The organism is Nostoc sp. 'Peltigera membranacea cyanobiont' 213 (genome assembly GCF_002245975.1).
Lineage (GTDB): Bacteria > Cyanobacteriota > Cyanobacteriia > Cyanobacteriales > Nostocaceae > Nostoc.
This window is the reverse complement of the sequence record NZ_NOLI01000038.1, coordinates 1-53,503: the sequence shown is the minus strand read 5'-3', so window position 1 is coordinate 53,503 and position 53,503 is coordinate 1. Positions and strand designations below refer to the sequence as shown.

20 protein-coding genes and 4 pseudogenes are annotated in these 53,503 nt (G+C 43.0%); 12 read left to right on the top strand and 12 right to left on the bottom strand.

The genetic code is table 11. The features are described 5' to 3' along the window. Positions 1-54: 54 nt before the first annotated feature. The 10 genes and pseudogenes from CDG77_RS13180 to CDG77_RS13135 all read right to left on the bottom strand — a co-directional run bounded on the left by CDG77_RS13180 (position 55) and on the right by CDG77_RS13135 (position 39,369). Positions 55-813: a cupin-like domain-containing protein gene (locus tag CDG77_RS13180; RefSeq protein WP_094329816.1), complete on the bottom strand. Its 759-nt coding sequence runs from the start codon at positions 811-813 to the stop codon at positions 55-57. A gap of 39 nt (positions 814-852) precedes the next feature. Then, positions 853-1,956 (bottom strand): zinc-binding dehydrogenase, encoded by a 1,104-nt coding sequence (locus CDG77_RS13175; protein WP_094329815.1) that lies wholly within the window; start codon positions 1,954-1,956, stop codon positions 853-855. Positions 1,957-1,997: 41 nt separating this feature from the next. Then, the gene (locus tag CDG77_RS13170) at positions 1,998-2,795 is read right to left on the bottom strand and encodes a 2OG-Fe(II)-dependent halogenase WelO5 family protein (protein WP_094329814.1); all 798 of its coding nucleotides are present in this window, start codon (positions 2,793-2,795) and stop codon (positions 1,998-2,000) included. Between the two features lie 114 nt (positions 2,796-2,909). Then, complete coding sequence (locus CDG77_RS13165) at positions 2,910-13,334, bottom strand: non-ribosomal peptide synthetase (protein WP_094329813.1); 10,425 nt, start codon at positions 13,332-13,334, stop codon at positions 2,910-2,912. A 53-nt stretch (positions 13,335-13,387) separates the two neighbouring features. Further along, a pseudogene (locus CDG77_RS13160) lies at positions 13,388-17,645 on the bottom strand (beta-ketoacyl synthase N-terminal-like domain-containing protein). Between the two features lie 2 nt (positions 17,646-17,647). Continuing rightward, positions 17,648-27,553, bottom strand: coding sequence for a non-ribosomal peptide synthetase (locus CDG77_RS13155; protein WP_094329812.1), 9,906 nt, complete (start codon positions 27,551-27,553; stop codon positions 17,648-17,650). Between the two features lie 2 nt (positions 27,554-27,555). Beyond that, positions 27,556-33,675: pseudogene (locus CDG77_RS13150) on the bottom strand (amino acid adenylation domain-containing protein); the annotation flags it as partial. A 140-nt stretch (positions 33,676-33,815) separates the two neighbouring features. Beyond that, a complete protein-coding gene (locus CDG77_RS13145; protein WP_094329810.1) occupies positions 33,816-35,318 on the bottom strand; it encodes an MBL fold metallo-hydrolase in 1,503 nt (500 codons plus the stop codon). Then, positions 35,315-37,612, bottom strand: coding sequence for a lantibiotic dehydratase (locus tag CDG77_RS13140; protein ID WP_094329809.1), 2,298 nt, complete (start codon positions 37,610-37,612; stop codon positions 35,315-35,317). Before CDG77_RS13140 ends, CDG77_RS13145 begins: the two co-directional genes overlap by 4 nt. Beyond that, complete coding sequence (locus tag CDG77_RS13135; protein ID WP_094329808.1) at positions 37,612-39,369, bottom strand: MBL fold metallo-hydrolase; 1,758 nt, start codon at positions 39,367-39,369, stop codon at positions 37,612-37,614. The genes CDG77_RS13140 and CDG77_RS13135 overlap by 1 nt, the downstream gene beginning before the upstream one ends. Positions 39,370-39,625: 256 nt before the next feature. On the opposite strand from CDG77_RS13135, the gene CDG77_RS13130 reads away from it, so the two are divergent. From CDG77_RS13130 to CDG77_RS13115, 4 genes are all read left to right on the top strand, one after another. Continuing rightward, positions 39,626-40,213, top strand: a complete 588-nt coding sequence (locus tag CDG77_RS13130) for a tryptophan 7-halogenase (protein WP_094329807.1) — start codon at positions 39,626-39,628, stop codon at positions 40,211-40,213. Beyond that, positions 40,198-42,882, top strand: a complete 2,685-nt coding sequence (locus CDG77_RS13125; RefSeq protein ID WP_190233967.1) for a tryptophan 7-halogenase — start codon at positions 40,198-40,200, stop codon at positions 42,880-42,882. The genes CDG77_RS13130 and CDG77_RS13125 overlap by 16 nt, the downstream gene beginning before the upstream one ends. A 294-nt stretch (positions 42,883-43,176) precedes the next feature. Beyond that, on the top strand, positions 43,177-43,401 hold the full coding sequence (locus tag CDG77_RS13120) for a type II toxin-antitoxin system HicB family antitoxin (RefSeq protein ID WP_094329817.1): 225 nt from the start codon (positions 43,177-43,179) through the stop codon (positions 43,399-43,401). Continuing rightward, the gene (locus tag CDG77_RS13115; RefSeq protein WP_094329805.1) at positions 43,394-43,636 is read left to right on the top strand and encodes a type II toxin-antitoxin system HicA family toxin; all 243 of its coding nucleotides are present in this window, start codon (positions 43,394-43,396) and stop codon (positions 43,634-43,636) included. The genes CDG77_RS13120 and CDG77_RS13115 overlap by 8 nt, the downstream gene beginning before the upstream one ends. 298 nt (positions 43,637-43,934) lie before the next feature. Here the strand turns inward: CDG77_RS13115 and CDG77_RS13110 are convergent, their stop codons facing one another. Continuing rightward, entirely contained in the window at positions 43,935-46,385 is a 2,451-nt protein-coding gene (locus tag CDG77_RS13110) for an ATP-binding protein (protein ID WP_094329804.1), read from the bottom strand. A 349-nt stretch (positions 46,386-46,734) separates the two neighbouring features. On the opposite strand from CDG77_RS13110, the pseudogene CDG77_RS37550 reads away from it, so the two are divergent. From CDG77_RS37550 to petJ, 6 genes and pseudogenes are all read left to right on the top strand, one after another. Further along, positions 46,735-46,869: pseudogene (locus tag CDG77_RS37550) on the top strand (sugar ABC transporter permease); the annotation flags it as partial. Continuing rightward, positions 46,817-47,243: pseudogene (locus CDG77_RS13100) on the top strand (carbohydrate ABC transporter permease); the annotation flags it as partial. The pseudogenes CDG77_RS37550 and CDG77_RS13100, both read left to right, overlap by 53 nt. Positions 47,244-47,382: 139 nt before the next feature. Continuing rightward, positions 47,383-47,598 carry a hypothetical protein gene (locus tag CDG77_RS13095; protein ID WP_094329803.1) on the top strand — a complete coding sequence of 72 codons (216 nt, stop codon included), beginning with the start codon at positions 47,383-47,385 and terminating at the stop codon, positions 47,596-47,598. 132 nt (positions 47,599-47,730) lie between these two features. Then, positions 47,731-48,222: a photosystem II cytochrome c-550 gene (psbV, locus tag CDG77_RS13090; RefSeq protein ID WP_094329802.1), complete on the top strand. Its 492-nt coding sequence runs from the start codon at positions 47,731-47,733 to the stop codon at positions 48,220-48,222. 205 nt (positions 48,223-48,427) lie between these two features. Next, positions 48,428-48,847 (top strand): plastocyanin, encoded by a 420-nt coding sequence (gene petE / locus CDG77_RS13085; protein WP_094329801.1) that lies wholly within the window; start codon positions 48,428-48,430, stop codon positions 48,845-48,847. A gap of 244 nt (positions 48,848-49,091) precedes the next feature. Continuing rightward, positions 49,092-49,436 carry a cytochrome c6 PetJ gene (gene petJ, locus CDG77_RS13080; protein WP_094329800.1) on the top strand — a complete coding sequence of 115 codons (345 nt, stop codon included), beginning with the start codon at positions 49,092-49,094 and terminating at the stop codon, positions 49,434-49,436. A gap of 247 nt (positions 49,437-49,683) precedes the next feature. Here petJ and CDG77_RS13075 read toward each other — a convergent pair whose 3' ends face one another. Next, the gene (locus CDG77_RS13075) at positions 49,684-51,183 is read right to left on the bottom strand and encodes a hypothetical protein (RefSeq protein ID WP_094329799.1); all 1,500 of its coding nucleotides are present in this window, start codon (positions 51,181-51,183) and stop codon (positions 49,684-49,686) included. Positions 51,184-51,806: 623 nt separating this feature from the next. Between CDG77_RS13075 and CDG77_RS13070 the strand changes: the two genes are divergently transcribed. Continuing rightward, positions 51,807-52,502: an esterase/lipase family protein gene (locus CDG77_RS13070; RefSeq protein WP_094329798.1), complete on the top strand. Its 696-nt coding sequence runs from the start codon at positions 51,807-51,809 to the stop codon at positions 52,500-52,502. Between the two features lie 250 nt (positions 52,503-52,752). Then, complete coding sequence (locus CDG77_RS13065) at positions 52,753-53,412, top strand: cytochrome b N-terminal domain-containing protein (protein ID WP_094329797.1); 660 nt, start codon at positions 52,753-52,755, stop codon at positions 53,410-53,412. Positions 53,413-53,503: the final 91 nt, after the last annotated feature.

Here is a 53,503-nt window from a genome sequence, read left to right as displayed (position 1 = left end):
AACGCGCTGCCAACTTTCTGGGTGCAATTTATTTGGCTGCTTCTGTCATTTGGCTCAATTGATGACACGCCCTAGGATACACTCTATATATTTTGCATTGATAAATTTAGGAAATTTATCAATATCAGGTTGGTCAATATTTAATTGACTCATAAATGGTATTTTTGAATTTTTAAGGAAAGGATATAGAAAAGAACTTTGTTTTGGTTCAAACAGTAAGATTCGCTTTCGACCACGCACTTGACATAATACACTTTCTACTGGATCGTGATGTAATTGCGTTATATTGCCATTGGTACTCATCCAGAAAATAGTAGTCAGGGATAAGTATTTATCAATAAATTCTGGAATTTCCATCTCTGGAATACCCATCCAACGAGCGGTATCGAGGGATAAGTTTTTATCAATAATATCTGGAATTGCAATATCTGGAAATAGTTCAGGGAAGCTAGTATGAATTGGATATTGCTGAATGTAATAGTATTGGTCATCTTTTTTATTCTGCACAATCCAATCTGTGAAGTCAGTAAACTTCATTTTTTTGGTAGGGTAAGTTACTCCAACTTCTGGATCAAAGGTAAATATTTTATTGTCAGAAACGCGAGCATTAATTTCTTTGTTACCTAAAACAGTATTTAAATAATCCAATGACCATAAGGAAAATGCTTTCCATTCAGCTACTATCCCAGTAAAGATGACAGGATGTTTAGAAGATAGAACCGTGTGTTTAAAGTCATCTGGCGTAGGTTTATGAATACGTTCAACTTGACGTACTGAAGTTTGATTAAATTTATTTTCTAAAGTGATATCCATAGATGCTCCTCATGTTTCTTGGTGATGGAAACAAAACATTTAAAGATTAGGCCGAATCACCGCTTTCAATACAGAGCCATGCTCTACATCTGCCAGGGCTTGATTAATTTCTTGTAGTGTGTATGAACGACTAATTAGATTTTCCCAAGCAATATTTTTACTAGAATCACTATGACGTTTTAGTAATTCAATCATTCTATAAAAATGGCTGAAATCAATTCCCCAAGTTCCGCGAATATCAATATGTTTTAGATTAATCTCTAAGTGGGGATTGATGAGAATTTCACCCGTGTTTGTGTAATGCCCGACAATCACATAACGACCTCCATTTCTGGTCATATTTAAGCCCTCTTTAACAGCAATGGGAATGCCTGTGGCTTCAATAGTGACATCAGCACCGTGTCCGTGTGTCAATTCCAAAACTCGCTGAATATGTTGTTGTGGATCGTTAGCCTGAATTACAAGAGTTTCATCTACACCGAAGGATTTGGCAACTAATAATCGGCTCTCAAATTTGTCAATGACAATCACTTTGCCCGCACCTGATAGTAAAGCTAAAATTGCCACACTCAAACCCACAGGCCCAGAACCCTGCACCACAACAAGATCACCAATTTGAATCTGCGCTCGATCGATAGCGTGTAGTGCAGTTGGTAAAGCACATCCCCCAGCAATGAATTGCTTTGGTGAGACTTCTTCGGGTAAAGTGAGAACTTTCACCCCTGGTTTGAGGTAAATTAGTTCAGACCAACCACCGAGTAAGCCATCTTTGGCTGAGTAGGTGACACCATAAACTTTGCGTTGGGGACAGCGAGTGGATGCTTTGGCTACTAGACAATACCAACAGTTGTAACAGGTTTCGTGGACATCTAAAAAAGTGGCGATCGCTCCAGGCTGAATCAATTTACCATTGACATCATTAACCGATCCACCTGTTTCGACCACACGACCAACTGAGAAGTGTCCGGGGATGATGGGATAGGGTACTCCCTCTAAACGCCCATGTAGTAAATGTACATCAGTGCCACAAACCTCAGAATATAAGGTTTCAAGAATGATGCCCCCCTTTTCCAGAATTGGGTCTGGTAATTGTTGCACTTCAACTGGGTGGTTAGGCGCAGTCATTACAGCTGCTAAGGGCATAAATTACTTCCTCACTATATTTACCAACCTAATGTTCAGCTTCAAGACCACAAAATAATTTCACCATTAGGAAGTAATCCGATCGCTGAAGTGAAAGTCACACGTTGTCCATCCATCGGCTCAACAGTGTGATAGTTGCGTGTATTGAAAATGAATATATCTCCTACATAAGGTTGGAAGGCGATCGTGTCTGCATCTGCGATTACTGTATCACCATATCCGTAGGAATCGAGTTTATAGCGATCGTCTTCTGGTTGCCACTGGCGATCGTAAATACGTGTTCTACCATTGTTGTTGGCAGAAAATTGTAAATACAAATTCCAAGAAAGTTGATAAATTACTGTACCAACTTCCCATTCCGCTTGTTCTGACGGGGCATAATCAATATGAAGTTGAGTACCCTGCTCTATTTTTCTGATCAGTCCTGCATAATAACTACCATAAAATGGTTGCGAAGCAATTCGCACAGTCGCGCCTGTACACTCTCGAATTTTCATCATTAAGCGTTCTAATGGATTGAAAGAGGCTGCCATAATGGAGTCTCTTAATTTAGTTGCGCGTTCTACTGCTTGAAAATAGGCTGCTTTACTAACGCGATTATATTCAAACACTGTGATCCCAATTCGCTCAATCTTGGGATTCACATCTTCATAGCAATCAAAGTTGAACAATTGAGCTTGAGCAACTAACATCTCACACTCTTGGGGTGTGGCAAATTCTTTTAACCTAATTAAAGGAATTCGGTTTTCCAACAGCATTCTTAAAGACTCTGTTGTTAAGGGATACTCTTGCTTGTTATCCCAAACCTTCGATTTAATCTGGTTAGAAGTACTAGTCATAATACAGTTCCTTACATTTCAATATCGTACCTATTGATAGGAGTGTGACTCCAAATTCCGGGTGTTTACTGACAAAGCAAAGACGCAAAATTAGCGTCTCTACATAGTTTTGTATTAGATGTCTATTGGTTGAACTCTTGCTTGTTCAATAAACTTTTCTAGTTCTTGAACTAGGGTTTGGACATGAGGTGGTAACACCATGTTTAGATGATTACCAGGAACTACAACAGTTTCTATATGTTCCACTAGTTCATTCCAGTGATATTCAAGAGCGGCATCAGTCTCACTGGCTTTAAATAGAACAATTGAGCCGGAGTAATATTCACCTTTGTAATTTTGTACAGCTTCAGCGTTGATCTGGAAAATTTTCAGAAGATGGGGAGCTTGCTCGAAGTCAAAACCTTGTATAACTACATTTTTCTGTTTAGCTTGTTGATCGACAGAAATTATCTGCTCTTGTGGTTCTAATTGCCGCAGATCGTTTAAACAAAGGTCTAAACGCTCTTTGAATAACTCTACTAATAGAAAAGCATAGTCTACTGGTTCTTTATAACTTAGACAAGGAGGATTAGTATCTATTAGAGCTAACAGAGCTATCTGTTCGCCTTGACGAGAAAGTTGTTGAGCCATCTCAAAAGCTACTAAGCCGCCAAAAGACCAGCCAGAGAGGAAATAAGGGCCATGAGGTTGAACAGTTTGCAACTCTTGGATATAGTGAGTTGCCATTTGTTCAATGCTAGTATGAGGTTGATTTTCGGGATTTAAACCAACACATTCTAGTCCATAGAATGGTCTTTCTGAATTCAAATAAGAAGCAAGATGGTGATAGCAAAGAACATTTCCCCCACCAGGGTGAACGCAAAATAGAGGTGGTTTATTGCCATTATTTTTAATAGAAACTAGGGCAGACAAAGGTAAAGAATCTGTTGAAGAATCCAGAAAATGTGCTAGTTCTTCGATGGTGGGATATTGGAATAAAATACCTAAAGGCAAATTTATCTGGAAATGTTTTTGAATCTGGGACATGAGACGGATAGCTACAAGAGAATGACCTCCAAGTTCAAAGAAGTTATCTCGTATGCTGATAGGATGAGTATCTAGAATGTCTTCCCAAATTTGTACCAGTTGAAATTCCCAGAGATTTCGTGCGTCAAAGTCCTTTTGCAGTTCCTTTTGAACAAGTTTCTGAGGCGATCTAACTTGCGGAATTTGATCTGCTGAAATGCTTTCAATCAGTGTTCCCATCTGCTGTTCTGGAAGATCGACAATGCTGTTAAACAAAGCCTGAAAATGTTCCAGAATCAGCGTTATAGCCGAACTTTCATAACGGTATCGGTTGTAGATGATGCAAAACTGTAGCTCTGAACTTGGACCAACTAAAATGGTGAGGGCATATTTCGTTTGTGCGCCTATAGAACGATCTTGAGGTTGATTTATGTCATGTTTCACAGACCGTTTTGCTGATGAATCGACTGGATAGTTTTGGAAAACCAGAAGACTCTCAAAAAGGGGTAACGATCTAGGTACTTCACTCCATTCGTGAATTTGTCCTTGGGAGCAGTATTCATAATCGCGTTGCGTGAAGCTTTGATCCTGGATATCTTTAAGCCAAGACCAAAATGATGCTTGGGGAGAAACCTGAAGCCGCATTGGTAGGGTATTAATGAATAGACCTAACATGGATTCAGCCCCTACCAATTCTGGAGGACGACCAGAGAAAGTCGCGCCGAATACCACATCTTCAAGACCGCTATAGCGACTCAAGAGCAAAGCCCAAACGCCTTGAACTACAATATTTAAGCTCAAGTGATGTTGCCGTACCAAAGACTGTAAAGCTGCTGTCGCCGAAGCTGTCAAGTGGGCTTTTTGTTCGCCATAGCGCTCTTCCTGAGCAGAAAAAGTAATAGGTTCAGCTTCTATTCCTAATGGGGTTGGGCTTTTGAAACCTTGAAGTGTGCCCCGCCAAAACACCTCTGCCTGAGACAAATCTTGCCGTTTTAGCCAGGCGATATAGTTTCTGTAGGGATGACTGGGTTCGAGTAATAAATCTTGACCTTTGCTAAATGCCTCATAGAATCCGAAAACTTCCTTGAAGATGAGAGGCATACACCAACCATCTATAAGAATATGATGAGAAGTCCAGACGAATTGATAGGCATTTGAGCCTACTTGGAAAAGCGCCAAACGCATTAGCGGTGCTTCAGTCATGTTGAAACCACGCAGTCTATCTGTACTGAGATAGGCTTCTAATTTTTCTTGCTGCTGGGACAGAGAAAGTCCGCACCAGTCTTGCTGCTCTAGTGAAAATTCCACTTCCTTCAGTACAACTTGAAGTGGCTGATCTCGATCTTCCCAAATAAAGGCTGTTCTGAGGATCGAATGGCGATCGCCAACACGCTGCCAAGCTTTTTCAAAAGCTGACACGTTTAATCCTGCTTGCAAGTTTAAAATGCACTGCTCAAGATGTATCCCTGATTCAGACGCAGATAGAGTCTCGAAGAGCATTCCCTGTTGTGAAGGAGAAAGGGGATAAATTGATTCAATATTTTTAGTTTTGAACCGAGTTAATAACTCATCCAGTTCTAATTGATTCAACTGTGCATCTGGAAAATCACTCGGTGTATATCCTCTATTCTCTGCTAATTGACAATGTTTTATTATTGACGCGATCGCTTGAATATAACTCTGCGCCAATTTCTCCACTGTGGCAGGAGTATGAACATGACTATCGTAAGTCCAATCAATTCGTAATTCACCTTCTACTACCAGAGCGTTAATATCCAATATATGGTCACGAATTTGCTTTAAACTTTGGCTAGATCCACTAGATTCAGGCGCAAATTTCCAACCAGTTTCTGATTGTACTTGGTCAAATTGCCCCAGGTAGTTAAAACTAATTTCTGAAGCGGGAATTGTCTGTATCTGTTCATTAACAGTCGCATCTTTACACAAGTAGCGCAATATACCGTAGCCAATTCCACGATTAGGAATCGCTCGTAATTGTTCTTTGATTGATTTAATAATTTCTCGTGGTTGGTTGATTGAAGGCAGTTGCAATAATACGGGAAACAAACTGGTAAACCAACTTACCGTCCGTGATAAGTCTACATCTGAAAATAGTTCTTCTCTGCCATGTCCCTCTAAGTTAATTAGTACAGTTGAATTTCCCGTCCACTCTGCTATTGAAAGTACTAATGCACTTAGCAGTATATCGTTAATTTGTGTGTTGTAAGCTTCGTTTACTGAGAGCAGGAGAGCTTGGGTTTCTTCTGGACTTAATTTCACTGACACACTAGCAGCACTACCTACTGTATTTTCTTCTTGAATGTCAGCATAATCTGATGGTAGTGGTGCGATCTTAGACCAAGGTTGGTTTAGCCAATAGTCTAACTCAAGTTTGATAATTTCTGATTGGGCATAATTGTTTAATTTCTCTGCCCAATCAATAAATGCTGTTGTTTTTGCACTTAGCTTTAGAGGTTTTTGAGTAATTAATTGTTGATAAATTATTTCTAGATCCGATAATAAAATTCGCCAACTTACACCATCTACTGCTAGGTGATGAATAATAATTAATAACCTGGCATCACTTTCATTACCCAAGTTAAACATTACCACTTGCATTATTGGCCCTGTTGACAAGTTCAAACTTGCTTGATATTCTGCGGCAACTTTTTCTAGGGCTTGTGGTTGTTTGCTCTTGGGCGTTGATGATAAATCAACTACAGTGAATGGTACGTTATCATCTAACCCTTGGTTTATTTGTTTGTGTTCACCTGCAATGGATGTGAATCTTAAACGCAAAGCATCGTGATGCTCTAGTAATTTTTTCAAGGCTATTGCAATTAATTCACTTTGCAGATGATTGGGAATCTGTAATAAAACTGATTGGTTATAATGGTAAGCCGCTTGCTTATTTTGCTCAAAGAACCATTGTTGAATTGGTGTTAGGGATGCAACTCCAGTCACTATCCCTTGTTTAGATTCAACACTTACTGTTGTATTGGCAACCTTGGCAAGTTCGGCGATAGTTTGGTTTTGGAATATTTGTTTGGGAGTGATTTGTATTCCTGAGTTTTTGGCACGAGAAACTACTTGAATACTCAGGATTGAGTCGCCACCAATTTCAAAGAAGTTGTCGTGGATGCTGACTTTTTCTTTGAGCAGTAGTTGTTGCCAGATGTTAGTTAAAATTTGTTCTATGGCTGTACATGGCGCTACATATTCATGTTCCCGGCTAATTTCTGCATCAGGTGTTGGTAGTGCTTTGCGGTCTATTTTGCCATTGGGTGTTAACGGTAGGTTGTCTAAGGTGACAAAGCTACTGGGTATCATGTATTCTGGTAGCTGTTCCTTGAGGAATTGACGCAGTTGGTTGGTAGTTAGTGATTGATCGCTAGAAACTACATAAGCAACTAAGCGTTTGTTACCTGGAATATCCTCTCTGACAATGACTACGGCTTGTGGGATTTGGGGGTGGGTGTTGAGGACTGCTTCGATTTCTCCGAGTTCGATGCGGAAACCACGAATCTTCACTTGGTTATCGATACGATCGAGGTATTCGATATTACCGTCACTCAGGTAACGCGCCAAGTCTCCTGTTTTGTAAAGGCGTTCTGATTTGGCATCAGAAAAGGGATTTGGGATAAATTTTTCTTGAGTGAGTTCTGGGCGATTGAGATAACCTCTAGCTAAACCATCTCCTCCGATGTACATTTCTCCGGGTACACCGATGGGTACTGGTTGGAGGTGTTTGTCTAGGATGTAAAGTTGGGTGTTGGCTATGGGGCGACCAATGGGAACAACTTGTTGCCTAATACCACCCCTGCAATTCCAAAACGTTGCATCAATGCAAGCTTCTGTTGGCCCATAAAGATTATACAAGTCTGTATTGAGTTGCTCAAAAAAGCGCTCTTGCAGAACCACTGGCAATGCTTCTCCACCACAAAAGACGCGTTTGAGAGATTTACAGGTTTTAAACTCTTCCTGTTCTAAAAGCATTTGTAACAGTGATGGTACAAGTTGGAGTATTGTTATTTGCTCTGTTGTAATTACTTGTGTTAAATAAACACTATCTTGATGGCCCAAAGGTTTCGCCACGACCAGTTGCGCTCCTGTTAGTAAGGGTGCGAAAAACTCCCATACTGAAGCATCAAAGCTAAAAGGTGTTTTTTGAAGAACTTTGTCTGTTTCAGTCAGAGGGAACTCTGTTTGCATCCACAGCATATGGTTGCAAATAGCGCTGTGAGGAATTTTTACTCCTTTGGGTTGACCTGTAGAGCCGGAGGTATAAATCACATACGCTAAGTTATACGGCTTAATCCCATACACTGGATTTTCATCACTTTGCTGACAAATTGCCTCCCAGTCTCTGTCCAAAGCAACTACATCTGCTTTAGTTGGTGGCAATTCCGTGATAATTTGTTTTTGGGTTAATAGGACTTTCACCTGGGAATCAGCCAACATATAACTCAGTCGTTCTTGGGGATAATTGGGGTCAAGTGGTACATAAGCCCCACCCGCCTTAAGTATCCCCAGTAGTCCCATCACCATCTCAATAGAACGCTCCACACACAACCCAACCAGCACATCTGCTTCCACACCCAATGAGCGCAAGTAATGTGCCAACTGATTAGCGCGACAATTCAATTGGTGGTAAGTCAGTTGTCGATCTTCAAACACAACTGCTACAGCATCCGGGGTACGCCGAACTTGCTCCTCAAACAACTGATGGATGCATTTATCAGAGGAATAGTCTACTTGAGTGTTGTTCCACTCAACAAGTAACTGTCGTTGCTCGACTTCTGTCAGCAAGGGTAATTGGTAAATTTGCTGCTGCGGGTTAGTAACAATGCCTTCAAGTAATGTCACAAAATGCCCCGCCATCCGCTCGATAGTGCGCTCATCAAACAAGTCAGTGTTGTACTCCCACACACCCACCAAACCCGTAGCAGTGTTCTGCATTGATAAACTCAAATCAAACTTTGCCGTTGCGCCTTCTGTCATCAATGAGGTAACAGTTAACCCAGTCAGTTCTAATTCAGACATGGGCGTATTTTGCAGAACAAACATTACCTGGAACAGAGGTGTATGGCTGATATCTCGTTCTAGCTGCAATGCTTCCACAAGCATTTCAAAAGGTAAGTCCTGATGTGCGTAGGCATCTATTGCCATGTCTCGAACACGAGTGAGTAATTCACTAAAGCTCGGATTACCTGCCAAGTTGGTACGCATCACTAAAGTATTGACAAAAAAGCCAATTAACCCTTCAACTTCCAAGCGATCGCGGTTAGCAATTGGCGAACCCACCAAAATGTCTGATTGTCCTGTGTAGCGGTAAAGCAGGGTGTCATAAGCTGCCAACAGCGTCATAAACAACGTCACTCCTTGCTCTTGGCTCAGTTTTGTCAACCTATCAGTTAAGTCAACTGACAGTGCAAACTCTTGATATGCGCCAGCAAATGTTTGTACGGCAGGTCTTGGTCGGTCTGTGGGCAACGACAACAAAGTTGGTGCATCTTTGAGTTGTTGTTGCCAGTAATTCAATTGGCTTTGCAGTACATCTCCTTGCAACCAGTCTCTTTGCCAAATTGCGAAATCTGCGTACTGAATCGGCAGTGGCGTTAAGGATGACGGCTGACCATGAGAATAAGCATTGTACAGTGTTGTTAGTTCTTGGATAAACACACCTATTGACCAAGCATCAGAGACAATGTGGTGCATACACACTAATAAGGCGTGTTCTGTCTCTGACAGCACTACTAATGTCGCTCTGAATAATGCAACACCAGCCAGGTCAAACGGTTGAATAGCTTGTTGTTGCGCTAATTGCTGTAAAGCACTTTCTTGTTCGGTTGTGGGTAAATGCTGACACTCAACAACTGAAACTGTCCAATTGGTGTGTGTTTGAATTATTTGAGTTGGTTGTCCATTAACGGTGACGAAATTGGTACGTAAGGCTTCATGGCGATGAATAATTTCTTGTAAGCTTTGCTCTAAGGCAGCAACATTAAGAGTTCCTACTAGACGCAAAGCCACAGGAATGTTGTAAGAGGCGTTGTTTGGCTCAAACTGGTCTAAAAACCACAAACGCTGTTGAGCATAAGATACTGGTAAGTCTGTATTCTTAGCTCTTGGTAAAATAGGTGGTGCAGAAAGTTCTAAGTCCTGTTGCTGTAACTGCTCAATGAAGAGTGCTAATTCGGCTAGTGTTGCTGTGGCAAACAACTCACGCAATGGTAGTTCCACTTTGAAAATCTTGCGGATACGTGAAACCACTTGTGTTGCTAGTAGCGAGTGTCCGCCAAGTTCAAAGAAGTTATCAGAAATACCCACCTGTGGTATCTTCAGCACTTGCGCCCAAATTTGTGCCACCAGTTCTTCAATCGGAGTCCGTGGGGCTACATATTTATCTGTAATTTCGCTGTATAAATCTGGTATTGGCAAAGTGCGGCGGTCTACCTTCCCGCTAGGAGTTAGTGGCAAAGACTCCAACACTACAAAAGCATTGGGTACCATGTACTCTGGCAGCTTTGCTTTGAGGAATTGCCGCAGTTCGCTGATTGTGGGTGGATAGTCCTGATGTGCTACTACATAAGCAACTAAGCGTTGATCGCCAGGGGTATCTTCGCGGGCAATGACACAAGATGCTTGGACATCACCATGTTGACTCAGTAATGCTTCCACCTCGCCCAACTCAATACGAAAACCGCGTATTTTTACCTGATTATCTATACGACCTAAGTATTCAATATTGCTATCCGATAAGTAGCGTGCTAAATCTCCCGTTTTATATAATCTACTCCCTCCTGTTTCATCAAACGGGTTGGAGATAAATTTCTCAAGTGTTAACTCTCTTCGGTTGAGGTAGCCTCGCGCCAAGCACACACCACCAATGTACAATTCTCCTGGTACACCAACGGTTACAGGTTGTAGATACTTATCTAGGATGTAGATTTGTGTATTGGCAATTGGTTGCCCAATGGGAGGCAGTAGGGGCCATGTCTCCACCGAATCGGCCAAAGTAAAACTGGCAGCTACATGGCTCTCTGATGGCCCATAATGATTGTGCAAACTACAATCCGTTAGTTTGCTTAACCATTGAGAAATCGCGGGAGTAATTTGCAACTGTTCCCCAGCAGTAATAATTTCCCTTAAATGACTATTAACTAATTCACTATCAACAGAGACTTCAGCTAGTTGCTGTAAGGCAACAAAAGGAAGAAACAGTCTCTCAACAGCTTTTTCTTGGAGAAAACCTAATAAAGCTGAGGCATCACGGCGCAATTCCTCTGTAATCAACAGCAATGTGCCTCCAGAACACCAGGTAGAGAAAATTTCTTGGAAGGAGACATCAAAGCTGATGGGAGCAAATTGCAGGGTTTTTGCTCCATGAGGAATTTTCATATTTTCTAGATGCCACAAAATCATATTGCAAAGGGCAAGCTGATTCATCGCTACTCCCTTGGGCTGATCTGTAGAACCAGAGGTGTAAATTATATAAGCTAAGTTACTTGCTTGTACTCCAGAGATAAGATTGTCTTGACTGGATTGAGAAATTAGTTGAGCATCGGTATCCAAACAAATAAGTTTTGCTTGATGCTGAGGTAGTCTCTCTTGGAGTGATTGCTGAGTCAACAACACTGAAACTTGAGCATCTTCTAACATGAAACTCAGGCGTTCAGTTGGATACTCTGGGTCAAGCGGCACATAAGCCCCACCTGCTTTGAGAATTCCTAATATTCCCACAACCATTTCTAAGGAACGCTCGACGCACAACCCAACCAATACATCGGCTTTCACTCCTAAAGACTTCAGGTAGTGCGCCAACTGGTTAGCACGGTAGTTTAATTGGTAGTAAGTCAGTTGTTGATTGCCAAACTCCACCGCTACAGGATTGGGTGTACGTTCCACCTGCTCCTCAAACAACTGATGGATAGATTTATCATGGGGATAATCTACTTGAGTATTGTTCCATTCGCCAAGTAACTGTCGTTGTTGTGCTTCTGTTAGCAGGGGCAATTGCGAAATTTGTTGCTGTGGGTTAGCAATAATACCTTCGAGTAAGGTGACAAAATACCCAGCCATCCGCTCTATGGTGCTAGGGTCAAATAAGTCTGTGTTGTATTGCCACACAGTTCCCAGCCCAGAGGGAGTGTTTTTAATGAATAAAGTCAAATCAAACTTGGCAGTGGTCTTTTCTGTCCCTAATGAACTGAGGGTTAACCCAGTCACTTCTACTTCTTCAGATATGGGAGCATTTTCGAGGACAAACATTACCTGAAACAGTGGTGTATGACTGAGGTCTCGCTGTGGCTGTAATGCTTTTACCAACTCCTCAAAAGGCAAGTCTGGGTGAGCGTAAGTTAAGAGTGTCCGTTGCCGCACTCGATTTAACAATTGCTGAAAACTGGGGTTGCCTGATAAATCGGTACGTAATACTAAAGTGTTGACAAGAAAGCCAATTAACCCCTCAAGTTCCAAGCGATCGCGTTTAGCAAAGGGTGTACCTACTACAATGTCATCAGAGCCTGTATAGCGATAAAGTAAGGTAACATAAGCTGCGAACAGCGTCATGAATAGGGTGGTTCCCTCTTGCCTACTGAAATTAGCAAGGGCTTCACTCAATTCATTTGATAATTGTTGATATTGAATTGCACCCCGAAAAGTTTGAATGGCTGGTCTTGGTCTGTCTGTGGGTAATTCTAGTAAGGTAGGAGCGTTTTTGAGTAGTTGTTTCCAGTAATCAAGCTGTGTTTGGAGTACTTCTGTTTGCAACCACTGCCGTTGCCAAATGGCAAAGTCGGCATACTGAATTGGTAGCTCAGGTAGCTCTAGGGGGAAGTTATTACAGAGGGCTGAGTAAATGGTTGTTAACTCGCGCATCAATACGCCCATTGACCAACCATCAAAGACGATATGGTGTATTGTTAGTACCAAAGCGTGTTCTACCTCTGCGAATTTAACTACAGAAGCTCGGATTAAAGGAGAACTAACAAGGTCAAAGGGTCGAGTAGCTTCTGCTGAGGCTAATTGTTGGCAAGCGATTTCTCTTTCACTAGCAGGTAGTTTTGTGAGGTCTACTATTGGCACACTTAAAGTTAAGCTGTCAGCAATTACCTGGACTGGCTGCTCGTTGATGGTGTGGAAGTTAGTACGTAAGGCTTCATGGCGAGAGATAATTTTGTTGAGGCTTTGCTCTAGGGCCGCAACGTTTAACTGACCGTGAAGTTTTAAAGCTGTTTGTTCATTGTAGAAGGGGTTATCTGGTTCCAACTGGTTTAATAACCAGAGTTGTTCTTGAGCAAAAGACAGAGGTAAGTTCTGAGGACGCTTGGCTTTGATGAAGGGTAAATCTGTATAAGCATCCGCACTTTTATCGTTTAGCAATAAGATAAGTTCTGCTTTATTTTTAGTTAATAAATCACGAGTTTCTAGCGTCAATATTCCTTTGGGAGCATTAACACGCAACTGCTCGCCTTCAACCCACAACTTCACACCCTGTTTAGTAAAATCAGCTACTAATTGCTCGATATTCATAGAATCATCAACTCCAAATTTTTACCTAATTCGTAATTAAATTTATTTATTATTCATATTGCGATTTCTTCTCTATCAATTGCATCTAAGTTTGTATCCATTTCTGGTTGTTTTTCTAGCTTTGGTGCTATTTCAGCTATTGTGGGAGATTCAAACAAACTTGCTACAGATAATCTAATAGAAAAAACACTTCTGATTCTGGATAAAACTTGAACAGCTATGAGGGAATCTCCTCCCAATCCAAAAAAGTTATCATAGATTCCCACTTGCTTGATTCCCAATAATCCTTGCCAAATATCGGCAACTTTTTGCTCAACTTCATCGCGAGGAGCTACATAAGAATTGGACAAATTAGGTCTTGAGTGGAGTGCAGATAATTTTTCTGGCTGAGAAATATCCGGCTTTCTTTGTGATGAAATATCTAATTTCTGGTCAGTCTCTTTTTGCCCTAATTTTCTACTAAATGCGGCTGATGCAGAAGCTTGAGCCATAATAATCTGATGCTCAAAGGCTTCAGTTTTAGGAAACGCGGCAACCTGAACAAAATCTTGAGTGCGTAGTGCTTCAAACCATTGCTCTTCTGTGATAAAAGGCTGACCTGGGTTGCGTCTTTTATCGTCTAAAGATTTCAAAAGCAGACCCCAACTGATATCAAAGTCTATTTTTGGTTGAGTTATTTCCCACACTAAGAGGAAGCCGCCAGGAGCTAATAAAGAGCGTACATGGTGGAGTGTTTTATCTATGTTCTGAGTTGCGTGCAAAACATTAGAGGCTATTACTACATCAAAGCTATACTTCTCAAACCCTTGCTCAGTTGGTGAATTGTCTATATTTAGTAATCGATATTCAACAAATGGATATTCCTTAAACTTTTGTTCGGCTTGAGTTAGAAAGCCACTACCAATATCAGTAAAAGTATAGTTGGTTTGTTGGGATGGCAACACAGGTAGTAATGCTTGTGTAGACACACCAGTACCCGCACCAATTTCTAGAACTCTTAGCTGAACAGATGATGGCAATGATTTGACTACCTGTTCTAAGCTTGAACGCAAGATAGAGTTGTAGTAAGTAATTAAGGAAGATTCTGAATGCGAACCGTTGTTTTCTTTTTGGTAAACCAGTTCATTGAAAATCTCTAATGGTTCTTGGTCGCCAACAACAATAGCGGCTAAATTTTCACCACAGCGTTGCACTAAATCTAAATCTACTAAAGATGAAGAAGCAAATCTAGCTCTGACTTCTTCTAAATGTTCATTAATATAATCTGGCGAACATGGCACTAGTCCAGTAAATAAGCCCTCCTGTTGCTGTAGTTGCCCTTGCTCAACTAATATTTGCAACCATCTAGACAACAATTGCTGATAGCGGGGAGAAATATGATATTGCGACAACAAATTCTCTAAAGAATACTTTTGTTCGGCATTGCTAAAAGCCCCTAATTGCTTGAATGCAGAGTTGATGTAGGCTGTACATAAACCATCCAACCACTGTCTGTTCTCTTGATATATTAACTCATTGAGTTCTGCATTTCTAGTATTTGCTTGATTTTGACCTGCTTGTGTAAGCGATGTCCACAATTGTGATGTTGTGGGTAAAGTTTGCAATTGTCCCCAAGCTGCTTTTTGTGGGGGGTCAATCCAATAACGTTCGCCCTCAAAGGGATAAGTCGGTAAGGGAAGATGATAATACTCTTGTTGACTATAGAATCCAAGCCAATCTATCTTCACCCCAGCCAGCCAGAGTTGACCCAATGTAGTGAATAAAACACGACTATCGGATTGCTTTTCTTGAGGATGACGGACTGAAGTCAACACCGTTTGTGCAGCTGCTTTGTCTGGATGTCTTTTGACTAATGTAGTTAGTGTGTGTCCTGGCCCCACCTCTAGTAAAACTTGCTCTGGTGTTGCCAATAATTTCTCTACACCTTGGGCAAAAAGCACTGTGGAACGTAGATGTTGAGCGTAATAGTCAGGATTTGTGGCTTGGGTGACTGTAATCCAAGTACCAGTCAGGTTGGAGATATAAGGAAGTTTTGGCGGATTTAAAGTAACTTTTTTGACTCTTTCTGCAAATGTCTCTAAGATAGGTTCCATCATTTGCGAATGGAAGGCATGGGAAGTATGCAGAAGTTGACATTCAATCCCTTGAGCAGCAAGCTGATTTTGTAGTGCTTCTATTGCTGCTATGGAACCGGAAACTACACACCGTGAGGGTTGATTAATCGCTGCAACAGAAAGTTCTGTCCCTAATAGGGATTTTATCTTGTCTGCGGGTAGGGGAATTGAAAGCATTGATCCAGTGGGAAGTTGCTGCATCATCTGTCCGCGTGCTGCTACCAGAGATAAGGCATCTTCTAGGGAAAAAACTTCTGCTAGAGTTGCTGCTACATATTCGCCAATACTGTGACCGATCGCAGCTTGCGGCTCTACTCCATAAGACTGCCATAATTTAGCTAGGGCGTATTCAATTACAAAAATAGCAGGTTGAGCGATCGCTGTTTGTTGAAGTTGCTGCGATGCTGCATCAATCTTTTCGTCACTGGGGTAAAGAATCTCACGTAAATCTAGCCCTAATAGAGGTTTAAGAATTTCTGAGGAATCATCAACTTGTTCTTTAAATACTGTCTCAGTTTCGTAAATTTCCCGCGCCATGTTGACGTACTGAGAACCCTGACCGGGAAACATAAAGACAACAGGCCGTTCTGTAATCTCTGTATAGTTAGTAAAAACTTGTTTTGGCTCTAAGCTACTAAAAGCTTTGACAGCATCTTCTAAGTCTTGACAAATTAACATCCGTCGGTAATTAAAACCCTGCCGACCACTATTGAGGGTATAAGCTACATCACCTAAGTTAAGTTGTGGATGCTCTTTTAAATGCGTAATTAAATTAGCTGTTGCCTTTTCAAGCGCATTTGCAGTTTTAGCCGAGAGTACCAAAAGTTGATAATTTCTCCCCTGCTCCCCTGCTCCCCTGCCCAAAAACAGGTGCTTCTTCTAAAATTACATGAGCATTAGTCCCTCCCATACCAAAAGAACTAACTCCAGCACGGCGAGGAGTATTATTTGTTTTCCATTCAGTCAGAGTTGTATTGACATAAAAAGGACTGTTGGCAAAATCAATTTTGGGATTAGGTGTCTCAAAGTGCAAACTAGGAGGCAGCATTTTATGTTGGAGTGCTAAGACAGTTTTAATCAAACCTGCAACGCCTGATGCTGTATCCAAATGTCCTAAGTTGGTTTTTAAGGAACCAATAGCGCAGAAACCTTTTTTATCTGTAGTTTGATTAAAGGCTTGAGTTAAAGCGGCAATTTCAATCGGATCTCCTAAAGGTGTAGCAGTGCCATGAGCTTCGATGTAGGAAATTGTTTCGGCATCTACACCAGCTAAAGCTTGAGCTTCGCCAATCACTGCTGCTTGACCGCTAACACTAGGAGCAGTGTAACCGACTTTCATTGCGCCATCGTTATTGATTGCCGAACCTTTAATAATTGCATGGATGTAGTCGCGATCGCTAATTGCATCCTTTAATCTTTTCAATACCACAATCCCAGCACCGCTACCGGCAATTGTTCCTTGTGCTTTGGCATCAAAAGCACGGCAGTGTCCATCAGGAGAGAGAATCATTCCCTCTTGATGCAAATACCCTATTTTCTGAGGAATGCTGAGAGTAACTCCACCAGCTAAAGCTATGTCACATTCACCATTTAAGAGACTTTGACAAGCTACATGAACAGCAACCAAAGAGGTAGAACACGCTGTTTGCACATTTACTGATGGTCCAGTCAAATTGAGTTTATATGCAACTCGTGTAGGTAAAAAATCTTTATCGTTGGAGATTCCTAATTGAATCGGGTCAATTGTTTCTAATAATTGCTGATTAGGGTAGAGATTATTGAGTAAATACCTACTCATCCCTACACCACCATAAACCCCGATTAAACCATTGTAGGTTTGCGGGTCATAACCAGCTTTTTCTACAGCTTCCCAAGCCAACTCTAAAAATAGGCGTTGTTGTGGATCTATTAACTCAGCTTCTTTGGCGCTATAGGCAAAGAAATTTGCATCAAACAATTCAATATCTGATAGTACAGAACTAGCTTTTACATAATTAGGATGATTCAGCAAATCTAGGGAAACGCCAGAATTTATCAATTCTTCATCCGTTAGCCAAGAGATAGATTCTACACCATCTCGCAAGTTCTGCCAAAATGATTGAATATCTTTTGCGCCTGAAAATCTCCCTACAACAGCAATTATTGCTATTTCAGAATTGTTAAATTCATCATTTTTATCCACTGAATCTATTGTCATTTTTACCTTTTTCTCTGAGATCGATATTGTTGTCTTGATTCTAGCTGCTGATTTCTTAAAGATTTAATTTCACTATGAGATTGAGAACGCTGGTTATTTTGTTTAATTGGATCTTCTTGGTTAATTTTAGTAATTAAGTATTGGCTTAAGCTATGTATAGTTGGGTAGTTAAACATATCAACTATTGACAATTCCAAACCAAATTCTTCTTGCAATTGCTGATTAATTTTTACTAGTAGTAACGAATGACCTCCTAGCTCAAAGAAATTATTGTAAATTCCTACCTTTTCTACTACTAATGCTTTTTGCCAAATGCCAGCAATGATTCTTTCTACTTCTGTATTTGGCATGACATAATCTGACAGTTCCCGTTGTAAATCGGGATTGGGCAGAGCGCGACGGTCTATTTTGCCGTTGGGTGTCAGGGGGAAGGACTCTAGTATTACAAAAGCAGTTGGCAACATATACCCAGGCAGTTTATTAGAAAGGAACTGCCGCAGTTCGCCCGTTGTGAGTGTCACGTCTTTTTGCGGCACTACATAAGCAACTAAACGCTTATTACCTGGAGTTTCTTCACGAGCAATGACACAACATATCTGCACATCAGCATGTTGGCTCAATAATGCTTCAATTTCGCCTAATTCAATGCGGAAGCCGCGAATTTTTACCTGATTGTCAATCCGTCCCAGGTATTCAATGTTGCCATCTGGTAAATAACGTGCTAAGTCCCCGGTTTTATACAGGCGTTCAGAATTAAAGGATTGGTCTTCTGTTCCCCCACTGCCCCCTGCTCCCTGCTCCCTGCTTCTTCGGAAGGGATTGCTGATAAATTTTTCCTGAGTTAGTTCTGGACGGTTGAGATAACCTCTTGCCAACCCAACACCACCGATATGCAACTCTCCTGGCACACCCACAGGCACTGGTAGCAAATTTTCGTCTAAGATGTAAACTTGCGTGTTAGCGATCGCTTTACCAATAGATATTTTCTCGCCATCAGTGCATTTTGCGATTGTGGCACAGACAGTAGCTTCTGTTGGCCCGTAAGCGTTGAAGAAGTTTCTGCCAGCAGACCATTGCCTGATTAATTCAGGCGGACAAGCTTCTCCGGCGACAATGATTGTTTGCAATGCCGGAAGTTCTGACCCAAGCAGAACTGCTAACACCGATGGTGGTAGTGTGATATGGGTAATGGAGCGATCGCGTAATTGCTTAATTAATGGTTTCCCTGGCAATAGAGAGTCTTTTGTTCCCAAGTACAGCGTTGCACCCGATCTCAGAGCCATGATGACTTCCCAAATAGAAGCATCAAAACTGAAGGAGGCAAATTGGAGAATGCGACTATCCGAAGTCAAGCCAAAAGTCTGAATCTGAGCTTGAGCTAAGTTGCATAGTCCCTTATGCTCAACCATGACACCTTTAGGTCTACCTGTAGATCCTGAAGTGTAAATCACATTAGCTAGATGAAAAGCTTTGACTCCAGTTGTTGGGTTCTCTTGATTGTTTGGGGCAATTTGTTCCCAGGTTTCATCTAAAAAGACTTGTTTTGCTTGATATTCAGGAAGTCTTTGAATCAGTCGCTGTTGAGTCAGCAGCACTGAAACTTGAGCATCTTCTAGCATGAAGTGCAAGCGTTCAGTAGGATACTCTGGATCGAGTGGTAGGTATGCTCCCCCTGCCTTGAGAATCCCCAACAGTCCCACCACCATCTCTAAAGAACGTTCTACACAAATACCCACCAGCGCATCTGGTTTTACACCCAATGAGCGTAAGTAATGAGCCAATTGGTTAGCACGACAATTTAATTGGTCATAAGTCAGTTGTTGATTTTCAAACACTACAGCGACAGCATCGGGTGTCAGCTTAACCTGCTCCTCAAACAACTGATGAATACACTTATCAGAAGGATAATCTGCCTGAGTATGGTTCCATTCAACGAGTAACTGTCGTTGCTCAACTTCTGTCAGCAGGGGCAATTGTGAGATTTGCTGCTGCGGGTTAGTAACAATGCCTGCAAGCAATGTCACAAAATGACTACTCATCCGCTTAATTGTGCTGGCATCAAACAAGTCAGTGTTGTATTCCCAAACACCCACCAGCCCTGTGTCGGTGTTCTGCATGATTAAAGTTAAATCAAACTTTGCCGTTGTGCCTTCTGTCATTAATGGAGTGACAGTTAATCCAGTCAACTCTACTTCAGACATGGGCGCATTCTGGAGGAAAAACATCACCTGAAACAGTGGTGTATGACTGAGATCCCGTTCTGGCTGCAATGCTTCCACCAGCATTTCAAAAGGCAAATTTTGATGGGTATATGCAGACAACGCCACTTCTCGAACACGAGTCAGTAATTCGCTAAAACTGGGATTGCCTGACAAATCGGTACGCATTACTAAAGTATTGACAAAAAAGCCAATTAACCCTTCAATCTCACTGCGATCGCGGTTAGCAATTGGCGAACCCACCAATATATCTTCTTGTCCTGTATAGCGGTAAAGTAGAGTATCAAACGCTGCCAACAACGCCATAAACAAAGTCACCCCTTGTTTTTGACTTAGTTGTGTAAAGCCATTAGTTAGCTCTTTTGAAAGTGCAAACTCTTGATATGCCCCAGAGAAAGTCTGCACAAATGGTCTGGGTCGGTCTGTGGGTAAGGATAATAAAGCTGGTGCGTTTACCAGTTGTTGTTGCCAATAACTCAGTTGGCTGTGTAAGACATCTCCTTGCAACCAGTTTCGCTGCCAAATTGCGAAATCTGCGTACTGAATTGGCAGTGACGCTAACGATGGGCATTGACCTTGAGAATAAGCATTGTACAGCGCTGCTAGTTCTTGAACAAATACACCCATTGACCAGCCATCAAAGACAATATGGTGCATACACACTAATAAGGCGTTTTCTGTATCGGACAACACTATTAATGTTGCCCTGACCAGCGCTTGTTTTGCCAAGTCATAAGGTTGAATAGCTTGTTGTTGCGCTAATTGCTGCAAAGCAATTTCTTGTTCGGCTGTGGATAAATGCTGCAAGTCAATAACACAGACTGTCCAATTCGTCTCTGTTTGAATAATTTGAGAAGGTTGTCCATCAACTGTGATAAAGTTGGTGTGTAAGGCTTCGTGGCGATAAATAATTTCTTGTAAACTTTGTTCTAAGGCTGCAACTCCAAGAGTTCCGACTAGACGCAAAGCTAAAGGTATGTTGTAGAAGGCGCTGTTCGGGTTTAACTTGTCTAAAAACCATAACCGTGTTTGGGCATAAGACAGTGGTAATTCCGCATCCCTTGCCCTTGGTAAAATAGCTGATGCTGTGAGTTCTAAGCCCTGTTGCTGCAACCGTTGAATATTTTGGGACAATTCAGCAACTGTGGGTGCAGCAAATAAGCTACGCAATGGTAGTTCTATTTTTAAGCTGGTACGCACGCGGGAGACTAGTTGCGTTGCTAGTAGCGAGTGTCCTCCAAGTTCAAAGAAGTTATCGTATATGCCAACTTGCTCTACTTTTAGGACTTGCGCCCAAATTAGTGACAGAATTTCTTCAATTGGGTTACGTGGGGCAACATATTTGTCCAATAATTGGCTGTGTAAATCGGGTATGGGTAAAGCGCGGCGGTCTAGTTTCCCGTTGGGGGTAAGCGGTAGAGCTTCTAGGATGACTATTGCGCTTGGCACCATATACTCTGGTAACTTTTCCTTCAAGAAGCGACGCAGAACGCTTACTGTGAGTGTCCGATCTTTTTGGGGCACAATATAGGCGACAAGGCGTTTGTTTCCAGGAATGTCTTCGCGGGCGATGACACAAGCTGCCTGCACATCAAGTTGGCTTAGTACTGCTTCAATTTCACCCAACTCGATGCGGAAACCGCGAATTTTAACTTGATTGTCTATACGCCCTAATGATTCGATGTTCCCGTCAGGTAAATAGCGTGCTAAATCCCCAGTTTTATATAATTTACTCCCTCCTGTTTCATCAAACGGGTTGGAGATAAATTTCTCAAGTGTTAACTCTGGTCGGTTAATGTAGCCTCGCGCCAAAGAGACACCACCAATGTGCAATTCTCCTGGTACACCAATGGGTACTAGCTGTAGATCCTTATCCAGAATGTAAATTTGTGTGTTAGCAATGGGTTGCCCAATGGGAGGAAGTAGCGGCCAAGTCTCCACCGAATCGGTCAAAGTAAAACTGGTGGCTAAATGGCTCTCTGATGGCCCATAGTGATTGTGCAAACTACAATCACTTAGTTTGCTTAACCATTGAGAAATCGCGGGAGTAATCTGCAACTGTTCCCCAGCAGTAATAATTTCCCTCAAATGACTATTAACTAATTCACTATCAACAGAGACTTCAGCTAGTTGCTGTAAGGCAACAAAGGGGAGAAACATTCTCTCAATTGCTTTTTGTTGGAGAAAAACTAACAAAGCTGAGGCATCGCGGCGTAATTCCTCCCCAATTAAGAACAATGTGCCTCCAGAACACCAGGTAGTGAATATTTCTTGGAAGGAGACATCAAAGCTAATAGAAGCAAATTGCAGGGTTTTTGCTCCACGAGAAATTTTCAGATTTTCCCGATGCCACAGAATCAGATTGCTAAGGGCAAGTTGATTCATGGCTATACCCTTGGGTTGACCTGTAGAACCCGAAGTATAAATTATATAAGCTAAGTTATTGGCTTGTACGCCTGAGATAATATTGTCCTGACTGCACTGGGAAATCAATTCAGCATCAGTATCTAAACAAACAAGTCTTGCTTGATGCTGAGGTAGTCTGTCAAGGAGTGACTGCTGGGTTAGCAACACTGAAATTTGAGCATCTTCTAAAATAAAGCTCAATCGCTCAGTCGGATACTCTGGGTCAATTGGCACATAAGCCCCACCAGCTTTGAGAATTCCCAGTAGTCCTATGACCATCTCTAAAGAACGCTCTACACATAACCCGACCAAGATATCTGGTTTTATACCCAAAGGCCGCAAGTATTGCGCTAACTGGTTAGCACGACAATTTAATTCATAGTAAGTAAGTTGTTGATTTTCAAACTCCACTGCCACAGCATGGGGTGTCAGATCCACCTGCTCTTCAAACAAATCATGGATGCACCGATCGCGGGGATAATCAGTTTGAGTATCATTCCACTCGACAAGTAACTTTTGCTGTTCTGATTGGGTCAGCAGTGGCAATTGTGAGATTTGCTGTTCTGAGTTAGCAATAATACCTGCAAGCAATGTCACAAAATGACCAGTCATTCGCTCAATGGTACTAGCATCAAACAAATCAGTGTTGTACTCCCATATCCCTACCAGTCCAGTAGCAGTGTTCTGCATGATTAAAGTTAAATCAAACCTGGCATTTGCGCCTTTTATTGAGAATGGACTGACAGTTAGCCCAGTCATGTTTACTTGAGACATGGGCGCATTCTGGAGGGCAAACATTACCTGAAACAGTGGTGTATGGCTAAGATCCCGTTCTGGCTGCAATGCTTCCACCAACATTTCAAAAGGCAAATGCTGATGAGAGTATGCCTCCATTGCCATTTTACGGACACGAGTCAATAATTCGTTAAAACTGGGATTGCCTGCCAAGTTAGAACGCATTACTAAAGTATTGACAAAAAAGCCAATTAACCCTTCAATTTCACTGCGATCGCGGTTAGCAATTGGCGACCCCACCAAAATGTCTTCTGTGCCAGTGTAGCGATAAAGTAGCGTATCAAACGCTGCCAACAGTGTCATAAACAAGGTGACTCCTTGCTGCTGACTCAGTTGTGCCAGTTCACCAGTTAGCTTCTGTGACAGTGCAAACTCTTGATATGCTCCGTTATCAGTCTGCACAGCAGGTCTGGGTCGGTCTGTAGGTACGGACAATAAAGCTGGTGCGTTTGCTAGTTGTTGTTGCCAGTAACTCAGTTGACTTTGTAATACATCCCCTTGCAACCAGTTTCGCTGCCATAAGGCGAAATCTGCGTACTGAATTGGTAGTGGTGCTAATGGTGACGGCTGACCTTGAGAATAAGCAGTGTACAGGGCTTCTAACTCCTGAACAAACACACCCATTGACCAACCGTCAGAGACAATATGGTGGATGCACAGTAATAAAACGTGTTCTGTCTCGGACAGCACTACTAATGTTGCCCTGACTAATGGTTCATCAGCCAGATCAAACGGTTGAATAGCTTTTTGTTTCCCTAATTGCTGTGTGGCGATTTCTTGTTCGCTGCTTGGCAGATGTTGCAACTCAACAACAGAGACTGTCCAATTAGTCTGTTTTTGAATAATTTGCGTTGGTTGTCCATCAACTGTGATGAAGTTGGTGTGTAAGGCTTCGTGGCGATGAATTATTTCTTGTAAGCTTTGTTCTAAGGCAGCTACATTGAGAGTTCCGACTATATGCAAAGCAAAGGGTATGTTGTAGAAAGCACTGTTCGGCTCGAACTGGTCTAAAAACCACAAGCGCTGTTGAGCATAAGACAGTGGTAACTCTGCATTCTCTGCCCTTGGTAGGATGGGTAGCGAAATAAGTTCCAAGTCATGTTGCTGCGATCGCCCAATCGATTGCGCTAATTCTGCAACTGTTGCTGTGGCAAACAACTCACGCAATGGTAATTCTACTTTGAAAATGTTGCGGATGCGTGAAAGCAGTTGCGTTGCTAATAGTGAGTGTCCCCCCAGTTCAAAAAAGTTATTGTGAATGCCCACTTGCTCTACTTTCAGCACTTGCGCCCAAATTTGTACCAGCATTTCCTCAATGGGTGTACGCGGGGCGACATATTTTTCTAGGAGTGTGCTGTCTAAGTCTGGTTTTGGTAGGGTGCGGCGATCTACCTTGCCGTTGGGAGTCAGGGGTAAGGATTCCAGCAACACAAAAGCACTGGGTATCATGTACTCTGGTAGCTTTGCTTTTAAGAATTGCCGCAGTTCGCTGATTGTGGGTGTACAGTCCTGATGTGCTACCACATAAGCGACTAAGCGTTGATCGCCAGGGGTATCTTCGCGGGCAATGACACAGGATGCTTGTACATCAACATGTTGGCTCAATATTGCTTCAATTTCGCTTAACTCTATGCGAAAACCGCGTATTTTTACTTGGCTGTCAATACGTCCCAAGTATTCAATGTTGCCATCAGGTAAATAGCGTGCTAAATCTCCTGTTTTGTAAAGGCGAGAATCGGGGTCAGTGCTAAAGGGGTGAGAGATGAATTTCTCTTGTGTCAATTCAGGACGGTTCAGATAGCCTTTTGCTAACCCCAAACCACCAATATGCAATTCTCCGGCTACACCTACAGGAACTGGTTTTAAGTGCGAGTCTAAAATATAGATTTGCGTGTTTGCTATAGGTCGCCCAATGGGTACTGTCCTGAGATTGCTATGGGGTTTGCATTGCCAGTATGTGACATCAATTGCCGCTTCTGTTGGCCCGTAAAGATTGTGCAATTCGCAGTCTAACCGAGCAAAAAAGCGTTCTTGAAGTTCTAAAGGCAGAGCCTCACCACTACAAATAACTCGTTTCAAGCTACTGCAATTTTTGAGACTTTGTTCCTCTAAGAAAACCTGGAGCATAGAAGGGACAAAATGTAGTGTAGTAACCTGCTGCTCTAAAATTAGATTGACCAAGTAAGCACTATCTTTATGTCCACTTGGTTTAGCTACAACTAAACGCGCTCCAGTTATTAACGGCCACAAGAATTCCCAAACAGACACATCAAAGCTAAAAGGGGTTTTTTGTAAAATGCAATCTACTGCTGTTAATTGATAAGCTTGTTGCATCCACAACAGGCGATTGCAAATCCCCAAGTGGGTGTTCATTGCTCCTTTGGGCTTTCCGGTAGAACCGGAAGTGTAAATTAGATAAGCCAAGTTACTATCTTGCAAAGTAGTAATTGGATTATCCTGACTTGATTGAGAAATAGATTGCCAATCAGTATCTAAACATACAACCTCCGCTTGATGCTGAGGCAACTTTTCCAGGAGTTGCTGTTGGGTGAGCAGCACTGGAACTTGAGCATCTTCTAACATAAAGCTCAAACGCTCAGTTGGATACTCTGGGTCAAGCGGCACATAAGCACCACCCGCCTTGAGAATCCCTAACAGCCCCACAACCATTGAGAGCGATCGCTCTACACACAACCCAACTAATACATCGGCTCCCACACCTAATGAGCGCAAGTAATGCGCCAACTGATTAGCTTGAGTGTTCAACTGCTGATAAGTCAGTTGTTGATTGCCAAACACTACTGCTACAGCATTCGGGGTACGTCTAACCTGCTGCTCAAATAACTGGTGGATGCACTTATCAGAGGAATAGTCTACTTGAGTGTTGTTCCACTCTACTAAAAGTTGATGGCGTTCTGCGATCGCCAACAGTGGTAATTCTGCAATTCGCGCTTTGGGATTGGCAACAATTGCTTGTAGTAAAGTTTGAAAATTTTGGGCGATGCGAGTAATTGTAGCCGCATCAAATAAATCAGCATTGTAAGACCATACGCCCTCTAGACCTCCTGAAGCTTCCCAGTAGTTCGCTTCTAGGTCAAACCTGACCATTTCATCAACTGGCAAGAATATTTTCTCAATAGTTAAACCTGGCAAATCCCAAAAAGACTGTGAGGCATTCTGGAGGGAAAACATCACCTGCACCAGGGGATTACGGCTTAAATCTCGGTCTGGTTGTAACTTTTCCACCAACATCTCAAAGGGCAAGTCCTGATGGGCATAAGCTGACAAAGTTGTTTGCCGCACTTGCGCTAAGAAGTCAGCAAAGCTGGGGTTGCCAGAGAGATCGCCCCTTAATGCTAGGGTATTAGCAAAAAATCCCATTAGCTGCTCGACGCTCTTGTGGTTGCGGTTAGCGATGGGGGAGCCAACAACAAAATCTGCCTGACTACTGTAACGAGAAAGCAAGACCAAAAAAGCTGCTATTAGAGTCATAAACAAGGTTGCGTCTGACTCTTGGCTCAGTTGCTTGAGGCGTTGCGTGAGGTGGCGATCGAGTTGAAAATGCTCAACTCCACCCCGGAAGGTTTGAACCGGGGGACGAGGCCGATCCGTAGGTAGTTCTAGTACGCCAGGGACACCTGCTAACTGTTGTTGCCAGTAATTGAGTTGGCGTTCCAGGACAACGCCTGTTAGCCACTGGCGCTGCCAAACTGCAAAGTCAGCATACTGGATGGACAGTTGGGCTAGTGGGTAGGGCAATCCTTGAGCGAAAGCTGTATATAGCTGAGATAACTCACAGAAGAAGATGTTCAAAGACCAACCATCGTAGATAATGTGGTGCATCTTCAACAGCAGTACATACTCTTGCTGGCTCAGTTGGAGTAGACTGAATTGTACTAATGGCCCAACAGCTAGATCGAAAGGCTGAGATGTAAGGGACTGAGCCATTTGCCGAATCCGGTCAGTTTGCTCCTGGGCTGACAATCCCTGCAAGTTATGGATTGGTAAAGTTAAGGCAGTGGGGGGAGCAATTAGCTGGAAGGGTTTTCCGTCTACAGTCGGAAAAGTGGTTCTTAATATCTCGTGGCGGCAAATGAGTTCATTTAGACTCTCTGAGAGTGCAACTACATTCAGCGCCCCATTTAGTCTTTGAACATCCAGCAGATTATAAGAACGACTGTCTGGTGACAAATGGTGCAGAAACCAGAGTCGCTGTTGAGCAAAAGACAGTGGTAACTCACCGTCCCGTGGCACTCTTTGAATGGGCAACTGATGAGAGGTTTTAACGTGCTTCGCTTGCTGTAAAAACAGTATAATTTCTGCTTTCCGCCCAGCTATTTCCTGACGTAGCGATGGAGTTAATACCCCTTCAGGTGCGTGACAGCGCAAGCGAACCTCTTCCAGAGGCGCTCCGCTAACGCTATCTACCTCTAGTTCTATACTTAAGTTTGTCAGTTTACGAACAAATTCAAAGGTGCTGTTAGTCATGCTCAAAACTCCACTACCTCGCTACTGACTTCTTTAATTGATAAATTTTGTGTTACCAAATCCACTACTTCTATGTAGGCTGCTATGCCAGCGACTGTGGGAGACTCGAACATCATCTGTATAGATAGATCGAGTTCAAAAGCTGAGTTGATCTCTGACAGGACTTGGGTAGCTAGTAGGGAATGTCCTCCTAGTTCAAAGAAGTTATCTTTAACACCAATGCGTTCAACCCCTAAGACTTGACTCCAGATTTGAGCGATTTGAGCTTCAATAGGCGATCGCGGTAAAACAAAGCCAGTAGAAAGATTTCTCGTGGCTGTATCAGGTGTTGGCAAAGCGCGACGATCTACTTTGCCATTGGGTGTTAAGGGCAGGGCATTGAGGACAACAAAAGCTTGCGGTACCATGTAATCGGGTAGCTTTTGTTGGATATATTCACGTACCTGCGGCACTAGTTTCTGAACTAACTTGCCGTATAGGGGATTATTAGTGTAGTCAGTCCAGGGTTTGGTTGTGACGGCTGAAGTGTCCCAAAAAGCAATTGCCTCTTGTGCGTTAGATGTTTGCGTTGAACTATTGCGACAGAACACCACATCATAGCAACCATCCTGACTACTCTCCCACCAACTTAAGTGGACAGTGTAACCGAGTTGCTGTCCCAACTCGTAAAACTTTTCTGGATTGATCCCAGCAGTTGGTTGTTGTGCTAAGAACTGCCGCAGTTGGCTGACTGTTTCTACAGCCGGGGGATTTTCCAGCCATTGCCAAATCTGTAGTGCTTGCTGTACCCGTTGATTCGGGACGCGTCTGATTCCCAGGCGTTCTGGTTGCTCATGAAGCAGTTGATTTTGAATTTGTGTGAACGAGAGCTTATCTAGTTGCCAATTTAACCAAGCAATAGTATTTGCTTGAACATTAATACCGACATGGAGGGTAACATCGTAGCGGAATTGAGTTAGCTCATTTTGGGCGTAACCGCGTTTTGGCTGAATCTCCACCCAACCAATCTGGGGAAAACGTGTCTGAAGGGCAATGAAGAAACTGGGATCGATGACTAATTCTTCCTCGGCGGCCATACTCTGATGGACCTGTTGCTGCCATTGCTCAATAGTTTTATCAACAGCCGCTTGGGACAACTGCACGGCTGCATGGTATGGCTCCAGTAATGGCAAGCTGCGGACATCGCCCACGAAGATTGTCCCTTGTTGAGTAATTGTAGACATCGCTCCTTCGATCGCCTGCAACAGATACTCAATACTGGGAAAATACTGCACGATTGAGTTCAAAATAACAGTGTCGAATTCTCCTTGGGGGATACCTTCAAAGTTATCTGCCATTTGGTGCAGCAGCCGCACATCTTCTAGACCCTCAACAGTGCTGCATATCTGCTTAACGTGCTGTATGGCGGCGATGGAATAATCAGTACCCCAATACTGTTGAGAGTACTTGGCAAGACGAGATAGCAGTAACCCTGTTCCGCAACCAATTTCTAATATATGCTGGGGAAAGTTAGCTTTAATGCGGCTGACTGTACTCTCAACCCACTCTTGCATTTCCTGGTCTGGGATGGGTTGCTTGGTATACGAACTGTTCCAACCAGCAATATTAAATGTTAGATCGTCTGTAGTTTGATTTTGGCTGTAGAGTTGTTCATAAAGCGTTTGCCAATCACTCACATACTCACTTTGCCATTGAGAAACCTGTTGCGGTAATGTTTGACGATGAAGTGCAGGTACTAAGTAAGCTACCAAACGTTTATCGCCAGGTGTGTCTTCTCTTACAAGCACAACACTCTCTTGCAGTAAGGGGTGTTGACTCAAAACGGTTTCAATTTCTCCTAGTTCGATGCGAAAACCGCGAATTTTCACCTGATAATCAATCCGACCGAGAAACTCAATATTCCCATCACTCAGGTAGCGTACCTTATCTCCAGTTTTGTAGAGGCGATCTCCAGGCTGAGAACTAAAGGGATTGGGAATTAATTTCTCTTGTGTTAACTCTGGTCGGTTGAGGTATTCTCTTGCTAGACCATCTCCGCCAATGTATAGTTCTCCCGGAACGCAAATTCCTACTGGCTGTAGTTGGGAATCTAATACATAGATTTGTGTGTTGGCAATCGGTCGTCCGATGGGAATGGTTGTAGCGGATTCTGGGACATCCTGCACTAAGTACCAGGAAGTAAATGTTGTATTCTCTGTCGGGCCATAAACATGGAGGAGTCGCTGCGGCGCACCATTGTTCAGTACTTCTTTCACCCATTTAGGATCGACAGCTTCGCCTCCAAATAGGAGATGACGTAATGAATTGAAAGCAGAGGGGACTTCCTGAGCAATTTGATTGAACAAGGCAGTTGTCAAGAATAATACGCTGATTCTTTGCGATCGCAAAAAATCAGCAAAATCTCTGGGCGAAAGTGCCAATTCTTTGCTCACCCCTACCAACCGCGCCCCATTCAGTAACCCTCCCCAAATTTCAAAGGTAGCTGCGTCAAAGGCGTAATTTGCAGCTTGGGCAATGACATCTGTTGATTCCATGTTGATGTAGTTTGTGTTTATTACCAAGCGGTTTACGGCTCGGTGATTGACAGCCACTCCTTTGGGTTTCCCTGTTGAACCGGAAGTGTAGATGACATAAGCCAGATTATCGGCTTTCACCTTCGTTTTGGGGGTTTGTTGGCTTTCAAGAGCGATCGCATCTGCATCAGTATCAAAATAAACAACACGCGCTTGATGTTGGGGAATTACATCGGTTAATTTCTGTGTTGTCAACAGCACCGATATCTGAGTGTCTTCTATGATAAAAGCTAAACGCTCTTGGGGATATTCAATATCCAAAGGCACATACGCCGCACCTGCCTTAAGAATTGCCAACAACCCGACAACCATAGATACAGAACGTTCCACACAAATACCCACCAGCACACCTGGTTTTACGCCCAGTTTTTGCAGATAATGTGCTAATTGATTTGCTTGTGCATTCAATTCCTGATAAGTTAACTTTTGCTCTCCAAAAACCACAGCGATCGCATCAGGAGTCTGTTCGGCTTGCGCTGCAAACAAATCATGGATACATTGGTTACTTGGATAATCCGTTTGGGTGGCGTTCCACTCTACTAACAATTGCTGCTTTTCTTGTGCTGTTAGTAAGGGCAATTGGCTGACTGGTTGTTCTAGATTAGTGACGATCGCCGCTAACAAATTCTGGAAATGTTTCATCATGCGAGCGATCGTTGCCGCATCAAATAAATCGCTGCTGTAATAGCAAAATCCCTCAAGACCTTCAGGGATTTCCCAAAAGTGAACTTCTAGGTCAAACCGCACTGCTTCAAGTCCCCAAGGCATTTTCTCGACCGTTAAACCAGGCAAATCCCAAGGGTTGCTTGGCGCATTCTGAAGGGCAAACATCACTTGCAGCAGTGGGTTACGATCCAGGTTTCGCTCCAGTTGCAACTCTTCAACTAACATCTCGAAGGGCAAATCTTGATGGTCGTAAGCGTTTTGAGTTACCTGCTGCACCTGTTCCAGCAAAGCTTTCAAGGTCAGTTCTGAGGACAAATCGAATCTCAGCGCCAGAGTATTGACAAAAAAACCAATTAACCCTTCTATTTCTTTGCGGTTGCGATTTGCGATCGGGGAGCCAATTACAAGATCCGTTTGACCACTGTAGCGAGACATTAACACAACAAAACCCGTCAGCAGTGTCATAAACAGAGTCGTTCCAGACTCTAGGCTGAGTTGTCTAAGCTGCTGTGTTAGTTTGCCATCTAGTTGAAACCGCTCTATACCTCCCCGAAAAGTTTGGATAGATGGGCGGGGGCGGTCTGTAGGCAATTCCAACAAAGGTGGTGCTGCTGCTAACTGTTGTTTCCAGTAACTTAACTGAGGTTCCAATACCTGAGTTGTCAGCCATTGGCGCTGCCATAAGGTAAAGTCGGCATACTGTACAGATAACTCTGGTAATTGCACCGCGCTACCTGCGGTAATGGCTCGATAATGGGCAGATAATTCACGGTTCAAAACGCCTATTGACCAACCATCAGCAGCAATATGGTGAATGGCTATCAGTAGTACATACTCGTCAGCCGCAACTTGCCACATCTTGACCCGCAAGACAGGATCTTTAGTCAGATCGAATGGTTTGTAGGCTTCTTTTATCGCTAGTTGCTCTACTTGTTTGGTAGGGTCTACCACATTCTGTAGATTCACCACTGGTAAAGTTATGATTATATCAGGGGCTATTACCTGTACTGGCTTATCATCCTTGATCTCAAAACGAGTCCGCAGAACTTCATGCCGTTGCACCATCTCCCCAACTGCTTGTTCCAAAGCTTTGATATTGAGATTCCCTACCAAACGCATAGCAAAAGGCATTGTGTAAGCACCACTTTCGCCTTCTAAGTGATGGAGAAACCACAGGCGCTCTTGTGCCCAAGATAAAGGTATGTCTTGTCTTGTGGTAACGGGAAAAATTGCCGGAAGAATCAAACTCGAACCAGTTTGAAGAAGTTCACCTAAGATAACTTCACTTAACTGAGCAATGGTTGGTGACTCAAATAAAGAACGCAACGGTAACAAAGTCCCAAAGGCTTCTGGCAAGCGGGAAATTACTTGAGTCGCTAGTAGGGAATGTCCCCCTAGTTCAAAGAAATTATTGTAAATGCCTACTTTCTCTAACCTCAGCACTTGACACCAAATCAGTGCTAACGTTTCCTCAATTGGGTTGCGGGGTGCAACAAATTTATCTGCTATTTCACTGAGTAAATCTGGTGCAGGTAAGGCACGGCGGTCTACCTTACCGTTGGGAGTTAGGGGTAGAGCTTCTAGAATTACAAAAGTACTAGGAACCATGTAATCTGGCAACTTGGCTTTCAGGAATTGCCGCAGTTCGCTGATTGTCGGTATCACTTCTTTTTGCGGCACTATGTAAGCGACTAACTGCTTCTGTCCAGGGCGATCTTCGCGGACAATGACGCTAGATACTTGCACATCGCCGTGTTGATTCAGTACTGTTTCAATTTCTCCCAACTCGATACGGAAACCCCGAATTTTTACCTGATTGTCGATGCGTCCCAGGTATTCGATGTTGCCATCTGGCAGATAACGTGCTAAATCGGCGGTTTTATATAATTTACTCCCTCCGTTCAGTGAGGGGAGCCGAACCGCCGCTTTCTCAAAAGGATTAGAGATGAATTTCTCTTGTGTCAACTCAGGAAGGTTGAGATAGCCTCGCGCCAAAGAGACACCACCAATGTACAATTCTCCTGGTACGCCGACGGGTACAAGCTGTAGATACTTATCTAGGATGTAGATTTGTGTGTTAGCAATAGGGCGGCCAATGGGAGGAAGTAATGGCCAAGTGTTGACTGAAGAATTAGTTAGACTAAAAGTAGTAACTACATGACTCTCTGATGGCCCATAATGATTGTGCAAAGTACAATCATTTAATTTGCTTAACCATTGAGAAATAGCGGGAGTAATCTGCAACTGTTCCCCAGCAGTAATAATTTCTCGTAGATTACTCGTAACTGATGCACTCGCAACAGCTACTTCAGCTAGTTGCTGTAAGGCAACAAAGGGAACAAATAATCTCTCAATAGCTTTTTCTTCAAGAAAACCTAACAAAGCTAGGGCATCTAGGCGCAAGTCCTCTCCAATTAAGAACAATGTACCTCCCGAAAACCAGGTAGAGAAGATTTCTTGGAAGGAGACATCAAAGCTGATAGGAGCAAATTGCAGCGTTTTTGCTCCAGTAGAAATTGGATTATTTTGCAGTTGCCACAAGATTAGATTACCAAGAGCAAGCTGATTCAATGCTACACCTTTAGGTTGACCTGTAGAACCAGAAGTGTAAATCACATAAGCCAAGTTATTCGCTTGTACGCCAGAGATAAGATTATCCTGACTTGACTGGGAAATGAGCGGCCAGTGAGCATCCAAACAGACAAGCTGTGCTTGATGCTCAGGTAGTCTTTTAAGTAGTTGCTGTTGAGTTAACAGTATGGAAACAGCCGCATCTTGTAGCATGAAGCTTAAACGCTCTTGGGGATACTCTGGGTCAATTGGCACATAAGCACCACCTGCCTTGAGAATGCCCAAAATACCCACTACCATTTCTAGCGATCGCATCAGCTTGCAAGTTTGGGATAGAGGATAACGATCGCCATGTACTTAAGAGACTATTGGCAAAGCCGAGACAAAAATTGCTGAAGAAAATTCACCCATATCGGGCCTCCAAGCGGTCAATTGAAAGGTTAATTCGTTCTTTAGCTCAAGAGTTGCTTCCCTACTGACTTAAAATATGGCCAAGATTGGTTTTGAACTACTTGCGTATCCTCTTGAGCAAACGCAAGAGCATCTCCAGGGCGAAGCAAGCAAATCGATACAGGAGAAGCGATCGCTCCATCTTTGCGGGTTCCAGAGCGCACAGTTGCTACCTGGCAAACATGCTCTGGGGTTGGATCGACTGCCATGATGTGTGCTTGCGATCCATCAAGGCAAGGGCCAAGACCGCGCTGCCAATACCAAGGAGCGCCACCATCGGAGTAGGGTACAATTCGTTTGGCATTCCAGATTTCTGCTACATCAATTAAATCATCGGCATCGCACATCATCTTTTGGCGGACTTGCCAGCTTTTTTCTGGTACAAAAGGAAGATAGCGAGCGACTGATGAAAAGAGATATTGAATCGGATACAGTCCAAAACCTCGATATCCTCCAAATAAAGTATCAAGGGAACCATAACGCTCTAAGGCTGCGGCTGCCAGTTTTTTGACATCTCCCAAGCAGTCAGTCCCTGAGTCTGCTGTGAGAGCAATACGGCGATCGCAATATTCGACAAGGTAAGTATTACCCTCATTGCGAATTTCTGGATGCAACGCTTCTGCAACCGTTGGCTGTTCCCCGTAAAAAGGCAGGGCAATAATTCGCATCCCACCAATTTGGGTTTCGTCGAACCAGCCAAGTGTGTGAATATTCTTGAACCCAACCTGACGCAGCCGTAATGCCATATCGATCGCCAATACAGATTCTCGCTTGACTTCGGGAAGGAAGATTGGCGTGTTTGCACCAAGTCGCAGCAAGGTTCCTAAATCAAAATGATCGGGGTGAGAATGGGTGATGAATACAGCATCGGGTTGTCCCATTTCCTCTAAGCTGAGGGGTTGGTAGTTTGGCGGATAAACCTCAGACTTGGGCAACAAAAATGGATCGAAGAGAATACTAGAGTTGCTATCACTGAGGCGCAGGGTTGAGTGACCAACAAAGGTAGCATGGCCAAGTTCTGGCTTAACGGATAGTTCATTGAAGTCAACCAGTGCGCCATAATCACTCAACACGTTCCATAACTCGCGGGCAATGGTTGCAGTCGGAGTTGTACTTCCTTGTTGCCATTCTCCTAAATACAAAGCCAAATCGGACAGGAGATGAGGTGATAGTTCTAGAATGACGATACTTTCGCCAGTATTACGTTCCAACTGAAGCGCAACCGGTTTAACGGCTTTGGTATCGGGATAAAGCCAATCTTCCAAAAGGACACCAGGACGCTGATACAAATCTGCAAGACCACCAGGAACCATTGTCGCTGCTAGTAATTCCCGCGAATGAGCCACCACATCTGCAAGCCCATATCGATGGCGGTGTGCTGTGATATTGGCGCAGTAGCGACGGATGATAGTGTCGCATTGTCCGGTTATGGCACTACCAAACTGGGTTTCGTCTTGGTAGATGAGTTGGAATCCAATGGTGCTGCTTAATCTTCGACGTGTCATATAATCGAGCTATTTCCTGTACGCAACGACCACCCATGTTCCGTGCGGGCAAAGGGTAAGGCCAGTTCTGCCATGTAATGCTGTCCTTTTTGGTCAACTAGCCAAGGTTGATTGACTAACTCTTCTACAATTAGCCATCGGGTTTGTTTGTGCAGGTCTTTTTTGAAAAAGGACTCAAGGGCTAAAGGGCTATCTCGATGCAGAATCAGTGAATGCTTGCCCTCTATTTGCAGATTGAGCAACATCGGCCAGCCATGTTCAGAAGCTAATTGCTGCCACCTTGCGAATAACTCTATTGCAGATAACGTGGCGAGTTCTGCTAAGATTTGCCCACTTAAAACTGTCCTCCGAGGACGTAATGTCGCTTCTTTTGGCAGTTGAACGCGAGGAGTGAAACGAGGTGCAGTCAGTTCAATCTGCATCGGCAGGGTGGCAGCACGAAAGATTGCCGTCGGATTATCTTGAAAGGTAGTCCAAAGTAATTGTTCAGAGATCGGGTCGCGGGCATTAACCGCAGCCAAGGAAAACCAAAACACTGCAACCGGGTTGGGGAGCGATCGCAATTTTAAAAAAGGCAGTTGTGTTTTTGGGTCTAGAAAGATTTCTGCATCGGCGAGGGATGGAGTATCTTGACTCGCCCCCCATAACTCAATGGGAAGAAGGTTGAAATGAGGACGAGCCAGTACATTTGGATTTGACTCAAAGGGACTTTTTAATTCTGCGATTTGAATTTGATGTTGGCTTGCCAAACAGTCAAGCTTTTCTTGAAACCAAGAATGCAATAAATTATTTTCATTCAATAAGTCTTTAAACCGAGCAAAGATTCGCACCGGATCGTCACTAATCCCGTGAACTACCAGTTGGAACGACTCAAATAAACCCGCGAACAAGCAACCGAAAGGAGCCGTAGACAAAGACTTTGGGGAATTACTGCTGGTTTCGAGAACGACTACCTCTTTATTTTGCGACAGCGATCGCTCCCACGCCTCTAACCGGGTGACGACTTCAGGATGGCTATGAGCCGCTCTCATTTCGGAAACCAGGGTAGATTTGAGATCCCCTAGTGCAACACCCGTCGCAAATTCTTGTTTCAGTCGCTCACGAAACGCCATCCGCATTGCCGAGGCTGGACTTGCATCATTAATCCAGCAGCGCTCATAATCTGCAAGTGTTTGCAACAAAACGTTTTGCTGCACCTCATCAATGGCAATCCGAAACGGTACCCCCAAATCGCAGTGCAACACTGGCTCGGATAGCTGGGTGAGGGTAACATCAAGGGCTTGGGCGAGTTCTTGAATAAAGCTTTTTGCTTGTTGCAGAGAATCTGCAAGTGCATCCAGAGATATTACCTCAAGTTTTGCTGCGAGAGAATCGCAAAGGCAATGGAGTTTTTGGATAGAACTATTCCAGAGATACCGATCTGGCTCAATTAGCTTGTCTGCCACCACTGTTAACGCTTCCCAAGGACTTTCAAAGCGATGGGGTAGGTCGAGTCCGCCTAAAAGCACACCGCCATCAATGAAGATATTCAAAATATCCTGTATTCCTGCTGCATGGTTCCAGCGAGGTGAGGCTGCTACTGTTTTGGCTAGTTCGTCTAATGTCCCCAGATCCAGTTTGGTCAGTTCTGCCAATAAAATGTCCACAACTTCTTGGAATTCAATCTCACGCTGCTCGACTAACCCCTGTGGAGTGCGGCCCCAAAAGAGCCAGGAACCATCTGCTTGTCGTCTCAAGGTGGGATTTAATCGCCAAGTTGCATTTTCACGATAAATTGAACGTTGAGCTAGCGATCGCAATATCGTTTGAAAGGGACGCAGATCGGGTGTAAATGAATACTCAGCCGCAGCCGGATCGTGCCGCGCTGTCTTAGCAAACTCGACTAAACTCACACCAGCCCATAAGCCATAAGGTGTTGTCCGTCCCGCAGCCCGCGCTAGATAACGATACAGTGCCGTCTCCAGATGCCGAATTTTTTTAGTGCGTTTTCCCTGTCTTTGTGGCAGCCCCCGCTGTACCTCCGTCACGAGTGACGGATTAGACAACAGCAACGCTTTCATAAACCATGAATCTGCTGCGGTCATCTGCCAAAGGCGATCGCGCTCGTCTTCATGCACCTGCTGATAAGCTGTTGTATATTCCTTCCAGGTATGAGCATCCTTTGTCCGGCTGGCTGCCAAAGCTAGGCTGGCAAGTTCCTGATTCCCAAAACTCTGAAGACTCTCAATTGGCCAAGCAGCAGCCCGCAAGATACCAACGGGAGCAAGCTCAAATTGTTTTCTGGGATGATTCATCAATCGTTGGTATCCCGTCGTGGGCGGGCATATCTAGCTGTAGCCACGCGGCGATGATTGGTGAGCAGTGGCTCAATCACCCTAGTGTAATGTTCCTCCAGCTTCAAGACTGCGGTGAAATCTCGCATCACGGCTGAGTATCCCTCAAGACTCAAACCTGCTTCCTTTAACCATTGCTCTGTATCTTGGCTATCGAGTAAATCAAACTGCTCTCGAAAGGAATCGGACATTGTTTGAATTTCCATCTCAGAAATCTTTAGCCCCAAGCGCTCTGCTTCTTGAACTGCCAAATAAGCCAGTAGAACTTTTTTGTTCATCACTTCTTCGTTCTCCCCTAAACGGGTGAGAATCTGAATATCATTGGCACTTTCTGGTGATGGTGCTTTCTCAGACTCAGCATCAGCCGGAACGAGAGAAGTTTCGCTAGTCCCAAAATGACGAAGATAGTAAGTCAGTGGGTCTGAGGGGAAATCTTCGGGTGTCTTTGGCCACTTTGGACACTCAAAACGACCATTGCGTACAGAAATGACCTTTTCATAACTACGAGCCTCACCCGCCAGCCAAAAAATTAGCCCCGGCATTTTGCCCGTCATCACATCGTCAAGAGCTTGTCCGGCAATGTGGGTAAAGAAGTTTGCTTCTGGATGCTCGCCTGGGAAGACAGAAAAATCCTCTGAACGAAAATCAATGGCATAGTTTAGCCGTTCTCCATCTCCAGCATGAACCACCAACTGCCAAACAACCTCCTCGGCAGGGAAATTAGTCCAACTGCTGTGAGTCTGTTTGACCTGATGTTTGAGCCACGAAACCAACGTCCCTGCCAGGAATACATCTAGCTTTTGTTGGAAGGTACGCCGTTCTTCAGATGTAGACAATCCTGTGAGGGTGCTGATATCAATTGGTTCCCAGCGCAACCCAGGAGATGGCTTTTCTCTAACGAAATCAGCTAACTGTTCGTGTCGTTGTGGAGGTTGTCCAGCTTGAAGTTCAATCACATCACCAGGACGCACCGTTTTCGCCCGCTCTGGGGAACCAAGCCGACGTTGCAACAAGCGAACCGTTTCTTCTGAACTTAAGGGAAACGCATAGCGGTTAAACCAGGCGTGCCGACCACTAAAGCACAAACCGGAAGCGTAAGGGAACACCAAAGCCGGGTTGCAAGCACACGCCGCTTCCAGCCAGCTAACTACCCCTTGGCGATCGAATGTTGCTCCCATGCCGTGCAAATAGCCCATACTGGCACGTACAACTGGCTGATACTTGGTTGAAATTAAATCAATAGCACCGTACTCTTGGGTAATTTTTTCTCCAATTTCCGCCGTTACTTCTGCATCTGCCATGTGCCAGAATGTGCCAGTTGCATCTCGAACTAACAGCCCAAACTCTGGTTCTTCGTGGTCTGAAGGAGTCGGGAGTAAGTAAGTTTCTCCGAGAGCGATCGCCTGCCAAGGCTGACAGATTATGATTTTTGAGAATCCGATCTTTTGCAGTTGTTCGACCAATGCCGGTTCATCCGCAGTAATTACTGGCAGTTCGCGCGGCAGTTTCTGGAGGGTTTCTAAATGAAAGTGATCGAAATGTCCATGAGTCACCACCAAAGCTGTCAGGTTTGGCAGTTTGTCTAATTCAAATACCCGACCGGGATGGTAAGTAAGTGTACCGCCGACAAGTGTATCCGAGAAGCATGGATCGAGCAGGATGCGTTGATCGATAGTTTCAATGTATAAAGCAGCATGACCACAGATAGTGACACGCATGAGAATTGTTTCCGTTGTTGGTACTGTCAGAAAATCCTAGCCGATTTGAACAGTAGAAGGGGAAAATCTTTAAGGAAGTTAAGAAGCGAAGGATCGATTGCTAAGATTGGTAGCAAATAATTCCCAAATTCCATGAAACTTGCATACTAGAGTACAGAACATTACTGATAGACAGTTTCATTCATGTGGAAAAAACAATACATAATGTCGTAGTTTTGGGTGGAGGTAGTGCTGGTTTTCTCTCTGCCTTAGCGTTATTAGGTTCAAATCAGGGCGACATCAACGATTTTGGGTGAAAAATGTGGTCGCCGTTGGCAACGCATCAGGTTTTGTCGAACCGCTAGAATCAACAAGATTACACATGATTGGCGAAACCATTAAATGTGTGTGTGATGTGTTAATTGATTCAGACCAGCAACCAAGCCCAGGATTAATTAATCTAGCGAATCGAGCGATCGCCCAAAAGTGGGATGATATTCGTGACTTTTTATCGATTCACTTTAAGTTCAATCGCCGAGTAGAATCAGAATTCTGGCGGCACTGCTGGCATCAAACTGATATTGGTGATGCCGAAACAGTAGTAGACTTTTTCCAAAACAATGGCCCATCGCCAATTGGTCAAATTCTGCTCCGCAAAAATAGTGTTTTTGGATATAACGGCTATCTAAATCTACTTATGGGTCAACAGGTTGCCACAAAGTATCAAAGCGACAATGACACCTTGGATTTAGATAATTGGCGACAAGTCAAAAACCATTTCATCAAGAATTGTGCTAACGCCTTACCAATTCAGGAGGCGATTCAGGTTGTTAAAGAAATAAAATGTCAATGGCTGACTTCATAGATCCCATTCCCCAGGTGCCTCGAATTAATCCCAATGCCCATTTAATCCTCAATGAAGCCGATGAGGTTTGTAGTTGGGTGGGCGGCGAAGCGTTCGTCCTCGAAGGCATTCAGCCCAGCATTATCCGCAAACTGTTGGCGCTGATTGATGGAGTTCGTCCGCTTGAAAGAATTTATGCTGAACTTGCAGATTCTGGCGATCGCAATTACTTAAACGAGATTGTCTTGGCTTTAAGTAAGCTGGATATTATTGAAGAGGTAGTAACTGAAGCCGCACCGCAAAATCATCGCTGGGATTTGCCCATAGTCTCTAAGCAGGTAGGTCAAAAGGCGATCGCTTTACTAGGCAATCACCAATTACTTAATACTCTCGCTAAAACCTTTGCTGCCGCAGGTTTTGATAATCGTCGCACTTTTTACCTGAAGAATTTTGCATCCTGTCAAACGCCTGAGTTTCGCGCCCTTGGGCAAGAACGGATACTCGTCAACGGCACTTCAAAATATCTGTCATCGCTAGCGCCGACAGTATACCAAGATAGTCTAGACTCTGTTAGTATTTCTGGCTTATCTCAACTCTTTAAAGAATTTGACTTTGTTGTTTGTGCTTTGGAAGGTGTACCATTTCAGGCACTGTTGGATGTCAACAAGTCGGCCCTAGCCAGTGGCACTCCATGTTTATTTGTCACGGCTTCCCAGGAAACAGCACTCATCGGCCCAACAGTTATTCGAGGTGCAACCGCTTGTTTTGGCTGTCGAGTCATTACTTTAGAAGGGTTGCCACCTGTATTTGAAGATATTTGGCCGCAACTTTCAACCCCAATCGTTGCCAAGGCGGATAGCGGAATTTTATCCTCTGTAGCCCAGGCTTGTCTTGAAGAAGCTATTTCCCTTCTGGGCCCGACCTTAACACCAATTCGGGCAACCAGCGTTTTGAAAATTACAGAGGAGGGCGATGCCTACGGCGGGCTATGCCTACGCACCATTAAGCGGCTTCTCCCTAGTAGTGAGTGCCAAGAGTGTACCCCCCGACTAGATGAACCGTTGGGAGTTATTGAACGAAGTGCGATCGCTGCTGCTGCTGAAGAAATTGGGCGGATCTGGCCAAACTCACCCAAGGCAGCAATCCCCCCAGCATCTGATGCTTACCAAACTGTGGGCATTTTGGGGGGCGGCACAGCTGGTTATCTCGCGGCTTTAGCCTTTCGTGCTTTCAGACCAGACATCAAGGTGACTTTGCTAGAATCGAGTGCCATCCCGGTGATTGGTGTGGGCGAGGCGACTACTCCAGAACTCGTTAAGTTTCTCCATAGTCCCCGCTTTTTAGGGCTAGATATCGTTGATTTCTATGAGAGAGTTCGTCCGACGTGGAAGTTGGGGATTAAGTTTCAGTGGGGACTACCCGATGATTATGAATTTACGTTTCCGTTTCAGCGCGGACGCTTGCTAGAATCTCTCCTTTATGATTCAACGCTGAACAATCAATCATTGGGGGCAATGCTGATGAGTGCCGATCGCGCTCCCATTTTCGATCGCGGCGATGGTACTCCCTTGTCTCTACTTCACCAGATTCGCTGGGCGTATCACCTCGATAATCGGCGGTTTGTTCGTTACCTCCGAGAAGAAGCGATCGCCGCCGGCATAGAACATATCGATGTAAAAATTTCTGATGCCCAGATATCTGCCGATGGTGAAACCATTACCCATCTAATTACCGAGGATGGGCGGCAACTAACTTACGATTTATATATTGATTGTTCGGGTTTCCGCTCGTTGTTGCTAGAGCAGAAACTTGGCTCAAAATTCGTGAGTTACCAAGATACCCTCAGCACCGATCGAGCGATCGCTGCTACCGTCCCCCATAATGGTACAGTTAAACCTTACACCCTAGCCGAAACCATGAATAATGGCTGGTGTTGGAATATTCCCTTTGAGGATGCCGATCATCGAGGTTACGTATTTTCTTCAGCATTTTGTAGTGACGACCAAGCTTTAGAGGAAATGCGTGCCAAAAATCCGGGAATGGGCGATCCTTGGATGGTGAAATTTCGTTCCGGGCGACATGAGGATTTTTGGAAAGGCAACGTTGTGGCGATCGGCAATTCCTATGCTTTTGTCGAACCGTTAGAATCGACAGCCATCCACACCATCGTTTTAGAATTAGAACTTTTACTTACCAACTTTCCCGCATCAAAGCGAGATGAGGGGGTAAAATCCGTACTTAACCGCAAGATGAGCGATCGTTGGGATGCCCTGCGTTGGTTTCTCGGAATTCATTACAAGTTCAATCACCGTCTATCTACTCCCTTTTGGCAAGCAGCCAATAGGGATACAGATATCTCTGGCGCAATAGAGCGATTAGCGTTATTTACTGAGCGGGCCCCCCTCTCTTACCGAAATTCCCTGTTTTACCCACTACATCCTCCAGACTTTTTCTCTGACGATCACTCTTATGACACACTATTAGCTGGGCAACAAGTACCCGCCCGCTTTATGGAACCCGTCGAAGATCCAGCCACTTGGCAACGCCAAATGGCAATTCTCAAAGGTCTGGCCAGCACTGCGATGCCCCAACATGAAGCCCTCTCCTGCTTGCGCGAGAAACGGCAAGATTTGCTTTACGACTTCGCAAACCGCCGAGATAGTTGGTTACACACCTGGCTTCCTGCCTAGTGAATTACTGTTCCTATCCCTAATTACGAAGAATTACGGATTGGTACTTTACGCTCTATTATTCGCCAATCAGGATTAGCTCGTACTTTATTTGAGGTTAATTAAGCCGAAAAGGTACTATGGAGTGGTACATCACCACTGGGTATATAAATAATTTCACCGCGAGTGGCATTTTGTTGAGTGGTTCCTGACTGCTGTGCTATCTACAACCCTCGGTTTCTCGTTGTCGCGCTTCCTAACGAGAGGGGGATGAGAGGTGATAATATTTATTGAATGAGCAAAGGTAACTTTGATATGTCGTATAAAGTTAGCATTGTTATTGAAAAAGATGAATATGGATATTATGCTTACTGCCCTGAATTACCTGGTTGTCAATCTCAAGGTGATTCCCTAGAAGAAGTACAGGCAAATATTAAAGAAGCAGTTGAGCTTTATATAGAAACCTTGTCAAATTCAGAAAAACAGGCGCTTCATAACAAGGAGATATTCACCATAACCTTGGAGGTAAAAGTTGCCTAAGTTGCCACGTTTGACTGCAACAGAAGCTGAAAAACTATTATTAAATGCAGGCTTTATTCAAATTAGAAGTAAAGGAAGTCACAGGATTTATTTTCGAGAAGAAGTGAGAGTAGTAATTCCTTTTCATTCAGGAAAAGTATTGCACCCAAAAATAGTTAAACAGGTTCTACAAGCTATTGATATTTCAGAGAATGAAGCGACAGTAGAAGAAGTAGTACCTGAGACTGATGATTAAGAATACTACCCTGCCAAGCAAAGTGACGTGTGCGAAAAAATGGGTATTATTGATGAACAATACTTCCTTCTCGACTTATTTAAACATCCAAGGCGGACGAAAGCCTGTGTAGCCGCGAATCCCATGAGCCAAGGCTTAAATTGACTTAAGTTGACACCTATGGCGATCGCTATTACTCCTACGCTTGTTAACAGCAGTTTTCGAGGATTAAAATATCGCATATTCCTAAAGTTATTTTCCAACACTACCAAAAGTAGTGATGTCTACGACGGGCTACGCCATTTTTATTGAGCTATTCCTAATACAAAGCCCATTCTAATTTCAGAGTTTCTAACTTAGGATTCTTTACACTCATTCTCTTACACTCTTCCATAAATTCTTTGACTTGTTCCTCGTTAAGACTTAAACCGCCATCTTGCAGATTATTGATATAAGTAATCACATCTGAAGTTGTTAAAGCCGAATTTATTTCTTCGAGAAGAATAGCATTTCTAACTTCCCGACAAACCAACTCAATATCTGATGAAGTAAATCTCACACTTTTTTCTGCCAGGATTTCAAAGTTAACTAGCTGATTTATATCAATTTTTGACAGATAGTGTTTGAATAAATCTATTCTTTCTACTTGAGCAGGTGGGAAAACAGGAATCTTCCAATCAAATCTACCAGAACGTTTTAAAGCACTATCAATCCCACTCAAATAATTAGTAGCAGCAATGACAATTACATCACTATTTTGAAGATTGTTTAGTTCTATAAGTAATTGGTTAATAGTTGCTTTTTGGTCTGTATGGGCGTTGTCTTCATTCCGATTAAACCCAATACTGTCTAACTCATCAATGAATAAAACTGAAGGAGCTTTTTTCTTAGCTTGAGCAAAGATATCTCGAATATTTTTTTGACTTTGACCTATCCAAACACTGATAATATCAGCAGGAGAGAACTTAAAGAAATATCTCCCAGACTCATTAGGAAAGGCATTTGCTAGTAGGGTTTTACCGCATCCCGGTAATCCATAGAAAAGAATTCCCCCAATTGAACCCTTGTGTCCCTTAGATTGAAGCTTCAGGAGTCTAGTCAGTTTTTCTTTTTCTTCGTTTAAACCTTTTACTTGGCTAAAGTCAAGCTTAAATTCTTTGACGCGGTTAGTAACTGGATATGCTTGTACTAAACTAGGTTTTTTAGCCCTATACGCAAAAGATGGATAGTCGATTGAATCAAATGATACTGGGACTAATTGGTGTTTTTCATAATCAGGAGCCATGATTACAACCTGGAAGCGATCGCCATAATATCCAGACAACTTATATTCTAATATTTCCTTAGCTTTTTTTAGTTGGTAATAGTTGCGTGCAATCTCAAAACCGGGAATTACCAGCCAAAGACTTTCTAGTTTATTTGGCCATACTTTTGATTTTCTCAAAACTCTTTTCAGGGGATCTAAAAAGAGATTATTGTCCTGAAATTCTTGATATTTGAGAGTTTCTATCTCAACCACTACCTGGTTTTTTACATAGACTTCTATGATTTCGCTTTGATACTCTTCATCCTCTTCTGATGTATCTTCATCTGTTGTTTCCTCATCCCTGGAAGTCAACTCAACTTCACAGCCGATATTAGACAATTCATATCCTAGACTTTCTAAGGTTTTAATAGCAAAATACTTGAGATAGATATATTCTTTACTTTCCTGTTGCCACTTCAGACTGTAAAAATGTTCGGGTTTTATCTTCAGCAATAACTGTGATTCTGCCTGTATCTGAGCTTTTTGTAAATCTAGAAAATAGTCTTGCAAAGATACATCATCTTCCTGGATTTCATAATGTGGAAGTTCCAACAGTAGACGGAAATGGGCATATACTTCCTCCTTATGTTCAATAGAGGCTTCGTTTGGATATTTACACCTGAGAGTAAAAGTAAAAGGAATTTTGCTAGCAACTCTATCTACCAAGTATCCTAAAGCATCTTCTTGCTGATGAGCTTGGATTTCTAATACCGATGGGCAATGAAATAAAATAAAAAACTGTTCAGAATTATATTTATTGGCATATAGAGATATCTGTTCAAACTGCCGATCGAATTTTTCAGAATCAAGCAACTCTAAACCAGTGTTGCCAAGTATAATACTGGTCATAGTTGAGCGATAAAACTGAAAAATACTAGCATCAGCGATAGGATTTTCTTGCTCATCTTCACAATCTTTATCTTCTGAGACAATACTTGTAGGAATTTTCTTAGTAGCAGCTTTAGGTATGGTATTATAACCACCATATTGAGACTTTCTAATTAATTCATAATTAAAGATTTTGACAACAATATCAGAGAAGAAATCTTCTACTTGTGGAATCAAAAAAATCCCTACTGGCTGGTGGGAATCCAAACATGCTTGGAATCGTTCATATTCTTGTTCGGAGCCAAAATCAAATAAGTAGTAGAAAAAATCATGTTTGACTGAAATCGCCTCTTGTCGTTTGACTGAAATTGATTCAGATTCAGCTACTTGATTAGTTGGAGCTATACCTTTAATAGAAATAGCTATCTTTGTATCTAAGGGAATATACAAATCCAAAGGAGGATTTGCACAAAGTCCCAATTCATCAAGAGCAGCATTAAAATCATCTATGAATGATTGACTTCTACGCTGGTAGCCAAACTGTTCTATGATAGTTTTAACCCGTAGGCTTTTTTGAGTTTTACCAGTTCTCTGAAGCTTACTTTTAATCGAACGTAAGTAGGCTGTATATGACATTTTGTGTCCTCTTGGTTGAATAGGTTTAACTAGCATCCCCAAGGAAGCTAAATATATAGTTCCCTAAATTACATAAGCAGCTAACTCATACAACCGATATCTCGTAAATAGCCATTTTAGGTATACGCTTTCAAACTTATTTAATCAAGTTAAATCTTTTTTGACAGGAGTACGATAAATAATCATACACAACCCATCCCTACAGCCGGGTTAGTGCAGGATTAAACGGAGGTTCAGTAATATTTGAAATCAACAGGCGACGGAGTAACCCCAAGTGGAACATCACAGAAGACTTGGCTGGGTATATCTGGGTATATGTTCATGATGCCCACCATACTAGTTTTAGGGACTGCTTAAGCCTGTAACCTTCTTTGTGGTAACAGTGGGGGTGATTGGGACTTTTCAACTTTTTGACCAGTCTTACATCTTTTCTGGCGGTACTGGCGGGTCAAATAACGCTACCTTATTGGCTGTGCTGGCAGTATCCGACATTTTTGATTTTGAAAGCGATCGCCAGGCTGAATTCTTACCAAGGCATGATTGTTTCTAGCATGGTCAATGCCACTTGCATCTTCATGATGCGGCAATTTTTTGTTAATTTTCTTAAAGAACTAAATCGGCGCTAGCAGCACAGGCGGTTTTTGTGTTCATAGGAAGTTGGAATAATTTTTTATTGCCTATAGTTATCCTATTTGACCCAGAAATGTTTACCCTCCCTTTGACGCTGAACACCTTCAAAGGTCAATACATCAGCTATTGGAACTACATTATGGCAGCTTCTATGGTTTTACCCTGCCAGCTTTAGGTTTTTACGCCTTTTTTAATCGTTACTTTATTCAAAGCATAATTTTTACCTGAGGAAAAGGTTAAACCCCATTCCCAATGCCCCATTCCCCATTCCCCATTCCCTAAACAGTATTTTGGGCAACAAATTGCACTCCTAACGTGATATTGGTATTACAGCGACTCAATCTCTATCTATCAGTTAACAAGCATTATGGGTTTTGCAGACCTATCGATCGCAGAGATAGCAGCTGACTACAGCATACCTGTAGAAAAAGTGTTTTCTCTGTGCAACCAACTAGGAATCGCCTACAAACACCAAAAGACCCGTTTGGCGTTAGAAGATGCAAAGGCAATTATTTCCCAAATATCGTTTGAAACACACCCAAAAGGTACTAGCGACTTATTGGGTGATGACGAGGACACCTGAAAGGTGATCTTGGGCTTTAGCTAATCATTGATAGCTAATGACAAAAAACAATCAGTCATTAGTAATTAGCAGCTTGGAGATTGAGAATCGCTTTATTAGCTGTGTTGAGCGTAAAAATTTTTAAGGGGAAACATGTTTAGAAGACTAATTGGCGTTGTTGTGGTCACTGTTTTACTCTCGTTTCAGTTGCTTGTCGGTAGCGCGACAGCAGTGGAACTAGACAAAGCTACCCGAACAGTGCCATTAAATACTGAAGGTGAAGTTACCGTACTTAGCCTTAAACAAGTCAAAGAAGGCAAACGCTTATTTAATTACGCTTGCGCCCAATGTCATGCTGGGGGAGTTACCAAGACAAACCAAAATGTGGGCCTCGCTCCAGAGGATCTCGCACTGGCAACACCCAACCGTAATAACGTTGAAGGATTGGTGGATTACCTGAAAAATCCCACCACTTACGACGGGGAAGAAGAGATTTCCGAAATCCACCCCAGTATCAAAAGTGCAGATATTTTCACAGCAATGCGAAATCTGACTGATGATGACTTGGAGGCGATCGCCGGTCATATTCTCATACAACCCAAAATCGTTGGCACTAAGTGGGGAGGCGGAAAAATCTATTACTAAATCCCGAAATTAGGATTGGGGATTGGGGATTGGGAAGAATTCAGTCCCCAGTCCCCAGTCCCTCATATTACTGATTCCACAGCTTTTTGCAATAAATTGCTCTCCATATCTTAAAAAAAAATTGTATCTATGACAGATTGTCATATTTGGTGTTGATTTTATTTAAAATGAGAAAGGAAAAAAAATTGTTTGTTAGGAGAGAGCCATGAAATTTATTTCAGCAAGCTTGCGACGCTTTAGTTTAGCCGTGTTGACAATCCTTTTAGTTGTTAGCAGCTTTGCAGTTTTTACTCCCAGCGCTTCTGCAGAAACCTACCAGGTGAAATTGGGTACTGATAAAGGAATGCTAGCATTTGAACCGAAAAAATTGACCATTAAACCAGGTGACACAATTGAATGGGTGAACAATAAAGTTCCTCCCCACAACGTTGTGTTTGATGCAGCCAAAAACCCCAGTAAGGATGCCGCTTTAGCAAAATCTCTGTCTCATAAGCAGTTGCTGATGAGTGCTGGTAAAAAGGAAACAACCACTTTCCCCGCAGACGCACCTGTTGGTGACTACACCTTCTACTGCGAACCTCACCGTGGTGCTGGCATGGTTGGTACAATCACTGTCCAAGGCTAGAAACGTTCTCATTGAAACAAGATCCTTTCTCTGTGAAATTACCTCATAGCAACACGCTACACTCCTAGAGTGACGCACACAATGCATAAATGGCGGTAACGAGTCCTACCCCACCCCTAAGACGCTAAACAACCCGTAGCGATTGAGGGATGAACTCGTTACCGCCAATCTCGATCAAATTTGACTAAATCAGGGATTAATCGCGTTTATACTCTTCCTGGAGGCTTGTTGCGAGGAAATTCTCTTGAGAATACTTTTATTAATTTTAATGTTAGCGATCGCTCTATTCAAATTGACATTCATTAGTCCAGCACTAGCTGCCGAAACATCCAACGGGGCTAAAATTTTCGAGGCTAACTGCGCTTCTTGCCATATAGGTGGCGGCAATATCCTTATTAGCCAGAAAACCTTGAAAAAGGAAGCATTGTCAAAGTACCTAGAAAATTATAATCGCGACTCTATCGAGGCGATTATCCACCAAGTGCAAAATGGTAAAAATGCCATGCCTGCCTTTAAAGAAAAGTTAAGTGCTGAAGAGATTCTGGAGGTAGCTGCTTACGTTTTTCAGAATGCAGAACAAGGCTGGTAAAGTTAGCCATTGAGGGGTTCAATCGAATGGAATATAGACCACTCTTAGGGGCACAGAAATACTCATACGTGTAAACTTAGAGCCAAGGCGCATCGAATTCACAGCTAAAAACCTAAGTCCGCCTCTGCGGACTTAGGAAAAATTGAAGATTGGAAACCTACTGAGGTAGGTTTTGTTTTTGTAGATGCGCTAACCGCCCTTGTAAAGTTAAGTTAACTTTTTTGAATCCAAAATCACCACTAGGTAATTATTTTTCTGGATTAGATTTTTCTCTCTTTTCCTTCACTTGGCGCAACCGTTCTACTAATTTTTGATCCGATTCGGCGGAGGGTGTAGACTCAATCTGATTGACTTTCGGCAGTACTAAGGGTTGCGAAGTAGCTGCTGATGAAGGCGCGATCTGGTTATTTATGATTGGGAGTTCAGATAATGGTTTGGGAGTAGCTGTCGGTGAGAACTGAGGCTGATTGCCATTGACTCTCGGTGCTGCTAATGGTTGAAGAGTACCTTTTGAAGAAGGCGTAGGCTGATTACTTCTGATTAGCAGATCGGGAAATGGTTTAGAAGTGGCTGCTGGTGAGGGGGTAAGCTTATTATTGATTCCTGGTGCAGATAGTTGAGTAGTCCCAGTGTTGTTTTGGAAACTTAGGTTAAATGGGTAGGAACTAATCTGTTTATCTCCCTTGGGGGATTGCTTATTGAAGTATTCCCTTGCTTTCAATTGCAATTCAGGGGAAATTAGCTTGTCTTGAAACTTGATATCTAAGACCTTACCATCACGATCCACTACTAATACCCCCAAAACAGCGCCTTCAAGATTCGGCTTATCTGTAGGTAATGTTTGGCGAATAACTGGTTTTTGTTCAACGTTGGGGTATTCTTGCTGAACTTCTTTTCTCAGGTTTGCGTAGGAATCTAGCTGTGCAATTGCTAAATCAGTTCCTTTTCGAGATAAATTGGGTTGTTGTGATGTGCTTCCCCTCATTAGGGTTAAGCTATCCCCAGGTCTTGGAGCTTGTTTTAGAGAACTTATTAGCGAGTTTTGAGCAATTCTAGACCCATTATTACCCGACTGGATCGTTTGTGGAGTGGTATTTATCTGTGCTGTTGTAATGGGGTTAGTGTCAGAGAGGTTCGGAGATTGAGCATTTTGCAGAATATCATTAGGTATTTGCTGCGACTGCAATACTGGCAATGGCAATCTATTTACATCCAATGGCTTAGATACCTGGTATTTGGTATCACTGACATTCACACGAGGAACTGATGGAGAAAATTTGGGGGTGGTATTGAATTTAGAATTGTCAAATTTAGAGCTATCAAATCGCAAATTATCACTAGGAATCATCCGCAAAGTCTGCCTTGTAGGCACGGAGGAGACTCGATAGTTATTCGATGATTGGGGTAGCGGAGGCATTACTAGCTGACTGCTAGATGGCGGTGCTGCCAATGGAGGCAATGTGGTTTGGGGGCTAAAGTTAGATGCAGAAAGTGGCGCTATTGGAGGAAGTTGTTGTAAACCAATTTGGGGGGTGCTTTGTGGCAAACGGCTTTGATCGGCTTGGCTCAATTCCAAAAGTCCAACGGTTTTGGATGATGCTGTATCTTTGGGTTTGCTAGAATCCATAGGCATCAATGGCACAATCATGGCGATCGCACCGTGGATGCCAAGAGAAGCTATAGCCGCTATCCCAATTGGCTGGCTTAAAACTTCTGGTATATTTTTAAACACGGAGACGTAAGACATAGCTGTTATCGTTCACTCGGCTCAGTTGCAGTTGACTAGCGATTTTCTCTTTCCGAACTATATTGCAAAATATCGCAATATACGCGTCCCTCTAAGGAAATAATAATTTCCTCTCATGGCAATCAAAACGCCAAAATTGCCATTTATTCAGGTTTGTAATTGTTTAATGACATTGGATTGGATCGAATCTTCAAATTTGAGCTTGCTAAAGAGGTATTAGAAAAATTACTACTTTTGGTTTTTTATTTTTGTGACGCACACAATTAAAATTAATATCTAGGATCTTTTTTAAAGTTGAAGTCAAGGTAAAAGTCTGAGTACATCAAAACATCTGCTGAAGTTGCCTTGTTTTTCTCCGCTTTTCCATTCAACTAGGCTTGTGTAACAGATGGCACATTTGCTTGTCTGAGCTAGTCCCTATGTGAAAATACTACCATATTAGCAGCCTCAAAATTGTTGCAAGTTGTACAATTTTATTGACATTTTAGCTCTAAATCCACCAAAGCTATTTAGGCTTTTCCGATCGGGAGTTCAGTTGTGCGATCGCAATTATAGCTTTTGAATTCTGACTACTTCTTCGTCAAAAAGTTTCAAACCCTCAATCATTGCATCCAAAATTCAAAATGCCGTTACCGACAGTTATTGTACCGGGATATCTAGAAAGCGCGATCGCTTACCGCCAACTAGAACAATCCTTACAACAGTTAGATTTTCCTACAGTTACAGTACCACTGCGACGGCGCGACTGGCTACGCACTATTGGCGGAAGACCAGTAACACCAATTTTACAAAAACTCGACCTGACAATCAAGCATACATTGCAGCAATATAATGCTACTCAAGTTAACTTAATTGGTCACTCCGCCGGAGGTTGGATATCCCGCATCTACATGGGAGAAAAGCCATATTGGGTAAACAGTAACGCTAAACCCTCCCTCTGGAAAGCGCATCCTTTAGTTGCTACTCTCATCACCTTGGGTACGCCCCATATTAGCCAAGAACGCTGGACACGCTCCAATCTAGATTTTGTCACTAATAACTACCCAGGAGCTTTTTACAAAAACGTTCGTTACATTTGTGTGGCTGGCAAAACTATCTTTGGACAAAGGCGGCGCGGTAGCTGGTTAGCTTACAGTAGTTACCAATTAACCTGTGGTAAAGGCAACACTTGGGGAGATGGAATCACACCGATTGAAGCTGCTCATTTGGAAGGCGCAGAAAATCTGGTAATTGAAGGTGTGAGACATTCTCCTAGAAGTCCTGGAATTTGGTATGGCTCGCCAGAACCCTTAAAAGCTTGGGTGCAATATTTGATTTAATCTAAAATCATCATGTGAGGTTCAAAATATTTAACTTAATGCATAATAATACATAGAAAAAATCAAATATTGGCAGACAACTTAAGTGGACTAAAACTATTAGCTTCAGACTTAAGTCTGAGGCAGGCTAGTTCCCGATCGAAAATATTATAAAAATTTATTTTTCTTTGATAAGTGCAATATCTATTAATATTTCTTAGTTAAAATGAGAAAAGAATAAATACCTAGTTAAGAACAGGAGGGGTGAGCCATGCAAAGCACCCAGTTCGATAAGATTATGCGACGAATAGCGACGATATTATCAGTCGTGATACTTGCTCTGTGCTTAATTTATGTCTCTACAGGAGTTCTGCTGTCTTTTTACTATGAACCGACAGCAGGGGGTGCTTATAACTCCTTAAAGATGATTAATACACAAGTGCCTTATGGCTGGTTGTTTTGGAGAGCGCATCAAGTTGCTGGTAACGCAGTAATTGCGATCGCTCTGATTCAAATTGTGGTGATGTTTTTAGGTCGCCAATTCCGCAAGAGTTGGCTGACTGCTTGGGTTAGCGGGATTTTGTTGACATTAAGTGCGATCGGGCTGGACTGGACAGCGATGATCCTAGATTGGACTCAGGAAGGATACTGGCGTTTTAACATTGAATTAGGAACCATCGAAGCCATTCCTTTTATCGGTGGACAGATGCGCGACATCCTAACTGGGGGTGGCGCGATTAATACAGTTACTGTCGAACACCTTTATACAATACACAGTTATCTGATTTTGGTGGCGACCCTAATTCTTGCCATAGTTCATTTAGCTGCTTTACTGTGGCAGGAATGGGAAATGTCTCAAGAAGGGCCAAGACCAGAAATTGATAATTTGCCACAACCACCAGAAGGCGAATTTGTTCCTACCCAAAGCTGAGTGCTGTTAGGGGTAGCGGGGCCTTTAGCCCGTGAGGTACAAAATATAGGACTCAAAGTTCAGATATAAACTTTATATCCTGCCCCCTGCC

Excerpts from the sequence above, each read along its gene's own strand:
- CDG77_RS13165 (WP_094329813.1), bottom strand. The coding sequence starts at position 13,334 with ATGAATATCGAGCAATTAGTAGCTGATTTTACTAAACAGGGTGTGAAG.
- CDG77_RS13120 (WP_094329817.1), top strand. The coding sequence starts at position 43,177 with ATGTCGTATAAAGTTAGCATTGTTATTGAAAAAGATGAATATGGATAT.
- CDG77_RS13110 (WP_094329804.1), bottom strand. The coding sequence starts at position 46,385 with ATGTCATATACAGCCTACTTACGTTCGATTAAAAGTAAGCTTCAGAGA.
- CDG77_RS13140 (WP_094329809.1), bottom strand. The coding sequence starts at position 37,612 with ATGAATCATCCCAGAAAACAATTTGAGCTTGCTCCCGTTGGTATCTTG.
- CDG77_RS13075 (WP_094329799.1), bottom strand. The coding sequence starts at position 51,183 with ATGTCTTACGTCTCCGTGTTTAAAAATATACCAGAAGTTTTAAGCCAG.
- psbV (WP_094329802.1), top strand. The coding sequence starts at position 47,731 with ATGTTTAGAAGACTAATTGGCGTTGTTGTGGTCACTGTTTTACTCTCG.
- CDG77_RS13070 (WP_094329798.1), top strand. The coding sequence starts at position 51,807 with ATGCCGTTACCGACAGTTATTGTACCGGGATATCTAGAAAGCGCGATC.
- petE (WP_094329801.1), top strand. The coding sequence starts at position 48,428 with ATGAAATTTATTTCAGCAAGCTTGCGACGCTTTAGTTTAGCCGTGTTG.
- CDG77_RS13170 (WP_094329814.1), bottom strand. The coding sequence starts at position 2,795 with ATGACTAGTACTTCTAACCAGATTAAATCGAAGGTTTGGGATAACAAG.
- CDG77_RS13175 (WP_094329815.1), bottom strand. The coding sequence starts at position 1,956 with ATGCCCTTAGCAGCTGTAATGACTGCGCCTAACCACCCAGTTGAAGTG.
- CDG77_RS13135 (WP_094329808.1), bottom strand. The coding sequence starts at position 39,369 with ATGCGTGTCACTATCTGTGGTCATGCTGCTTTATACATTGAAACTATC.
- CDG77_RS13065 (WP_094329797.1), top strand. The coding sequence starts at position 52,753 with ATGCAAAGCACCCAGTTCGATAAGATTATGCGACGAATAGCGACGATA.
- CDG77_RS13155 (WP_094329812.1), bottom strand. The coding sequence starts at position 27,553 with ATGACTAACAGCACCTTTGAATTTGTTCGTAAACTGACAAACTTAAGT.
- CDG77_RS13095 (WP_094329803.1), top strand. The coding sequence starts at position 47,383 with ATGGGTTTTGCAGACCTATCGATCGCAGAGATAGCAGCTGACTACAGC.
- CDG77_RS13180 (WP_094329816.1), bottom strand. The coding sequence starts at position 813 with ATGGATATCACTTTAGAAAATAAATTTAATCAAACTTCAGTACGTCAA.
- CDG77_RS13125 (WP_190233967.1), top strand. The coding sequence starts at position 40,198 with ATGGCTGACTTCATAGATCCCATTCCCCAGGTGCCTCGAATTAATCCC.
- CDG77_RS13145 (WP_094329810.1), bottom strand. The coding sequence starts at position 35,318 with ATGACACGTCGAAGATTAAGCAGCACCATTGGATTCCAACTCATCTAC.